Raw genomic sequence first — 55,837 nt, forward strand, 5'->3', positions numbered from 1 at the left:
CATCCGGTTCTCCACCACCGCTCTCAAGCTGGAGAGTGCGTTCATGGAGTGAATCAGCAAGCGTCGTCATCCGACGGTTGAAAGCAGCCGCGATGGCCTCCCGCCCGGCGTCCTTGACCTCCCCCCGCAGCTGCTCACTCAGTTCCGCGACTTGAGGAATCTCCCCGAGCTTGCGCATACCTTGCGTCACGAGCTGTCGCGGTTCGAGTCCGAATTGACGTCCAGCAATATAGGACGCGGCAGTGAGAGCGAGTCGGCCTTTTTTCGTGCGGCCCAGCACATAGCCGCCGGCCAAGGCAGCGGCAAGCAGAATCCTGTTTCCATCTTTCACGATTACGTCACCTTTTCGTGGGTCTACGGCCGTCGGCGTCTGCGCAGCAGGACGCCACTCACCGGCACAGCCCTGCCATACCTCCAGAGTGATCGGTGTCCTCGTCTACGCATCCCGAGCAGGCCAACAATGCTCCGTTGGGTGAGCCGCGGCAGACCCGGCTGTGCGACTTCTTGGAGGACGGGGAGGTGGTTTATGCACAGCCCGCCATACGGGTCACGCTCGTCGGCGGCCGGGGTGAGACGCGACGGACCGGCTGCCTCGCACCTGCATCGGAACTGTCAGACCAGCCAAGCGCGGTCACCGACGACCGACAGGCCAGGTACATGGAGATCCGGCGCTGTCTTCGGCTGCGCGAGTTCCTCGTCCGACAAGGGCCGCCTGGCGTGTCAGGTCTCGTCGGCCTGCCGGTGCAAGCGAGTCATAGCCGCACGTGCCTCCATACCTGCCAGGGGACGAGCCGGACGTGTCGCACGCGGCGCAAGGAGTCAGGCTCCAAGCGGAGCCCGCACATCGCACCCAGGCATGCGGCCTTCAACTCGCCCCCCAGGCTCGGACCGCACTCCGCGAGCGCAGAACCGCTCACGGGTGACTCCACACGGATTCGCGCGTTAGAACTGCCGTGACCACGACGACTACGGGTTCCGCACCAGTCACTGGCCGCGCCGGAATGATGCTGCGAGCCCCTGGTGAGCCGATCTTCGCGGCGCTGGCCGCTCACTGGGCAGCGAAGGGGCGTGTTGTACCCGGTCAGGCGGACCGGGAGTGGGTCACGCTGGCGGGCAGTTGCCCGTGGCCCGACCGATAGGGACCAGCGTGCTGCGAGGGTCTTCGCCCCCGGCTTCCGCAGCACGCTGCACCGCCCGGCAGCCTCGACGGCCTGCCGAGCCAACGAGGCTGCCGGACCGGCCGGGGGCTCGGGGCTCCTTCCGGTCCGGCACCTCCAACGCCGTCAGCGCTCTCCACGGCGACCAGCTCGGTGATCAGATTGTCAGGTTTCGCCAGCAGCATCGACTACGCTCCAGCTTCGTGAAGTAGGAGACCCCCTCGCCGAACAGCACCGGCACGAGGCTGGGAAGCGCCGCCCGGCTCGCGAAGCCTCCGACCTGAACGGCTCGCTCCTTCTCGGAAGCTCATCTGACAGGCCGAGGCGCCTCTGCGGCAAAGGTTCTCTCACCCGTTCGGCAGCGAACCCCAAATAGTCCGGCTTCGTTCATATCGGTGGAGAGCCAGTGCACCCGGTCTGTCGTCGGCCGCTGTCGGCAAGCCCGGCCAGGCTTTTTGCGCGCCAGGTCACAGGGCAACTCCGTGCCACCAGACGTCCTCGGTTCGTCGTGGCGACCGATCAGCTCACAGGCGGCTTCTGGACGATCGGATGAGGCTACCCAGCAGGTGCAGAAGTGGGCCGGCCACTGCCGCCACCCGGAACGGCGGAGGCACAATGTCACGGCTGGAAAACCCGCGGTCAACACTCCCGGAGGAGGAGGCTGTGCCCGACAACCCCCGAGTCCTCGTGGGCAGTCGGATCCGGGAGATCGTGACGACGACCGATCACAAGACGATCGGCAACATGTACCTCGTCACGTCGTTCGCCTTCTTCCTGTTCGCCGGGATCCTGGCGTTGATCATGCGCGCGGAGTTGGCGCGGCCTGGTCTGCAGATGCTGAGCCCGACTCAGTACAACCAACTGTTCACCGTGCACGGCACGGTCATGATGCTGCTGTTCGCGACTCCCACCTTCGCCGGTTTCGCCAATGCCATCATGCCGCTGCAGATCGGTTCGCCCGACGTGGCGTTCCCCCGGCTCAACGCGCTGACCTACTGGCTGTTCCTCTTCGGGGGGCTGATCGTCGTCAGCGGACTCCTCGTTCCCGGCGGTGCCGCCTCGAAGGCGCCACCGAGAAGACGGCGACGTCTGACGTCAGTGCAGTGCTCAGCGTTGTGCCCGATGTCGCGGGCGAGGACCTGGTAGACCGCATCTTGCTCCAGCTCCCGCCGGCGTAGGACCTGCTCTTCAGCCGTCCCCGGCCGAACTTGCCGTGAGCGGCGTGGGACGAGTGGTGGTTTCGGCGACTGGTACCCCAGGCCGCGTCGGAGAGCTCCGCCAGGCGCTCCAGCCGCTCAGGCGAGATGAACATGCGGAGCTACCAGTCCCGATCCGGGGAGGCATGGTCGGGGTGGGCCCGGTCTCCTATCCGCCCGGCGGTCGGGCGGCGCTGGTGGCCGACCGTGAGGGTGCCACCTTTGGTATCTGGAAGGGGGGTGTTCTCGTCGAGTGGAGTTTCGGGGTGGAGCGGTCGCTGGCCTGGCTGGAGTTTCATACCGGCGATGGGTTCGCGGCGACGGTGTTCTACGGCGAGGTACTGGGATGGGGCGAGGGGGACGCCTGCTGCCTGCTATGACGCCTCTTGCGAGGAGGATCACGTCGGCCTCCGGCGGACCGGGCAACCCGTCGCCAGACTGAACAGCGGTACCGTCGAGGAGGCCGCGCCGCAGCCGCGGCTGCGGCCCGTTGGCTGGTCCACTTCAAGGTCCCTGACGTGGACAGGGCTGTTGCGATCGCCCTGGAGAGCGGGGGCAGCACCGTCACGGGCGCGGAGTGGGGTGGTGGCAACCAGGTGACGATCCGGGATCTCTTCGCCCTTGACCGATCGGAGCGCCCAGGGGCGGACAATGGCCAAACACTGGTGTGGATCAGTCGGCGTCGCGTGCGATATTCAGGGCGAGCGCCTGCAGGATCGCGTCGGTGGGCGGCTCCGGGTCTGTGCGGTCGTACGCGTCCGCGACCGTTTCGAAGGCCAGCACGAAGCCGTTGATGAGGGCGCTCAGCGGTTCGGAGAGCTGGTTCAGCACGGCCAGACCGACCTCCGTCGGATCTGCGGTGTCGGGGACGAGGAAGTGTGTCGGGATGACCTCGCCGAGCAAGTCGGAGACGTAGCCCGCGCCGACTCCACCGCGCAGGGCCGTGAGTGCGGCGATGGCCTTGAGCTGGATCTCGTTCTCGGTCATGTGCCGAGCCTAAGAGGAACACGCGTAGCCGACGCGAAGGCTTCCTGAGGAAGGCGGCGATCACTCTGGCTCGGCGTCCTTCGCCTGATACGTCTTGGTCCACGTGGCTCCGCACCGGCAGCCGAACCGACTCCATCGACTTGCATGTCGAACAGAACGTGCTCACCGTGAAGGCGGAGCGCCGGACCGGCGCGTCCAGCGACGTGCTGATCGCGGAGGGCCCGACCGGATCCTTCAGCCAGCGGCTTTTCCTGGGCGAGACGCTGGACACCGACCGCATCGCCGCCTGCTACGACGAAGGCGTGCTGCGGCTGACCATGGTCGCCGAGCGGGCCAAGCCGCGGAAGATCGAGATCAGGGCCGGAAACGGCTCACCCGAGGAGATCAACGTCTGAGCGGCAGCGAAGTTGAGAGGGGCCCGCTCTTCGGTCACGTATCTGGAACACACGTTTGAAGGGAGCGAGTGATGACACGGGCGGTAGGCATTGACCTGGGTACGACCAACTCCGTGGTCGCTGTTCTCGAAGGCGGCGAACCCACCGTCATCACCAACGCAGAGGGCGCGAGGACCACACCGTCGGTGGTCGGCTTCTCGAAGCAGAAGGGTGAGGTGCTGGTCGGTGAAGTCGCCAAGCGCCAGGCCGTTACCAACATCGAGCGCACCGCACGGTCGGTGAAGCGGCACATGGGCGAGACCAAGTGGTGTTTCCCGGAGTCCGGAGACATCGACGGCAAACGATACGCGGCGCAGGAGATCTCGGCACGGGTCCTGCAGAAGCTGAAGCGGGACGCCGAGGCGTACCTGGGTGAGGACGTGACCGATGCGGTCGTCACCGTCCCGGCGTACTTCAACGACTCTCAGCGCACCGCCACCAAGGAGGCTGGTGAGATCGCAGGCCTGAAGGTGCTGCGGATCATCAACGAGCCGACATCCGCGGCGCTCGCGTACGGTCTGGACAAGGAGAGCGATCAGACGATCCTGGTGTTCGACCTGGGTGGTGGCACCTTCGACGTCTCGCTGTTGGAGATCGGCGAGGGCGTGGTGGAGGTGAAGTCCACCAACGGTGACACTCACCTGGGTGGTGACGACTGGGACCAGCGGATCGTCGACTATCTGACCAAGCAGTTCAAGAACGCGTACGGTATCGACTTGTCCAAGGACAAGATGGCCACGCAGCGGCTGCGCGAGGCGGCGGAGAAAGCGAAGATCGAGCTGTCCGCAGCGACGGAGACGGCGATCAGCCTGCCGTATGTCACCGCGTCGTCCGAGGGCGCGCTGCATTTGGACGAGAAGCTGACGCGCGCCCACTTCAAGCAGCTCACTCAGGACCTGCTGGACCGCTGCAAGGGCCCGTTCCACAGCGCGATCAAGGACGCGGGGATCTCTGTCTCGGAGATCAATCACGTGATTATGGTGGGCGGTTCCACGCGCATGCCCGCAGTGACCAATCTGGTCAGGGAGCTGACGGGGAAGGATCCGCACAAGGGTGTGAACCCGGACGAGGTCGTGGCCATCGGCGCGGCCCTGCAGGCCGGTGTGCTGAAGGGTGAGGTCAAGGACGTCCTGCTCCTCGACGTGACCCCGCTGTCCCTCGGTATCGAGACCAAGGGCGGCATCATGACCAAGCTCATCGAGCGCAACACCACGATCCCGACCAAGCGGTCCGAGATCTTCACGACGGCCGAGGACAACCAGCCGTCCGTGCAGATCCAGGTCTACCAGGGCGAACGCGAGATCGCGGCGTACAACAAGAAGCTCGGGATGTTCGAGCTGACCGGCCTGCCGCCGGCCCCGCGTGGTGTCCCGCAGATCGAGGTCGGATTCGACATCGACGCCAGCGGCATCATGCACGTGACCGCGAAGGATCTGGGCACGGGCAAGGAGCAGAAGATGACCGTCACCGGCGGCTCCGCCCTGCCGAAGGACGACATCGACCGCATGATGCGCGATGCCGAGGTACACGCCGAGGAGGACCGGCGCCGCCGGGAGGCCGCCGAGACCCGCAACCAGGCCGAGCAACTCGTCTACCAGACCGAGAACCTCCTGTCCGACAATGCGGACAAGATCCCCGGTGGCGTGAAGACCGAGACGGAGGCCGCCCTCGCTGACGTCAAGGAGAAGCTGAAGGGCGAGGACACCGCCGCGATCCGTAGCGCCATGGAGAAGGCGGTCGCAGTCTCGCAGAAGATCGGCAGCGCCCTCTACGCCCAGGCACCGGGTGCCGGAAGCGACACCGACTCCGCGCCCCAGGCCGGGCAAGGGGGCGACGAGGAGGAGGTCGTCGACGCGGAGATCGTCGACGACGAGAGGACGGAGGGAGGCGAGCGATGAACCGGCCGAACGAGTCTCGATCGCCACAGCAGCGCCACCAGCAGCCGGCGGGCCACCGGCAGCAGCAATGGGCCACCGCCGAACCGTCCCTGTCGGCCGTGCCGGAAGGCAGGTCGGCGCGGCCGAGACCGAAGGCATCCGGGCCGTCACCGCGATGTACCGCAACGTGGACAACCGCCACTGGCCTCGTCGATATCCGGCCAGTCTCGCCGCAAGGCTGCTCTCGAACTGATGTCGCGAGCAAGTGCGGGAAAGTTGGGGGGACTCGGTGCCGGAGCCTGAACCGCATAGCGTCGGAGCCTGCCAGGCGCTGAGCCTTGCGGAGATGTGAGCTTGAGTGGTCGCCATACAGGTAGATACCTGCGGATGAGACGCCGTCAACCCGAGAACATGTGGGAGTACCAGTGACCCGGCCATGGTGGTACCGGATACCGTCCGACCGCAGGTCTGCTGATCCCGTACACGGCGACGTGCCTGCTCGTCCTCACCGTTTCGAAATCAGAGGTCGTGTGGGCCAGAGGCGGACTGCTGCTCGGATGGCAAGGTTCGTGCAGGGCGCTGCCGGGGTCAGGCACGACAGGCTCCACGGGGCGTAGCGGAGTAATTTCCGGCCCGGCGCCAGAGAGTGTCGCTCGACCGGGGCGCGCCGACTCGTGGCGGTGTGGAACGGGCTCAGGTTCGAATGGGTGGACCGGTCCGTCTCCGCTGCTCCCGCCCAGCTGATGGCACGCGGGGCAAGGCTGCTGGCTGAACTTCGACGTGCCACTCTCGACAGGGAACCATCGCATCTTTAAAGTCACGAATTGTCACACAGGGTGATCATTTGAGTGGGGGAAGGTGACATGAAACACCGGATCATGTCCGTCCTGGGTGCCGTTGTACTCGCTGCCGGAGTCCTGAGCGTCAGTGCGCCATCAGCCAGCGCCGTGCCCGGGGGTTGCGCCTACGCTTCGTCGACATACCGCCCGACCATTCAGTACGGCAACACGGGAGTGGCGGTGAAGCAGGCCCAGTGCCTGTCGAACGTCTGGGGCGGCGTGCCCAAACTGAACGTCGACGGCATCTTCGGCAGTGGTACGCGCACCAAGATCAAGTGGATCCAGGGGTGTCACGGCCTGGCCAAGGACGGAATCATCGGGGCCAAGACCTGGAACGCCCTCTACAACCCCGCCCCCGACTGCTACGACCCTTACCCCGGATAGAGCTGCGCCGGATGACCAGGGTCTTGTCCGACAGCGGCACGGGGCATGGCCCTGGGGCGTACTGGCAGCAGTCCTTCAGGCCGTCGGCGTGCTCCCATGGACAACCGGTCGGGTGGCCGCCCGAGGACGTCGGACAGTAGGGCGGTCTCGGGCTGAGGGCTGCCAGACCGGAAGGGGCCAATATGACCGGCCGGTACAGCAGCCTTGTTGGCCGGGCAGGTCGGCGAGGACGCTGGCCTCTATCGGATAGGCCGCTGACAGTTGACTGCCAGCATGGCCCACTCACGGTCAACCTGACCGAGTACGACACGCCCCGGCCGCTGCTCAGTGGACTGCTAGGCACTGCCCGGCGGATCATGCGACTTTCCGATCGGTCGCTCGTTGGTTCGGTCATGGGGCGGGGAGATCTAACGAATCACACCGAGCACGGCTCCGGCCTCGGAACCCAACGCTGGTTCGTAGAACGCGCGTTCACTCACCTGCACTGGTTCTGTCGCCTGCGGATTCGCTGGGAGATACGGGACGACATCCACGAGGCCCTCCTCACCCTTGGATGCGCGCTCATCTGTTGGCGGAGGCTTGCCCCCCTACGCTGACAGCAGCGGAACCCAGTGCTTCATCACCTGCTGCAGACGCTGTTGGTGGTCAGCAATCCAGTCGTCCGGCGGCACGAGCGGTTCCGTTCCACCAGCGGCGGATCGACTCGACAGCGAACGCGGCAGTGTCGTGGTCGGTGCCCACGTTGACCCAGCCCGTGTTCGCGGCGACGTCGTAGATGCCGTAGGGCACCGCCTTGCCCAGCTCGCGATCGGGGTAGTCATGGGTGTCGACCCGCACCGGCTCGCCCTTCGGCTCCCACTCACGGCCGCTGTTCTTGAAACGGCCGACCAGTTCCTTCTTCTTCGTGTCCACACTGATCACCGGAGCCCCGCCGTCCTGGTGATTGCGGGCCTGCTCGTTGAGGTATTGGAACTGCGCGTCCCGGTCGGGGTGCTGCTTGCCCTCCAGGGTCTTGGCGTTGCTCTGCAGACTGAAGCCCTCCTCGCGCAGGAGGTCGCCCACCGTATCCGCGCAGATCCGGTGGCCCTGGCGGGTCAATTCCTCGGCGAGCTTGCGGGTGGATTTGGTGGTCCAGCGCAACGGCGACATCGGGTCCCCGCGGACATCGGGCTCGACCAGGGCGAGGAGCGCTGCCCGAAGGGCCGGGTTCAGGTCGACGACGCGTTTGCGGCCGCCGCCGGGCCTGCGGACCCGTCCCAACGGAGCCTCTCCGGAGTCGAGTTCCCGCACCCCGAGCGACACAGTGGCCTCACGGACACCGGCGGCACGGGCAACCGCCCTGATCCCACCGTGGCCGAGCGACCGAGCCTCCGCACCTATCAGCAGACGACGCTGCCGCTCGTCCAAATGCGGCAGGATCGCCTCGAACTTGGCTGCCAGCACAGGCCGTTGCCCTTCCAGTCCGCTCATACCAGAGCAACGACCCACCGAACGGAAAGCCACGGGTTAAAGATCTGCACGCCCCAAAGGCGTGGTCAGGGTGCTGACATCCCCTCTGTGCACCCCCATGCCGCCCGAACTGCCGAAATGGAGAGGGCGGGGGCGGGGCGGGCGGAGCGCCTCGGGGATCGGCGGCCGGGAATCCCACAATCATTCCCGGGCAGGTCGTAGCAGACCGCCAAGCTGCCGGACCGGTGTGTCCGACGGGGCCGTGGTCCTCATGGTCGTCCTCGTAACCGTGCCCCCGAGCATCAGTAGATTTCGGCGAGCCTCTCCAGTGCGGTCGCCGTGGCGTGGACTGATTGGGTGATGGGCGTCATTTTCTGGGCGCGACCGACCTGGAGTCATTCGGGGCGATCTGCGGGTCGGACGATCAACGGGGTCCTGCCCAAGGCAGAGTGCGCTCCTCCTGATGGGGCTCGGAGAGCCACCAGTCACTGGGCGCCTTTCAGGTGCCGCTTGAGCATGAGGGGCAGGGCCAGCCAACAGCACGCGAACCAAATCAGCACAAACCCTGTGATAGCCCAGGCGAAGCTGGATTCCAACGCGACCCGCAGCAGGAGAAGCACAGCGCAGACGATGGCAGCTGCAAGAAGGGCAAGTCCAGTGGCGATCAAACGCCCCGTAACTTGGATCAGCTGCGGCTTGCGCCGGTGGCCGGCAAGTGTGCGGTGGAAAGAGACCGGCGCTACCAGCGCACCGGTCGCCAGTGCGCCGAGTACGACCGTGACCACATATACGACCGTGACCACATAGAGGTTCCTGTCGAACAGGCCCAACTGCTCGAAACGGGGCGTGAAGACGACGCTGAGCAGGAAACCGAACAAGATCTGCGCCCCAGTCTGCGCTACCCGTACCTCTTGTAGCATCTCCGTCCACTGACGGTCAGCCCGCTCCTCGGTCGTCTCGTGCCGCCCGAAGCCGTGTTCCTTGTCCTCTCCGGGAAGAGCGCTGTCACGCGAGCGTTCGGCGTCCGTCATGTTCCCACCTCCGGAATTGCCCCTCGGCAAGTCAAAACAGGAGCCAAGGGCCCGGTGCCTCGCTCCGCATGACTACCACGATGCACGGATACCCCCAGCGTTCCCGGAGCCACGCCACCTCACCGCTTCTTGACGACTGCCCTGCGTGGCCGCGTGCTGCTCCGAGTGACGGGCGGGGTGGACCGCCTGGGGGAGGTGCCCCCCAGGTCGGGACCGGGGCAGGACACGGCCGGGCCACCGCTCGTAGTCCGATCCTTCCTTGTGTGGGACGGTGGTGATCGCAGGGCCGGGGAGGTGAGTGCGTGCGGTTCCTGCGTGCGTGCCGCCGGGTCTGCGCCCCAGGACGGAACTGCACCTCTACCCCGCCGTGCGCAAGCACGTACCGCACGGTGCGGCCATGGCGGACAAGGAACTCGCCGATTACACCAGAGCCGAGGCCATACTCAAGGACCTCGAAGACTTGAGCGTCGACGACCCGCGGTTCAACGACACGATTGCGAAGCTGAAGCTCGATGTCGCCTCCCACGTGCGCGAGGAAGAACACGAACTGTTCCCGAAACTCGCAGCCACCCTCCCGCCCGAGACGCTCGACGAACTAGGCCGACAGGTGCGCCGGACCAGGCAAACCGCCCCCATGGCCATCCGGCTGTCTGGACGCCGCACTTCGCCGTCAGGAACGCGGACGAGACGGCGGCCCGGATCAGTGAGCGCGGTGCCACCCTCGCCGTCGGTCCTCTGGTCCTGCGGGAGGGCCGGGCCGGGATCGCCGCGGACCGGGACGGCGCCGTGTTCGGGTTCTGGGAAGGCCCTGCCCTGACCTGGTCAGTGGGGTGGGGGAGAGCCTCGGTGCGACTGGACCTTCAGACCCGTGACGCGTTCGACGCCTCGATCTTCTACGCGGAGGTCTTCGACCGGGCCCGGCCGCCCGGCGGCTGCACGGTCGACTACGCCCAGGATCACATCATCGTCCAGGCCGCCGGACGCACCGTCGCCACCCTGCGCGGCGGGGGTGACGAGGCCGGCCCGGACCCACGGGTCCGGCCCCGGTGGAATGTCCACTTCCGGGTGAGGGACGGCGAGTAGGCCGCGGCGGCCGCCGCAGCGGCCGGAGGTGAATCCTCAACGGTTCCCTCACCCGCCGGCGCCCCGGACGGCGCTTCCTCATCCGCGACCCCGATGGCGCCCTCTTCACCCTGGCCGGCGCCTGACGACGGCCACCCCCAGCCAGGAACTCACGTCCACCGAGTCGGCTCCCAACGCGCCCGCAGCCAGTTCGTCGCGCAGCCCCCCGACATGGCTCGCCGCCGCTGCCATCGCCCGCCCGGCCCACCCGCGTCCATCGGCCTGCGTTCAGTCGGGCGGCTCCGACGGGCGCGGCCGCCCTGGCTCCGGTTCGGGACCGGGAACACCCGGGCCATCCGGGCGGGGTGGCTCAGGCGGTGATGTGGGCGACCCGGGGGGCGCCGGAGGATCCGGCGGGACAGGCGGCTCCACCGGCTCCACCCGCTCCGACGGCCCCGGAGGCGAAGGGGGTTCAGACAGCGGGACCGATGTGATGTCGGGATCGGGCGGCACGGGAACGGTGCCCATGATCACTGCCTCCTACTGGCCAAGGGCGTGTTCGAGTTCCTTGCTTATTCATCTTCGAACAACCATGGATGGTGCGCATGTGGTCGAAGTGGGTGATCCTGCGCGCAACTGACAGTCCTCCAGCAGGGTGGGCCGCGGGCGCCGACGGTGAGGGAGTTGTCGGTGTCGTTGACGCGCACCCCCGCCTGTGGTCAGCGGTCCGTCCGGATCGGGGGCCCGGAAGGCGTCCAGGGCCGTCTCCGTGGCGTCGCGTTCGTCGGTGGACGGTCCGGAGTTGGTGGTCATCTGAGCGCTCTCCGTCCAGGGGCCGGCCCAGCCAGGCGAAACAGCCGCCCAGGCGGCTGACCGCCAGGTGGGCAGAGAAACGGGGCCGCACGGCCCTTCCGAGCCCGCACAAGTCCGGGTGCCGGGCCGTGCACGGTGGCCGATCGGGTGAGGCCGCAGCGGGCTGGGCGGGCGCGGTGTTCCGGGCGGGGATACCTATGGGCTGGGCGGGAGAGACCCGCCCCGGGATGAGAGAGGCGGATGTGCGATGGGGCAAGGCGGGAACGTGATCGACGAGCTGATGACCGATCACCGCGAGGTCGAGGAGATGTTCGGCCGTATCCAGGCCATGACCGCGGGCGGCCAGCAGCTGCGGGACCAGGTGGACGAGGTCACCATCGAGCTCGTGCGGCACTCGGTCGCCGAGGAGCAGTACCTGTACCCGGCGGTCCGCGAGCACATCGACGGCGGCGACCGGATCGCGGACAAGGAAATCGCCGACCACGGCCGGGTCGAGAAGATCCTCAAGCAGCTGGAGAGGGTAGACACCGACGACCCGCAGATGAACACGATGCTGCAGCAGCTCATGGACGAGGTCGCCGCCCACGTCCAGGACGAGGAGAACAACATCTTCCCGATGCTGCGCCGCGCCTGCACCCCACAGCAGCTGGACGACCTCGGGGACAAGATCCGCCGCGCCAAAACCATGGCACCCACCCGGCCGCACCCCTCCGCGCCAAGCACGCCTATGGCCAGCAAGCTCCTCGCCCCAGGTGTCGGCCTGGTCGACCGGGCCCGCGACTTCGTCACCGGCCGCGGCAAATCCTGACCCAGCTCCCCGGGCCGGGCCGCCCAGGCGCGGCCCGGCCCCGCTGAGCGCACGGGCAGGGCGTGACCCAGGTCATGGGCCTTCCTGGCAGGCGTCACCTATGCTGATCGGCCACGAACGGGGCAGCGCCGCCCCGCTCACCAGCTCGCGCACCCGACCGCACGGAAGGGCGCCGGCACGCCCCAGGAAACCGATCGCCGTGCCCACCGATCTGACACCCGTCATAGCCGCCTGCACCCGATGGCTCCTCGACGCCTACCCCCCGCCCACAGGCGCCCTCAACCACGCCCTGGCCGAGGCCCAGGCACTCCAGGCCACCACCCTCGCCGCCCATCTGCGCTACCCCACCAGCCTCGACGTACAGCTGCTCCACCTATGCGGCCCAGGCGGAGCCGACCGACTGGACTGGCTCACCGGATGCGACCCCAACCGCGACGACACCGCATGGCGGACCTGGGTGGACGAGACCGTCGTCAGCTGGGCTGCCTGCCTGCTGGCCGACCGCGCCCTCACCATCCGAGCACACCAAAACCACACGGCCACCGACCACCACAGCACCGGCCTACAACGCCTCATCGACCCAGGCACCCACGACACCGAAGCCGGCGCACTGCTGCGCCACCCCGACCTGCTGGAACCCATCGCGACGCTGCACCGCCCACAGCTGATCGATCTGCTCCACGCCGGGGCCGCTGGGACACCGTGACAAGCGTGCAAGCGGCCGGACACATCAGTCCGCTCCGAACGGGATGGAAGGCAGTCGCGGTGCCGATGACCGGGCCGCCGGTCACGGGGCCTGAGCGTCGACCGCCAGCGTCTAAGGTCTCGGTCCGCCAGGGCTCCAGACCGAAAGCCCGCCAGATCCGCAGCACGCTCGACGGCGAGACACCGGCCCGTTTGGCCGGCTCCCGCTTCGACCAGTGCGTCGCCCCCTGGGGTATCTCCTCAAGAGTGCGGACCACCACTTCCACCTGGGCGTCGTCCGCGGGACCCTGGGCCGCGGCTCGTCCGACAGGCCGTCCAGCCAGTGCCGCAGGAACCGGGGCCGCCATCTGCTCACCGTCTTGCGCCCAATGCCCAGCTCTCCTGCCGCACAGGCATGGGCCCCTGCCAGGGACGCTACTGCGAGAGCAGCGTCGGCGCGATCCTCGCATCGGCGCGCGAACAGCCGATCGGGCTCGGCGGACGCTTCTCCGCTCACCTGCCGGCCAAGCCTGTGCCTGTCGGGGACCTCCGAGGCCTCGACTCGGCTGCCGAGCAATCCGCAGCGGACGCATCGGATCCTCTTCGTTCGTGACCGGTATGCCATGGCCGTTGGACATCCCCAGCTGATCTCCGACGGTCGCGGGCACGACCGTCGGCGGCCCGACCTCGGCCAGCAGCCCCACTAGAGGTAGGCGCGGCGCTGGTGTACGGAAGACTCCGGCAGTCCGCGATCGACGGGTCGGGGTGCTGCAGAACATCCCAGCAGGCGTACGAGGCAGGATGCCGGACGGCCAACGCGCGGGCCCGGGACAAAGACGGCGCGGCACGCGACAGCGCCGCGGCAAAGTCTAGCCGGACCTCGCGCCAGAAACCGCCTCACCGTCCAGGACCGTGCCCGGCTTGGACCAGGTCTTGCTCTTCACATACAACGACCTTTCACCTACGACTTCCTTTCACCTACGACTTCGACAAGGATCTATCAGCCAATCTGGTGTATTACCACTACTTCACCCTGGCATTAGGGAGTGATGTAAGCAGATAGGCGGCACTCAGTGCCCCATTGGACCTGATGGGGCTCCCTCACGTCGCCGCTCGGATCACGCGGGGCGGCCGCCGCCTCCACCTTCGGATATCGACGACCTGGCTGAGCTCACGGCCACATTCCACCGTCTGGCCACACTGCCCCGCCCCGCCAGCTGAATCGCTGCCCCCGCCCCACCCCGCGTCGGGCCCTCACCGTGCCCACCGGCCAGCTCAGCCTCAAACAACCTCGCCCGCCCGCCCAGCAGCCCCAACTGAAACGCTGAGGTCAGCTATGGATGGACGGCAGTCCGCAGGAAGTGACCTCCCCGGTCCGAGCAGCACCGGCCCGGCATCCTCGGGGGATGATCGGGCGGACCAGCGGCCTCCCTGACACACGGTCATGACAGAAGCGGGATCACCTGCATCCGGCCGATGGCGCACTGGCGCGCGCCCGCACCCTCGCGTCGATAATTACGCCATGATGCACATTCGCAAAGGTCGCCACCCATCGACCTTACTTGACGCTCCATCAGAAAACTCAGCAAAGAGTCAGCATCAGTACCGCGCGAAACCGCTTCGAGACGCCATGAACCGCCAAGATCAATAATCCGCCCCACCCATCCTGACCTGTGAAAAACGTGCTCAACAACTTGCCTGCTAAGCTCATCAGGAGGTACCCGTGAGGATGCTGATCAACGTCCCCGAAACCGTTGTCGCGGACGCGCTGCGCGGTATGGCCGCCGCCCACCCCGAGCTGACCGTGGACGTCGAGAACCGCGTCGTCGTACGGCGTGACGCGCCCGTGGCCGGGAAGGTGGCGCTCGTCTCCGGCGGTGGGTCCGGGCACGAGCCGTTGCATGCGGGGTTCGTCGGGCCCGGGATGCTCTCCGCGGCCTGTCCCGGAGAGGTGTTCACCTCACCCGTGCCGGACCAGATGGTGCGGGCCGCCGCCGCGGTCGACAGCGGGGCCGGGGTGCTGTTCGTCGTCAAGAACTACACGGGTGACGTACTGAACTTCGAGATGGCCGCGGAGCTCGCCGAGGACGAGGGCATCCGGGTCGCCCAGGTACTGGTCAACGACGACGTGGCCGTGATGGACAGTCTCTTCACGGCGGGGCGGCGCGGTACGGGCGCCACCCTGTTCGTGGAGAAGATCGCCGGGGCGGCGGCCGACGAGGGCGCGCCGCTGGAGCGGGTGGAGGCCGTCGCCCGGCAGGTGAACGAGGCGTCGCGGAGTTTCGGGGTCGCTCTCGGAGCCGTCACCACACCGGCCAAGGGCTCCCCCACGTTCGATCTGCCGGCGGGTGAGCTGGAGCTCGGGATCGGCATTCACGGCGAGCCGGGGCGGGACCGCCGGCCCATGATGACCTCGCGCGAGATCGCGGACTTCGCGGTGCACGCGGTGCTCGACGACCTGCGGCCGACCGGGCCGGTGATCGTGCTGGTCAACGGCATGGGAGCGACGCCGCTGCTGGAGCTGTACGGATTCGCCGCCGAGGTCCAGCGGGTCCTGTCCGAGCGGGGCGTCGTCACGGCTCGTACGCTCGTGGGGAACTATGTGACCTCGCTCGACATGGCGGGCTGTTCGGTGACGGTCTGCCAGGTGGACGATGAGCTGCTGCGGCTCTGGGACGCACCGGTCCAGACCCCGGCGCTGCGCTGGGGCCGCTGATCCGCCCGTACCGCAGCCGTCATGCTGGAGCGACAAGGAGATCATGTGCTCGACGCCGACTTCTTCCACCGTTGGATGACCGCGGCCGCGGCTGAGGTGAGCCGTGAGGCGGACCACCTCACCGACCTCGACTCCGCGATCGGGGACGCCGATCACGGCAGCAACATGCAGCGCGGCTTCGCGGCGGTGACCGCGGTCCTGGACGAGGAGTCGCCGCGGACTCCGGGAGCCGTACTGATGCTGGCCGGAAGGCAGCTGATCTCGACGGTCGGCGGCGCGTCCGGCCCGCTGTACGGGACGCTGCTGCGGCGTACGGGAAAGGCCCTGGGCGATGCTCCCGCCGTGTCACCGCAGCAGCTGGCGGAGGCGTTCGGGGTGGGCGTCGCGGCGGTGGCGCAGCTCGGTGGGGCGCAGGCCGGGGACAAGACGATGCTCGACGCGCTGCTGCCTGCCGCCGAGGCGCTCGGCACCTCGTTCGGGGCGGCCCGGGAGGCGGCCGAGGCGGGGGCGCTGGCGACGGTTCCGATGCAGGCCCGCAAGGGCAGGGCGAGTTATCTGGGTGAGCGCAGCATCGGTCATCAGGACCCCGGGGCGACGTCCTCGGCGCTACTGATCGCCGCGCTGGCCGATACCGGGGCGGCGGACGGGAGCGCGGCATGAGCGAGGGGAGTCAGGTCGGGATCGTCCTGGTCTCGCACAGCGGCCCGGTCGCCGAGTCCGTGGCCGAGCTGGCCCGGGGGCTCGCGGCGGGCGGTGCCACGGCGCCGGTGGCCGCCGCCGGCGGCACCCCCGCGGGTGGCCTCGGGACGAGCGCGGAACTGATCGCCGCGGCTGCCAGGTCGGTGGACTCCGGCGCGGGCGTCGCGCTGCTGGTCGATCTGGGCAGCGCGGTGCTCACGGTCAAGTCGATGCTGGCCGAGGGCGACGAACTGCCGGACGGTTCACGGCTGGTGGACGCGCCGTTCGTGGAGGGTGCCGTGGCGGCCGTGGTCACGGCGTCGGCGGGTGGCGACATCGCGGCGGTGGAGGCCGCGGCCTCGGAGGCGTACGGATACCGCAAGCTGTAGCCGGGCGGGGCCGCCCGCACCCGTGTGGGGGTGCGGGCGGCCGCGGTCCGTCAGGCGGCCGGAGGGGCCGCGGCTGCGGCGACGGTGATCCGCGCCTGCTGTGTCGTGCCGTTGACCGTCACGGCGAGGGTGATCGTGCCCGGCCGGAGCGCGGTGAGGGTGCCGGTGGACGGATCGAGGACCGCCGTGTGACGGGGGCGGACGCCGCCGCGGTCGCCGATGTGCACGTTCGGCGAGCCGGTCCAGTCGGCGGCCAGCGGGAAGCCGACCGGGACGCTTCGGGTCCCCTGGGTGACCGCCGCGGTGACCTTCGTACGGCTTCCGGTGGCGAGCACCGACGGTGCGTCGATCCGCAGCGCGTCCACATGTGCGCGGGTCTGTACGGAGATCCAGTCGGGCCCGCCCTGCCACGGCCGTTGCCGCGCCGCGGCCTGGGCTCCCTGGCCGACGCGGTCGGCGCCGACCAGCGACCAGCCGGTGAAGCCGCCCTCGTCCGCGGGTCCGGCCGGTGCCTTGCCGGAGTTGCCGTTGATCAGATACGGCACTCCGTCGACGTGCGAGGCGTGGAAGACCCCGACGTGGCTGCCGATGAGGGCCGCGCCCTTGCCCGTCGTACGGCGGAAGTCGGCGAGCCACTGTTCGACCAGGGCTGCTTCCTTGCGGTCCCCGAGCTGGCTGCCCTTCTGCACGGTCGGGTCGCGCGGCGGCACGTGCTCGATGACCATCAGCGAATCGACGGTCCGGTCCTCGGCCGCCGCGTCCAGCTGGGCGCGGAGCTGCTTGATCTGGGCGAAGCCGCCGCCGCGCAGGCTGAGGCTGGAGGTGTCGAGAGTGACGACGCGGGTGCCCTTGTGGTCGAACGTCCGCTGGGCGGGCCCGAATTCGGTGATGAAGTTGTCGATCCTGCCGCCCATCACCTCGTGGTTGCCCGGTACGTAGTACCAGGGCAGCGTGTCGCCGAGTTCCTCGGTGAGGACGCGGCGGGCGAAGGCCAGGTCCGCGGGCGATCCCTCGTCGACGAGGTCCCCGTTGATGACCAGGAAGTCCGGGGCCGCCGCCTTGATCTCGCGCAGGGTACGCCGGGCCTGGGCGACGATCGCGCTGTCCGGGTCGCGGGCGACGAACTGGGCGTCGGACATCACCGCGAACCGCCAGTCCCGGCGCCCGGTCACGGCCGCCGGGTCGATCAGCGGGTCGGCGGGAGCGGTCTGTCCGGGCAGGTCGACGGTGGGCGGGACCTGGGCGGTGAGGTCGTCGATCACGATCTCACCGGTGTACTGCTTGGCCGCCGCGGTCTCCGCGAGGTAGAAGCGGGACACGGAGAGCGGCATGGCGGCTCCCGCCGGCACGGCGAAGGTGACCTGCCGCCAGCCGTTCCAGGTGACGTACGGTCCGCGCAGCAGCTGGTCGGAGCCCGCGGCGTCCTTGAGGTGCAGGGTCGGCCAGGCGCCCCGGCCGTCGCCCTTGATCCACAGCTTGAACGACTGGGGCTGACCGGGCACGGCGACCGGCTGGGGCGGGGCGGCGTAGGCGGCGCGGGTGGCGGTGGAGCGGGTGAAGTCGTAGCCGATCTTCAGTCCGGTGCCGGTGTGGCCGTCGGGGGTGGCCGCCAGCGATCCGTCGGCGCGGGCCTGACTGAACTTCCAGGACCCGGCGTCGTCGAAGGTGGAGACGGCCTGCTCGGTGAGGCCCACGCTGACGGCGAGGACGGTGGTGGTGCCCGCGACGCCCGCCTTGATCTGCCCCGCGCCGGAGCCGGTGCGTGAGGCGACGGTGAACGAGCCCTGCCCGTCGTCGCGGATGTCGAAGAGGGCGTGGTCGTAGTCGAGTTCGATGTCGCGCGGCTCGACGGGGGCGCTGGTGCCGTGGGCGTCGAATCCGACGATGCCGAACGTGCCGGTCGCCCCGCCGTCGGCGAGGCCCACCCGCTGGGTGGTGGGCTCGATCCGGGCCAGCTCGTCGAGGACGGTCAGGGACGTGCTGCCGCGCGCCGGTCCGCGTTCGACGCGTACGTCGGTGGTGCCGCTGCGGCGTGCGGTGAAGAGCCCGCTGCCGTCGACCGTGCCGACCGATCCGGGCGCGGTGCGCCAGCGCGGGGCGCCCTTCGCGGGGCCGTACGTCTCGTCGTACCCGGTCGCGGTGAGGCGACGGGTGAGGCCGGGGAAGACCCGGTCGGGGTGGCCGCCCTTGACCGGGTCGGCGCCCGGCGCGGCACCGGCGGGGGTGCGGGGCCCGACCCAGTAGCCCTTGAGCCGGCCGCTGCCGTCGGGGGCGGTGAGGGCGAGGCCGTTGGGGACGGTGCGCTCGCTGCCGTCGGACGGGCTGTTCTCCACCCGGAGCGCGTCGCTGCCGGGTTCGCGGGCGACGAGGGTGGACGATCCGCCGCCGTCCAGGTTGAGCGCGCTGTACGACCCGGCGCGCTTCATCATCAGTCCGAGCTCGGTGAGGGTGACACCGCCGCTGTCCGCCTGCCGTCCGTCGACGGTGAGGATCTGCATGGTCCGGCCGTCCTCGGAGAAGCCGACGGCGGTGCGGGGTGCGGCGGTGTTGTTGCCCTCGCCGTCGTGGTTCTGCGCGACTCCGTCGACGACGAGGAGTTCCCGGCCGCCCACGGCGGTACGGGGCACGGCCCCGCTGTCGGTGCGGGCCCGGTAGGTCAGTGACACCGGGTCACCGGGCTTCAGGGCGCCGAGTGCCACGGCACCGGCCTCACGGCCGACCAGCACGGTGGTGCCTTCGGGCACGGCCCCGGAGCCGGGTGCGGGCGAGACGGAGACGACCTTGCCGTCCCGTACGACCGCTTCGGCGACCGGCGTCGCGCTGTCCACGGTCAGGGCGCGGTCGGCGGTTCCCCAGGCGGAGGTGTACGCGCCGATCTGGCCGGCCGGCACGTTGGCCGCGTTGTAGGCGGCGAGCGTCCGCTGTCCGGCAGGCAGGGTGAGCGTGCCCTCGAAGTACAGGTTCAGGATGCGGCCCGCGCTGTCGGGGCCGATGCCCACGGCCCGGTTGACGCCGGGGGCGGGCGACTGGACGGTGGCCCCGTCCTTGATGCCGATTCCTTCGGGCGCGCCGGTCTGGTTGATGTCGAAGAAGTCGGCGTTGATCGCGGCCACGGTGCGGCGGCCGCGGCCCGCGTCGTGTCCGGCGGCGAGTTCGGAGACGCTGTGTCGTTCGGAGACCTTGCCGGAGGAGAGGTAGTCGGCGCGTACGCCGCTGCCCGCGAGGTCGACCGAGAGGTTGTCGACCCGCAGCCACTTGTCGGATTCGAGCCGGTCGTACGAGCTGAGGCGGACCCCCGGGGCGATCGGGCGGGAAGTGCGTGCGGTCTCGATGCCGTCGCCGTCCACGACCGAGCGGGACGCCCCCGCCGGGTTGCTCGCGGGTGGCGGGGCGACCGGTCTGAGGATCTCGGCGGAAGTGCGGGGTCGTGGATCGGGGTTCGAATCGGCGAGTGCCGGAGAGATCGCGCCGACGGTCAGTGCGGACACCGTTGCGAGCAGCACGGCCGGGCGGGCGAGAGTCCTGTGCCCTCGCGCCGCCCTCCCGCGCGGTCCGGTTGTCCTGCCGACTATGCCAAGGCCCACAAGCCCTCCTGGATTCCCGATGGTTGCGCGGCCCGGTCCGGGCGCGGGCGCTGTCGGCGGACAGCATGGCCGGGTGCGCAACGACGCACCAGGGGGCATCGGGAACCTCGCGGCGAACAGGACGCGTCGGCTCGATGACGGCAGTGATCAGCTCGAAGGGGGTGTCGTCGGCGGTTCTCCGCCCAGGTCGGGACGGAGACTTGACGGCATGCCGAACCAGAAGCGCGCCAGGCGCAGTGCGGGTCTTCTCCTGTTCCGACGGTCGGGCGAGGCCGGTTTCGAGGTACTCATCGGGCACATGGGCGGCCCGTTCTGGGCGGGTCGCGAGAGTGCGGCCTGGTCGGTCCCCAAGGGGGAGTACGACTCCGAGGAGGAGGAGCCGGCGGCGGCCGCCCGGCGTGAGTTCGCGGAGGAGTTCGGGCATCCGGTGCCGGACGGCGAGTGGGTGGCGCTGGGCGAGGCGCGTCAGTCGGGCGGCAAGACCGTGACGGTTTGGGCGCTGGAGGCGGATCTCGATGCCGCGACGGCCGTCCCGGGGACGTTCACCATGGAGTGGCCGAGGGGCTCGGGCGTGCGGCGGGAGTTCCCGGAGATCGACCGGTTCGCCTGGTGCACGCCCCGGGAGGCGGCCGAGCGGCTGGTCGCGGGACAGCGGGTCTTCCTCGACCGGCTGCGGGAACACCTGGCGGACGGGCGGGTGACGCCCGATCAGGAGAAGACCTGAGCGGGACCGTCGGGCGGCGGGGGCCGGCCGGTCAGTGGTGCGCGCCCTCGCCCTGTGCCACCTCGATGCTGCTGTGCAGATCGCTCGTCGCGTCGAGCGTGGCGGCGCCGGAGGCGATCAGGCAGGCCAGCAGCGCCGCGGCCGCGGCACGGCCGACGCGTGGCCGTGCCGTGTTCCGGCCGAGAAGTGCGGCGACGCGGCGCGGTACGGGTCCGGCCGCGGCGGCGAGCGCCACCCGTGGGCGGGGCTGCGGGGCGCCTTCGGCGGCGCGTGCGGCGAGGGCGGCCCGGCCGATGGCGCGGGCGGCGATCCGCCGGTCGCCGACCGCGGCGGCGGCCGCCTCGTCGGCGCAGCGTTCCAGGGCGTAGCCCATGGGGGCCCGCAGGGAGCGCAGCGCCGGGTGGCAGAGCGCGGCGGCTTCGACCGCGGCGACGAAGAGGTGGTGACGGCCCGCGAGATGGGCGCGTTCGTGCGCCAGCAGGGCATCGCGTTCGGCGGGTTCGAGGGCGCGCAGCATTCCCGTGGTGACGACGATCCGGCCGGGAGTGCCGGGGCGGCCGGGCAGCGCGTAGGCGTCGGGGCGGCTGTCCCGCAGGACGGCCAGTTCGCCGTCGGAGTGGCCGTCGAGCCGGCCGGCCCGGCGCAGCTCCGCCCAGTGACGGCGGGCGGCGCGGGCGACGGCGGCGGTGCAGCCCACAAGGAGGGCCAGCGCGACGGCGGCCAGCGGCACGGTGGCCGCCGGGACGGCGTCGGAGAGCGGCCTGACCAACTCGCCCAGGGCGGAGACCACGGAGAACCGGGTCGCGCCGGGCACCACGAGCAGGACCAGGGCGAGGACGCTGCACAGGGCCAGGCCGACACCCGTCGCGGCGAGCAGCCGTACGGCGCGCACCGGCGAGAGCGCGTCCGCCAGACGGCGGGCGGCAGGCACCGCCAGGAACGGCATCAGCAACGGCACCCACACGGCGTAGATCACGGCGCCTCCCCGGACGCGGCGCTCACGGCACTCGCGGCGTTCATGGCGCTCGCGGCGCGGGTCACGAGGGCTCCCCGGTCACGGCCCGGATCATGAGCTCTCCCCGTCGAGCAGGTCCCGGAGCAGTTGCTCGTCCTCGTCGGTGAGCTGCGAGACGAAGCGGGCCAGGACGGTGCTGCGGTCCTCCTGCTTGCGCAGTTCGCTGTGCATGCGGCGGGCGGTCAGTCCGGGCTCGTCCTCGGTGGGCGTGTAGGCGAATCCGCGGCCGGCCCGGGTGCGGTCGACCGCGCCCTTCTCGTACAGGCGCGACAGGATCGTGGTGACGGTGGTACGGGCGAGTTCCGCGCCGATCGCGCCCTGGACCTGGCCCGGGGTGAGCGGTGTTCCCGCGGCCCACAGCGCCGCCAGGATCGTGGACTCCAGCTCGCCGGCGGGTCGCCGTTCCGCGGGGGCGGGGTGCGGTGCCGGTACCGAGGCCGGTTCGCCGTGTGCGTGGGGGCCGTGACCGCCGCCCGGTATCCCCTTCACCTGGGACATGGGAACTCTCCTCCCCCTTCGGGCGTCTACAGTGATGTAGACCGTCTACATCACTGTAGTCAGTCCGGGCGTTCCGCAGGGTCGCCCGCTCACCATTATGGGAGACCCTCCACCGTGGCCGTATTCTCACTGGCGTCCGCGCCACAGGCGGTGAACCTGCTGGACGCGGGGTCACTGCTCGGGGCGTTCGGCGCGCTCGGCATCGCCGTCGTGCTCTTCGCCGAGACGGGACTGCTCGTCGGTTTCTTCCTCCCCGGAGATTCCCTGTTGTTCACGGCGGGCCTGCTCTGTGTGTCCGGCGCCCATGGCCCGGTGCACCTGTCGTTGCCGCAGGTCCTGATCGCCGCGGTGGCCGGCGCGCTGCTGGGCGCCCAGGCGGGTTACTGGATCGGTGGCCGGGGCGGCCGGGCCCTGCTCGCCCGCAGCCGCTCCAAGCGGCTGCACGAGGGCGCCGCCCGCGCCGAGGAGCTGCTCGGCAGATACGGCCACGCGCGGGCGATCGTGCTGGCCCGCTTCGTACCTGTCGTGCGTACGGTGCTCAACCCGCTGGCCGGGGCACTCGGCGTCCCGGCCCGGGTGTTCGCCCTGTGGCAGGCCGTCGGCGGCGTGGTCTGGACCGTCGGGCTGGTCCTGGCGGGGTACGCGCTGGGGTCCTCGGTGCCGAACGTCGATCGCTATCTGCTGCCGATCGTCGCCCTCGTGGTCGTGGTCTCCCTCGTCCCGCTCGCCGCCGAACTGCTCCGCTCCCGGAACCGGCGCACCCCCGAAGGGGAGAACAGCTGATGCCCATCGCCTCCATCGCCACCTCGACCGACGGCGGCCTGTACGCCTGGATCACCGAGCTGGCCCAGCGCACCCCCGCCGTTGTGGACTCCGCCATCCGGATCTGGTCGGACTACGGGCTCGTGCTGTTCGCCCTGCTGATGCTCGCGTCCTGGTGGCGCTCCCGCTCCACCGATCCCGCGCGGACCGTCATGGCGCTCTGCGCCCCGCTCGTCGTGGTGGCCGCGTATCTCGCCAACGACCTGGTGAAGTCGCTCTTCCACGAGCAGAGGCCGTGCCGGACCCTGCATGTCGTGACGGTGGAGGCGTGCCCGGCGCTCGGTGACTGGTCCTTCCCCAGCAACCACGCCGCCATCGCGGCGGCCGCGGCGACGGCGATCTGGCTGGCCGACCGCAGGCTCGCGGCGATCGCGGTGCCCGCCGCCGTACTGATGGCCGCGTCCCGGGTGTGGATCGGTGTGCACTACCCGCACGATGTGCTGATCGGGCTGGTGACCGGCGCACTCGTCGCCTGGCTGCTGACGACGGCGGCGCGGCGCGGCGCCCCGGCCGTGGTCCGGCTGCGCAGCACCGCGCTGCGCCCGCTGGTGGCGACGCGGTGAGCCGGGCCGCGCCGTCACCCGCCTGCCCGCTACCGGGTGGCGCCGCCGGGCAGGCGGATGACGGCGCGGCCGCCGTCCAGGTCGACGGTGGAGCGGTGGGGCGGGGCTCCGTCCTCCTCGTCGTCGCGCATCAGCAGGGCGCTTTGGCGCTCCTTGAGCTCGCTCTGCTTGCCGGGCGAGAAGCTCGCGTGCAGCTGCTCGAACCCTGTCGCCGACACCTGCCCCTGTCGCGCGCTGTTGCGCCACGGCAGCAGGCCCGCCCGGCCGGCACGCAGCATCAGCTGGTCGAGAAAGGCGATGGCGGTCAGCCCGATCACGAGTCCGGGCAGGGTCATCAGCGCGACGAATTCCATCCGCCGAGTCTCCCCCGCGGGCGGTGCGCCGTGCATCGGTCGCGGGTATGACGATGCGGGCCGTCGCGCCGTGCGACGGCCCGCAAGGCCGTGAGCGAGGAGGGTTTCCCGGCCGGTCAGCCGTTGGGGAGGATGACCGCGCGGCCGTTGATCTTGCCGTGGTGCAGCCGCTCGTACGCCAGCGGCGCCTCGTCCAGGGAGTACGTCTCCACGTGGACCTCGACCGATCCGGCGCGGGCGAGGTCGAGCACCTCGGCGAGTTCGGAGCGCGATCCCCAGTACGGTGAGGTCACCGTCGTGTTGTACGGCAGCGAGCCGAAGCCGACCGGCAGCGCGCCGCCGCCGAGACCCACGATCGTGACGTCGGAGTCGATGGCGGCCGCGGCGCCGGCGGTGGCGACGGTGGGCGGCGCACCCACGAAGTCGAGAATGACCTGTGCACCGATCCCACCGGTGAGTGCCCGGACCTTCGCCGCGGCGTCCTTGTCGGACAGCACGGTCTCGTGCGCACCGACGGCGCGGGCGAGGGCGAGCTTGTCCTCGGTGACATCGAGGGCGATGACCCGGACGGCCGTCATGGCGCGCAGCAGCTGGATCGCGACGTGGCCCAGGCCGCCGGTGCCGATGACCACGGCGGTGGCACCCGGCACCAGCTTGGGCAGCGAGCGCTTGATCGCGTGGTACGGGGTCAGGCCCGCGTCGGTGAGCGGCACCGCCTGGACCGGGTCGAGGCCCCCGAGGGGCACCAGGTGGCGCGGGTCGTCGACGATCATGTACTCGGCCATGGCGCCGGGCGCGCCGAGTCCGGGCGGGGCGATGCCGAGCTCCTTGGCACGCAGGCAGTAGTTCTCCTTGCCTTCGGCGCACTTGACGCAGGTGCCGCAGCCCCAGGGGCCGTAGACCGCGACGGACTCGCCGACCGTGAGCCCGCTCACTCCGTCCCCCAGGGCGGCGATGGTGCCCACGCCCTCGTGGCCGAGGGTGAGCGGCAGCGGGAAGGGGATCTGGTCCGCGGGCCAGCTCATCACGGCGATGTCGGAGTGGCAGACACCCGCGGCGGTGACCTTCAGCATCACCTGGCCGGGGCCGGGCTCGGGGTCGGGCACGGTGACGACCTCGGGTGCCGCGCCCACGGTGCGGTACTGAACGGCCTTCATGGAATTCTCCTCACGTTCTCTGCTCGCTTGGTCGCCCCCGCCCCCGCCCCCCGTCCCCCCGTTCCCCCCGCTCCGCGTCCGCCCCTCAGGAGGCGGAGTAGCCGCCGTCCACGAGGTGGTAGCTGCCGTGGATGAAGGATGCGCGGTCGGAGAGCAGGAAGGCGGCGAGTTCGGCGACCTCCTCCGCCTTGCCGAGGCGTCCGGCCGGGTGCAGCGAGATCAGGTGGTCGCGGGCCGCGCTGTCGGTGTTGCGCAGCAGCGGCGTGTCGATGAAGCCGGGGCCGACGGCGTTGACCCGGACGTTCTGGGCCGCGTATTCGAGGGCCGCCGTCTTGGTAAGGCCGACGACACCGTGCTTGGCGGCCACGTAGGCGGGCGATCCGGCGAAGCCGTTGGTGCCGAGGATCGACGACATGTTCACGACGGCGCCGCCGCCGGCCGCGACGATGGCGGGGAGTTCGTGGCGCATCGAGTAGAAGACACCGCTGAGGTTGGTGGCGACGACCCGGTCCCAGTCCTCGATCCCGTACTCACCGGTGGGGTTGCTGGGGCCGCCGATGCCCGCGTTGTTGACCGCGAGGTGCAGGGCGCCGAAGGTGTCGACGGCGAACCGGACGGCCGCTTCGACGGAGGCGGGGTCGGTCACGTCCATGGCGACGGCGGCGGCCTTGGCGCCGGAGCTCTCCAGTTCGGCGGCCGCCTTGCGGGCGCCGGCCTCGTCGTGGTCGGCGACGACGACGGACGCGCCGCCCGCGGCCAGCCGGTGGGCCAGGGCCAGTCCGATGCCGGAGGCTCCGCCGGTGATGAGGGCGGTCTTTCCAGCGAATTCCTGGTCGGTGGGGGTGGGGGTGGTGCTCATGATTCTGTGCTTCCTTCCGTGGTGCTGTGCGGCGCCTGCCCGGCGGGGGGCTGTGCGAGCAGTTCGCCGGCGAGGGCGTCGAAGGCCTGCCCGATCAGTCGGGGCAGGTCGTCCGGTTGCCCGGCGCGTGCCCAGGCGGCCTGGGCCGCGAGGAGTGCCCCGGCGCCCGCGGCGACCGTGACGGCGGGGCGGATGTCCCGTCGCGGGTCGACCCCGAGCCGGTCCGCCACGATGGCGACCGAGTCCTCCTGGGCGTCCACCCGGATGTGGTGGAACGCCGCGTAGAGGGTCGGCTCCTGTTCGGCGAGGACCAGCAGGTCGAAGATCCGCTCGCGCCGGTGCCAGGCCTGCGCTCCGGGGGCTTCGAGCCAGTCCTCGACGGCCCGGCGGTAGGCGGTGAGCGGGGGCTCGTCGGCGGGGCGGGCCCGCAGGGCGTCGTTGATCCGGTCGCCGTCGCCCCGGAGCGAGTCCAGGACCGCGGCCTCCTTGCTCGTGAAGTACCGGCTGAAGGTGCGCCGGTCGACGTCCGCGCGTTCCGCGATCTCCTCGACCGTCACATTCTTCAGACCCCGGTCGAGCACGAGCTCGAACGCTGCCTGCGCCAGTGCGTCCCGGGTTCTGCGGGCCTTGCGGCTCCGCCGCTCCGGGGTCTTCCGTTCCGGATCCATACGTGCACGGTACACCTGAAAATGTCCCGGCGCGACATAAGTCTCGTCGGGACATTCGATCGGCACGGGTGCGCCGTTCCGTCCGGTTACCGGCCGCCGGACGCGATGGCCTCCCGGCGGGCACCGTGGTCCGCAGCCCCGGTCCGGTACGGGGTGCCGTCCGGTGCCCGGCGCAGCGCGATCACGGCGATGTCGTCACGTCGTACGCCGCCGGAGAACGCCTCCAGGTCCGCGTGGAGCGCGTTCAGGAGGTCGAACGGCTCCAGCTCCGCCCAGCGGCTCAGCCGGGCGTCCAGCGGGTAGAAGGTGCCGGCCGGGTCACGGGCCTCGGTCACTCCATCGGTGCAGAGCAGGAGCGTGGCACCGGCCGGGAGGTCGAGCGATTCCGCGACCCGCGCCTCGTGGCCGAGTTCCGCCATGCCCAGCGGGACGAACGTGCGGTCCAGCGGGAGCGCGCGGACCACGTTCTGGTCCAGCAGCCGGGGCGGCAGGTGGCCGCAGTTGACGGCCTGGACCCGGTCGCTCCCGTCGAAGCCCAGCACCAGGGCGGTGACGAAGCGCTCGGTCTCACCGGTCTGGGCGGCGAACGCGTTGTGCCGGGCGACCGCGTCCTCCAGGGCGTCGACCACCCCGGCCAGGTCGGGTTCCCGGATGGCCGCTTCCCGGAACGCTCCGAGCACGGCGAAGCCCACCCCGATCGCGGCGAGACCCTTGCCCTGGACGTCCCCGATGATCGCCCGGGTTCCGTAGGGCGACTCGACGACCTCGTAGATGTCGCCGCCGACCAACCGGTCCTCCTCGATCGGCGTGTAGATGCCGTGGGCGAGGACCTGGTCGGTGACGATGGGCAGCGGGCGCAGGATCTGACGCTGGAGCGCCCCGGCGGCGGAGCGCAGCCTGGCGATCTCGGTGGCGTGGCGGATCCGCAGCACGCACGAGCCGACGCCCAGGAAACAGGCCAGCACGGTGAAGCCGACGCTGCTGGCGGTGTCCCAGAACGTTCCGCCGGCCACCAGGCGTGAGCACACGACGACGGCCGTGATCCAGGTGGCCACCCCCAGGGTCTGCCGGACTGTTCCGAAGACGGAGACGAGGGCGGGGACGACCACCAGCAGCGGTACGAGGTGCAGGTCCTTGCCGGTCCGGAAGTCCAGGAGGACGACCAGGACGGTCAGCAGTGCCAGCCCCGCGAACAGCGCCGGGTTCCCGACCCGTGGCGCGAGAACGGCCGCCTCCCCCGCGTCCGTCCCTGGGAGCGCCGCTCCACGTGTCGCAGCCTGGCACTGAGGCCCGATCGTCACGGCCGAACTCCTCCCGGGATCTGCCGGCACGGTGCCGGCCTTCCCTCCAGTGCACCTGGTTCCGCGGGGCGGCGCACGTGGCTTACGGCCTCTCGGGCCGCGCCGAAGGTCCCGGCCCGGGGGCCGCCAGGGACCTTCGGCCCGAAGCCGCCGGGCCGAAGGTCCCTTACCGTGGCTCAGCGCGCGGCTGCCGCGCGGGCCTCGCGCTCGCCGCGGACGCCGCCGGGACCCGGCAGGCGGGCCGGCGGCTGCTGCGGTGCGAGCGCCGAGAGGAAGGACGTCCGGCGGCGGAGCACGAATCCCAGGGATTCATAGAGCCGGACGGCATGGGTGTTGGAGGCGGCGGCGTGCAGGAACGGCGTCTCGCCGCGCTGCCTGATCTCGTGGGCGACGGCACGCACCAGCCCGGTGCCGAGCCCCTGGCCGCGTACGGACCCGTCCGTGCAGACGGCGCTGATCTCGGACCAGCCCGGCAGGTGCAGCCGTTCGCCGGCCATCGCGACGAGCACGCCGTCGCGCCGTACCCCGAGGTACGTGCCGAGCTCGACGGTGCGGGGCAGGAACGGCCCCGGCCGGGTGCGCTCGACCAGTTCGAGCATCTCGGGCACGTCGTCGGGTCCGAGCCGTACGGCCTCGGAGAAGGGCGCTGCCTCGACCCCGGCGTCGACGAGCTGGACGCCCTCGGCCCGGAATACGGTCTCCCAGTCGTCCGGCGGGGGCACGCGGAAGGCCGTGATGGTGACGGCGCCACCGGGCCCGACGAGCGCCGCGGCGTCGTCCCAGTCCTGGGCCTCGGGGTCGTCCGGGATCGCGGCCCACGGGGCCACGTCCGGCCGGTACCGCAGGACACGGCCGCGGAGCTCGGCGAAATGGGCGTGCGGGCCGGTCAGCGCGGCGCGGACCGGGCTGTCCAGCGGGTGCGGCGCTGAGGCGGCATCCGGCGCGCTCACACGACCACCTCGATCACGATCTTGCCGAGGGTGTGGCCGCTCTCCACGGCGCGCAGCGCGTCTCCCGCCCCGGCGAGCGGGAAGGCCCGGTTCACATGGGGCCGCAGGGCGCCTTCGACGACGAGTTTCGCCACCTCGTCGAGGACCGCCGCGGTGCGGGCCCGTTCGACGGCCGCACCGCCGAGCTCCGCGGCCAGCGGCTTGTCCCCGGCGCTGATCAGCGCGGCCGGATCCCCGAGCAGTGTGGCCGCCGCCCTCAGCGTGTCGCCGCCGACCAGGTCGAAGACCGCGTCCACGCCGCCGGGGACCGCTGCCCGCACCCGGTCGGCGAGTCCGGGACCGGATGCGACGTGCACCGCGCCGAGCGACTCGACGAAGTCCCTCTTGGCCGCGCCGGCGACGCCGACGACCTGGATGCCCGCGTGCCGGGCGATCTGCACCGCCGCGGCTCCCACCCCGCCCCCGGCGCCGGTGACCAGCAGGGTCGAGCCGGGGGTGAGGCCGAGCTGGCGCACCCCGTCGTACGCGGTGGCCGCCGCGACCGGCAGTACCGCCGCGTCGGTGAACGACAGCCCGGCCGGCTTGTGCGCGGTCACGGCGACGGGCAGCAGCGTGTACTCGGCGTACCCGCCGGTCACCGGGTTGCCGAACACCTCGTCCCCGATCGCGAACCCTTCGACGTCCGGGCCGACGCCCGCGACGACCCCGGCGGCCTCACTGCCGAACACGGTGGGGAAGGGCTGCGACGCGCTGCCGGGTCTGATGTACCCCGTGCGCAGCTTCCAGTCGACCGGGTTGACCCCGGCCGCCCGTACCGCGACGAGCAGCTCACCCGGGCCGGGCACCGGCGCGTCCTGCTCGATGAGGGCCTCCACCTCCGGTCCGCCGTGGCGGGTGAACACGTAAGCCTGGGGCATGAGCTCCCTCTCTCCTGCTGCACGGCACCGGCGGCCGGGCGGCCGACGGACTCACAGCAGCAGGAATGCGCTGGTCCGGGCACGTATTCCCCCGGGCGGCGCGCGTTCATCGGACCGCAATGATCCGGGAGCGTCCATGGGCCGGTGATTCCCGTCCACGGGCCGGTGGTTCCTGGGTCAGCTCCTGAGGCTTCTCATCAGGTCGCGCATGTCGCTGATCATCGCCGACCGGTACGGGGAGAGGTCGGAGGTGTCCGGCCCGTCATCGGACGGCGGTTCCCCCGCGTCGCTGTTGTACTGCGTGGAGGCGGAGAGACCCAGCGAGAGGACCGCGCCGCCCTCCCGCACCCGCAGTTCCGCGTAGCCGTCGTCCTGCGTCAGCACATACGCGCTGTCGCCGAGGTTCGGAACCTTCTCGACCGTTGCCCGGGCATCAGGACCGGAGTCGGTCACCCCGCGCATCGCCTCGAATTCGGCTGCGGGGTCGGATTTCTTGTGCAGTGCCACGGTGATCGCGACGGAGTGGTCGGTGTACCAGCGACTACTGATCGGCTTCTTCGCGGCCAATGACCGAAGGGAGATGAAGCACTTCACCCGGTCCAGGGCCGGATCGTTCAGGAGCTCCGGTGCGAGCATCGGGGTCTCCTCCCTCGGCGCGATCGCCGCACCCAGTGCCTTCAGCCGCACGGTCGGGCACGGGTTCGCTTCCAGCCGGTAACCGTGCACGTCCGGCTCCCGGTCACCCACCGGAAGCAGGTACAACGCGCCCGCCCACACGGCCGAAGCCACCACGGCTCCGCTCACCGCCCACCGCCACGGGCGGCGCGGCCGGGGTTCCCGGGCTGGATTCCGGGCCATGTCGCCCACCACCTCGCCCGTCCCGACCGCACCGAACTCGTCCACCATCTCCGGCTCGGAAATCATCTGTGCCCCCCTCGGCCACGCCGTCCCCGTCCACCACATGATGGTCCACAGGACCGCAGCGGGGCACGGGAGGATTCGGGGAGCGGTTCGCCGTCCGCTCGGACGCGCCGTCCGAACGCGTCCGCGGAGCTGCGAAGATGTCCTGGCCCCATTGCCGCGCGTCGCCTGGGGCCGGGCTCGGGGTGACAGTGGACGCGCGATGCGCGGGCGGGGGAAACACATGAGCGCGTCGGGCGCCGTGATGCGTCGTGGGCTGCTGTTCGGCATCCGGGCCGGGGCGATTCCGGCCGGGATCTGCGCGGCGCTGTGGGCTGCGATCGCACTGGCGGGGCTGTCCGGGGAGCCGCTGGACAGCACCTTCGAGAAGCCCGTGGCAGGACTCGTCGCCGTGCTGGGTTCACTCGCCGTGGGGGCGGCACTGGGCCTGGTGACGGGCGTCGTACTGGCGGTCGCGCCTTCACGCGTGCTCGGTTCCGCCCTCGTGCGTGGCCTGGCCTGCTTCGTGGTGGGGACCACGCTGGCCGCGGGCGAGGTAGTGGTGATGGACGTGTCGTCCGAAGGCGGTTACGGGCCCGTCATCGTGGCCGTGCTGGCGATGCCGGTGGTGGGGGCCGTCGCCGCGGCGCGCAGCCGGTCCATCGCGGCCCCACGCCTCGGTGGCGGTGCCGTCGTGGGGGGTGCGGATGCGGGTGATACGGGCTCGGGTCGAGGTACAGGTCCGGGTGCGGGTCCGGTGCGATGAAGCCGTGTCCTGGTCGAAGTTGCCGTCTTTCTCCCGAACCTGCGACATCGACGTCGGACACACCGTCGATTTCGACTCAACTACCGCTGGATATGCGCCGGTCGGTCCCCATTGCCCCTCGGCTGTGGCAGTCTGGTCAGCGACCGCCCCACCGGGCTCCCCCGTACCGGTGGGGCGGTTCCGCTTTTCCCATGTGCACGCCCCGGGCGGGTGCCGGGACATGACGGGGAATCACGGGGATCACGGCGAATCCCGGCCATTCACCGGCGTGTGACGTGATCAACTCCCGCAGCCGCGCATGGGAATTCCGACCCGGGGCAGGCGCATACACCTCATGGAATACGACCTGGGGAGCGTGACGGGATGACGGCGCACACTGCGCGGACCACCGGTACGGAGCGGGCGCAGCACCTTGGCTCGACACCGGCGGACGTGCCGGCCGGGGACCTCGGTGGGCTGCCGTGGATCGAGGACGCGGGAAAGATCGCCCCTTGCGACGCGCGCGAACTGTCCAGGCTGTTCTTCGGCCGTCTACAGACCCTGGAGGAGGGAACCCCCGCCCATCAGTACGCGCGCAACACCCTCATCGAGATGAACCTCTCCCTCGTGCGGTTCGCCGCAGGACGGTTCCGCCACCGGGGCGGCGGTGGCGACATGGAGGACATCGTCCAGGTCGGCACCATCGGGCTGATCAAGGCCATCGACCGGTTCGAGCTCTCCCGCGAGGTCGAGTTCACCTCGTTCGCGGTCCCGTACATCACCGGGGAGATAAAACGATTCTTCCGCGACACCACCTGGGCCGTCCATGTCCCGCGCCGGCTCCAGGAGTTGCGCGTCGACATCGCCAGGACCAAGGAGTCGCTCGTCACGGAGCTCGACCGCGACCCCACCGTCCCGGAGCTCGCCGAGCAACTGGGGCTGAGCGAGGACGAGGTCACCGAGGGCATCGTGGCCGCCAACGGGTATGCGGCGGGCTCGCTGGACATGCCGGCCGATCCGCCGGAGGCCGGGCGGCGCCACTCCCCCGGGCGTACCTTCGCCGATGTCCTGGGCGGTCCGGATCCCGCCCTGGAGACGGTCGAGAATCTGCACGCGCTCGCGCCACTGCTGGGCTGTCTCGACGAACGTGAGCGTCGCATCATCGACATGCGTTTCGGCCAGGAGATGACCCAGGCCCGGATCGGCGCGGAACTCGGCATCTCCCAGATGCATGTGTCACGGCTGATCAGCAGAATCCTGCGGAAGCTCCGCAACGGGATGCTCGTCGAGGAGTGACCCCGGACATCACCGCCCGGGGCCGTCGCCGTACCGGATCGGGCGTAACGGATCGCCGGGCCGGATCGCCGGGCCGGGCCGTGGCTCACGCCGGTGCGCCGCGGGCGCTTTGACCGTACATTGCGGCCGAATGAATTCCGCTGCCTGCACCGGGCCACTCGGCCCGGTCCCCGGCGGCCGCCGTACCACTGGAGCAGAGGTACCCGTGCCCAGGTCGGAGGCGGTTAGGCAACGGAATCGGAGGGCGGGAGCGGTCATGTCGCCCGTTCCGCGCGGCGGTGGCCGGCACGGCGCCCGTACGGAGGTGCGGTTGACGCCTGCGGGAGGCGCTGACACGCTCACCGCCATGCCGCGACCTCGGATGAGCAGCTGAGCCGCCCCGGAGCCGCTGACGTGCCGTCGTCGTCCGGTCGTCCTCGCTCTCCTCCTCGTCCCCTGGAGTTGCCCATGAGATCCGTTCCGCCCTCCGAGGCCGCCTACGACGAGCTACGGCTGCGTCAGTGGTCACGAGGTACCGCGCGGTCCGCCGGGATCGACCGACGGGATCTGCTGAGGCTGCTGGCGGCGGCTTCGGCGGCCGGGCCCCTGGCCGGGCTCGCCGCGCCCGCGTCCGCGGCGCCCGCCGCCGGTGCCCCGTCCGTACCGTCCGTACCGTCCGCACCGTCCGCACCGTCCGCACCGTCCGCACCGTCCGCACCCGGGATCGTGAAACCGCTGCCGCCCGAGGTGTTCACCGTGCGCGGCACCAACGCCGAGACGAACTTCGCGGCGCTGCGCCGGACCGGGCTGCTCACCCCGGCCGACCGCTTCTTCGTACGCAATCACACCGTCACCCCGCGCATCGACGCGGCGGCCTGGCGGCTGACCGTGTGGGGCAGTGGACTGACGGGCCCCGCCGTGGAGTTCACGTACGACGAGCTGCGTGCCCTGCCCGCGGTCACCCGCACCGCGTTCGTCGAGTGCGCGGGCAACGCCCGCAGCTTCTACGCGACCCAGCAGAACCAGCAGGTGAGCGGCACCGCCTGGACCCTGGGCGCGATCGGGACGGCCCGCTGGCGCGGGGCGCGGCTCTCCGATGTGCTGCGGCGGGCCGGCCTCGGCCGGGACGCGGTCGATGTGCTGCCGCGCGGCCTGGACGACGAGGTGGTCGCGGACGGGATCCGGCTGGGGCGGGTGCGCAGGCCGCTGCCGGTGGCGAAGGCCCTGGACGACGTGCTGCTCGCGTACGAGATGAACGGCCGGCCGCTGCCGCCCGACCACGGCCATCCGGTGCGGCTGATCGTGCCGTCCTGGGTGGGCGTCGCCAGCATCAAGTGGGTCGGTGACATCGAGGTGAGCGCGGAGCCCCTGGTCTCCCCCTGGAACACCGGGCTCTACCGGCTGTTCGGCCCCGGCTATCCGCCACAGGGCAGTGCGCCGCTGACCCGGCAGACGCTGAAGAGCGCGTTCGAGGTGGCGCCGGGGGCGTCGTTCCCGGCAGGCCGGCGCCAGGTGCTGACGGGGCGCTCGTGGTCGGGCGGGGCACCCGTGCGCACGGTCGAGGTCAGCACCGACGGGGGTGTCCGGTGGCGGCGCGCCCGGCTGCGTGATCAGCCGAGGAGCGGGAGCTGGGTCCGCTGGTCGGCCGACTGGGTGCCGGAGGCCCCGGGGCCGGCCGTCCTGCTGGCGCGGGCGACGGACCGGACGGGCCGTACCCAGCCCGAGACCTCCGTCCACAACACGCAGGGCTATCTCTTCGATGCCGTGGTCCGGCACGAGGTGCGGGTCGTCTGACGGCTCCGGGCACCGGCACCGCCCGTGCAGCGCGGTGCGGGGCGGCTCAGTCGCCGTCCCGCTCCGCGGCCCGGCCCGCGTAGTAGGTGGCGATCATGTCCTCGCCGCCGTGTCCCGCCGCCTCGGCCCGTGCGAACCGGTCGGCCGACGCCGCGACGAGGTCCAGCCGCACCCCCGACGCCTGCGCCGCGTCCAGGATCAGGCGGGTGTCCTTGAGCGCGGTGGACAGGGTGAAGCTCGGGGTGAGGTCACCGGAGAGCACGGCGGCGGACTTGCCCTGCAGATAGGCGGAGTCCAGCGGGCCGCCCTTCATGACGTCGAGGAACGTCCGCGGGTCGATGCCCAGCCCTTCCGCGAGGTTGAGGCATTCCGCGATGTTGTTGACCATGGTGAGCACCCAGGTGTTGACCACGAGCTTCAGCCGGGAGGCCGCTCCCGGGGCCTCGTCGACCCAGACCGTACGCTGCCCGATCGCGTCCAGCACCGGGTCGACCGCCGCGCGGGCGGCGGACGGACCGGCGACGAAGACCGTCAACGCCCCTTGTTCCGCAGGCTGTTTGGTGCCGGAGACCGGCGCGTCGAGATATACCAGGCCCAGGTCGGCGGCGCGCCGGGCGAGATCGGCGGTGGCGTCGAGCCCGACCGTCGAGCTCTGGAGGAGGATCTGGCCCTCGTGCACTCCCCCGGACGCGGCGGCGAGCGCTGCGGCGACGGAGGGGCCGTCGCTGAGCATGGTGACGACGACATCCGCGCCGCGTACGGCTTCCTCGGCCGTCTCCGTGACCACGGCGCCGTCGGCGGCGAGCGGGGCGGCCCTGGACTGCGTACGGTTCCAGGCGCGGACTCCGAGGCCGGCCCGCAGCAGGCTCCGGGTCATTCCCGATCCCATGATTCCGGTGCCGAGGACGGCGACGACCGGCCGTCCCGTGGTGGCGTCCGCAGTGCTCGATGTCATGACGGGGCTCCCTTCGTCGGCCGGGCCCGGGGTCGGCTCGCGGCGCTGTGGATTCTCAGGATTGCCGCAGTGCGCCTTCGAGGACGGCAGCGTGCACGGCCCTGGCGAGTCGGGCGCCCCACAGGGAGCGCGGTCCCGCGAAGGGTTCGGCGGGGGCGGGGCCCGGGGTGGGAGCGGCGATGCAGACGGCGTCCGTCGGGGTGCCCGAGCAGTCCAGGCCCGCGTCCAGGAGCGCCTGGACCTTGGCCTCGGTGGCGGTGGCGACGGCGTTGACGAGTGCGGCGTCGGAGAGCGGCACGGGGAGCGTGACGACGATGTTGATCGTGCCCGGTCGCGGCGGCCCCTCGGTGCCTTCCGCCGGGGCTGCGGCCCAGCCGCGTACGCCGAGTCCGCAGGTGGCGGTCGCCGTCACGCCCTCGTCGGCCGCGACCGTGTACGCGGTGACGTCGGCGGCGGTCATCAGCCCGGCGCCGGGTCCGGTGAGATGTTCGGCGGCGGCGATCTCGGCGAGGTGCCGGTCGGGATCCAGCCGCGGGTAGCCGCCGGGCACCTGGGCGTTGAGTATCCAGTCGCGCGGGCCGATGCCGCCGCCGAGCACGGCACTGCCGCACACCCGCCAGCCCGGCCCGAGTCGCCACACCAGATGGTGCAGTTGTGCACCGTCCTCCCGCCGGGCCCGCAGTTCACCGCGTTGTTCGGGCAGCCGGATGCGTACGGAACTGATGGGGCACCCCCGGTGGCGCGGCAGGACGGCGGTCGGCTCTTGGCCGGTCGATCATATGTGCCGGTGCCACACCGGCCGGAAAGCGGGTTGCCGGTGTTCACAACGCCGTCCACAGGACGAGGAGTTGGTGCGGGTGCCGCTCGGTGAGACCTCTCGTCCCGCCGGTCGTCGATCAGAATCCTGGCGCGGCCGGGCAGGCCGCGCCGCACATCGGGGGCCGCCCGGAACACCCTCTCCCCCTTCACCCGAATGGCCTAACGCGGGCACGGGGTGCCCACCGCCGTGGCAGGCGGTCACCGCCCAACCGCCGAGCATGCGGCGGGCGGCCTTCGCGGCCCGGGCGGTTGCAGCGTCCATCCGGGTGAGGCGCGATGGAAGGCGGACGCGCCTCCTCTGATGGCCTCAGCCACAGGACGCGCCCGGACGAGGAGGAATCGGTCATGGCAGCCGCTGACGGTTTCACGGATTCCGGAGAGCTCGACGGCCTGACGGTGTACGACACCGACGGCGAGAAGGTCGGCAGTGTGGGCCGGGTGTACGTCGACGACAACACCGGCCGACCGGACTGGATAACGGTGAAGACCGGCCTGTTCGGCATGAAGGAGAGTTTCGTTCCGCTTGCCGGAGCCCGCCGCGTCGGATCCGATCTGCACATCTCGCATCCGAAGGACCGCGTCAAGGACGCCCCCCGGGTGGACGCGGACGCACATCTGTCCGTGGCGGAGGAGGAAGAGCTCTACAAGCACTACGGCCTCGCCAGGAACACCACCGCGAAGCTCGGCGACCGGCCGGGCACGGGCAACACGACGGCGTCCGGGACGGGCACCACGGCCATGGGAGCAGCGGGAGCCGCCGGAGCGGCCGGGGCCATGGGTGCGTCCGGTGCCGGACGCACCACCGGGTCCGACAAGTCGGCCATGACCGGCACCACCGCATCCGGTACGGGCACGGCCCGGACCACCTCGTCCGGCATGGCCGGCGCCGGATCCGGTCCGGGCCAGGGCAGGCACCGCGGCGCCGGGGCGGCCGGCACCTCGCGGCCCCTCGTCGGCGCCGGGGCGGGCTCCGAACGGTCCGCCGACCTGGGCGGCAAGGAGGAGATGATCCGCTCCGAGGAGCAGCTCCACGTCGGCACCGAGGAGTACGAGAGCGGGCGGGCCCGGCTGCACAAGTACGTCGTCACCGAGAACGTCACCAGGACCGTGCCGGTGACGCACGAAGAGGTGCGCCTGATCCGTGAGCCCCTCCAGCCCGGCGAGAAGACGACGGAACGGGCCGCGATCCGCGAGCAGGACGTCGAGGTCACCCTGCACGCGGAACGCCCGACCACGCGCAAGGAGACCGTGGCCGTCGAGCGGGTGCGGATGGAGACCAAGAAGGTGACCGAGCAGAAGGAGGTCTCCGCCGAACTCCGCAAGGAGCAGATCGACTACGCGGACGGCACCGACATCGGTGGCAAGGACATCGGGGGCGAATTCGGCCGGGGGCGCCGCCGCTGACCCCGTACCGCACACCGCGGCGAACGGCCGCAACCGGAAAGCTCTCAGGGCGGACCCGCGCAGTGCCGGGGTCCGCCCGACCGCTCGCGTGACGCCCGGCCGCTCTCGTGGCTCCCGGCCGCCCTCGTCACGCCCGACCGCTCTCGTCACGCCCGGCCGCCCTCGTGGCTCCCGCCGCCGGACGCCACGTCCCCGCGGGCCGCCCCGGCAGGAAGCGCACCGAGGGCCGCCCGTCCGGGCCGTCCGGCGTGACGCGGGCGGCGACCCGGTAGACGTCGGCGATCAGCTCCTCGGTGATCACTTCGGTGGGGGTACCGGCGGCCACCACCCGCCCCTCCTTCAGCACCGCGATCCGGTCGCAGAACATCGCGGCCAGGTTGAGGTCGTGCAGCGCGATCACACCGGTGAGCGGCAGCGAGGCGATCAGCGCGAGGAGTTCCAGCTGGTGCTGGATGTCGAGGTGGTTCGTCGGCTCGTCGAGCAGCAGCTCGCGCGGCTGCTGGGCCAGCGCACGCGCGATCTGGACGCGCTGGCGCTCGCCCCCGGACAGGGTGTGCCAGGACTGGTCGCCGCGGTCGGCCAGACCGGTCCGCGCGAGTGCTTCGCGTACCGCCTCGTCGTCCGCCCGGTCCGGTGCCGACCAGGCCCTGCGGTGCGGGATGCGCCCGAGCCGCACCACGTCGAGCACGCTCAGCTCGACCTGGGTGACGGCGTGCTGGTCGACCACCGCGACCCGCCGGGCGACGGTGCGGCGGCCGGCGTCGGCCAGCCGCAGTCCGTCGAGGGTGACCACACCGGTCTCCGGGGCGAGGACTCCCGCCAGCACACGCAGCAGGGTCGACTTGCCGGAACCGTTCGGTCCGAGCAGCCCCACCGTGGCGCCCGGCCCCGGGGCGAGGTCGACCCCGTCGAGAATGAGGCGGCCGCCCGCCGTCCGGCTGACCCGTTCGGCACGCAGCCCCGCTGCCGCCGCGTCCGTCATGCGGTCCTCCGGGTGCGGTACAGGACCAGGACGAACGCGGGCACACCGATCAGCGCGGTGACCACGCCCACGGGCACCTCCTGCGGGTCGAGGACCGTCCTGGCGAGGGTGTCGACCCAGACCAGGAACACGGCTCCGGCCAGCGCCGTGACCGGCAGCAGCCGCCGGTGCCCGGAACCGGCGAGGGCACGGGCGGCGTGCGGCAGCACCAGACCGACGAAACCGATGGCGCCGGCCGAGCTGACGAGTGCGGCGGTCAGCAGCGCGGTCGTGCACAGCAGCACGATCCGGGTACGCGCGACATGGACGCCGAGCGTGGCGGCGGCGTCCTGGCCGAACGCGAAGGCGTCGAGCGTACGAGCATGGCCCAGGCAGACCAGCAGGGCCACGGCGAGAACGGCGGCGCAGACCCACACATCGCTCCAGCCGACCCCGCTGAGCGAGCCGAGCAGCCAGAACAGCACCCCGCGGGTCTGCTCGGCGTCGGCGGCGGTCATCACGACGAAGGAGGTGAGCGCGGAGAACAGCTGCATGGCCGCGACACCGGAGAGCACCACCCGGTCGGTCGTGCCGCCCAGGGTGTGGCTGAGCAGCAGCACGAGGGCGAACGAGCCGAGCGCCCCGACGAACGCACCGGTCGAGATCGACACCGCTCCCCCGCCGACACCGAGGACGACGACCACGACCGCCCCGGTGGACGCGCCGGAGGAGACCCCGAGGACGAACGGGTCGGCGAGCGGGTTGCGGAGCAGCGACTGCATGACGGTGCCGCAGACCGCGAGCCCGGCGCCGCACACCGCGGCCAGCAGGGTGCGCGGCATGCGCAGGTTCCAGATGATGCCGTCCCGGATCGGGGAGAGCTGTGACCGCCCCCAGCCGAGGTGCGCGGCGACCGCGGACCAGACGTCGGCCACCGAGACGCGGGCGGGGCCGATGGTGACGGCGACCGCGACGGAGCCCAAGAGCAGCGCGATGCCGCCGGCCCACAGGGCCCCGCCGCGCAGCCGCCGTACGCCCGTCGTGGTGCGCGCCGACGCGGTGGGGGCCGTCGGCACGGCCACCGCCGTGCCGGGTCCGGTCCGCGTCATCCCGCGAGCCCGAACCGGCGCAGCCCGGCGGCGACGTGTTCGACGCCCTCGACCGTCCGGATGGACGGGTTCATGGCCTGGCCGCTCAGCAGGACGTACCGCTTGTGCCTGACCGCGTCCATGTTCTTGGTGACGGGGTCGGACTCCAGGAACTCGATCTTCTTCGCGGCGCTCTCGGCGGTCTGGGCCCTGCGGGTCAGGTCGCCGATGACCAGGACGTCGGGGTTGCGGTCGGCGACGGTCTCCCAGTTGATCTGGGGCCATTCCTCGTGGGTGTCGTCGAAGACGTTCTTCGCTCCGAGCGCTTCGGTGATGACTCCGGGTGCTCCGCAGCAGCCGGCCAGGTACGGGGCCTTGGAGTCGGAGAACCAGTACAGGAGGGTGGCGCCGGAGGCGTCGATGCCCTCGGTCGCCTTCTTCACCCGGTCCCGCAGCCGCGCCACGAGCGCGTCGCCGCGCTCCGGTACGCCGAACACCCGGGCCAGGTCGTGCACTTCGCCGTAGACGCTCTCCATGGTGAGCGGCGCGGTACGGGCTCCGTCGCCGCCGCCGCTGTTGTCCTTGCCGGTGCAGTCGGCGGGCGAGACATAGGTGGGGACGCCGAGCGATTCGAACTGTTCACGGGGGGCGACGCCGCCCTTGGCGAGGGTCGACGCGAACGAGGCGCTGACGAAGTCGGGTTCCTGGTCGAGGACCTTCTCCGAGGACGGCCGGTTGTCCGAGATCCTGGGCACCTGGGCGTTGGCCTTCTCCAGGCCCTTCATCACCGGGTCGGTCCAGGTGGCGGTGGCGGCCATCCGGTCGGCGAGACCGAGGGAGAGCAGGATCTCGGTCGATCCCTGGTCCACCGGGACGGCGCGGCGCGGCGCGGCCTCGACGGTGACGGTGCGTCCACAGTTCTTCAGCGTCACCGGATATCCGTCCGCGGGGCCCGGTTTCGCGCCGGACCGACCGGCTCCGCCTCCACAGGCGGTCAGCAGGACGAGTCCCGCCGAGAACAGGGCGACGGTGCGGACGGGGCTGGCTATGGACGTCACGGAGTCCCTCTGCGTCTCTGGGCCCATGCGCGGAGCCCGTTGTACTGAGTCCCCCGGTCCGGAACCGGACCGAGGATGCCAGCAGGTCTTCGGACTCGGGTTCTTTCGGACGGGGCGCCTTCCCGGGCACCCGAGGGTGGTCCCAGTGGCCGTGGCCCCGCCCGTCCCCCTCACCGCTGCGCGTCAGTTCCGGATTCACACCGGATTCCCTGACCCCTACGTGGAGTTTGACTGGCCCCGGCAAGCTATCACGTGCCTCCGTGCGGTTCTCGGGCGGTTGTGCGGCTCACGGGCGGTGGTGGCCGGTGGTACGCCGGGCCGTTTTCCCGTCGCACCACCTGCCTGCTGCCTGCGGAACGGCCCTCAGGGACGCTGAAGGGCGAGGACCGCGTTGTGGCCGCCGAATCCGAAGGAATGGCTGACGGCGCGCCTGATGGGCCGCCGCAGAGGTTGCTTGGTGACGCAGTCGATGTCGAACTCGGGCGCCGGGGCATCCAGGTTGGCGATCGGAGGGACCACTCCGCGCTGGAGCGTGAGGACGGTCAGCCCGGCCTCGATCGCTCCGGCCGCCCCCATGCAGTGCCCCAGTACGCCCTTGGGTGCGGTGACGGGCGGCCGGTGCGGGTAGACCCGGGCGATGAGGGCGGCCTCGACGGCGTCGTTGACCGGGGTCGCCGTGCCGTGCGCGTTGACGTGCTCGACGTCCTCGGCCGCCCAGCCCGCGTCGCGCAGCGCGGCCTCCACCGCTGCCTGGGCGACCTTGCCGGAGGGGCGCGGGCTGATGGGGTGGTGGGCGTCGGTGGTGGCGCCGGTGCCGGCGAGCAGCGCCCGAGGGGCCGCGTCCCGGGCCCGCGCGTCGTCCGTCCGCTCCAGCACCATGACGGCCGCGCCCTCGCCCATGACCAGGCCGGCCCGGTCGGCCGCGAAGGGCCGGCACAGTCCGGCCGGGTCGCCGTCCCGCCGGGCCCCGGCCCCGGACCTGGCGAACGCGGCCATGGCCGCCGGGTAGACGATCGACTCGGTGGCTCCGGCGATCGCGATGTCGCACTGCCCGGTGACCAGCAGGTCGCGGGCGACGGACAGCGCGGTGGCGCCGGACGAGCAGGCGGTGCACGGCGCCATGCTGGGGCCGGTGGCCCGCAACTGGATCGCGATCTCGGCGGCGGGCATGTTCGGGATGGTGAGCAGGATGCCCGACGGCGAGGTGGCCCCGGCGCCGAGCCGGTCGAGCACGACGGCCTGCTCGGTCAGCGAGGCGGAACCGCCGCTGCTGGTGCCGACGACCACCGCGACGCGGCTGCCCTCCCACCGGGCCGGGTCGAGCCCGGCGTCGGCGACCGCCTCCCGGGCGGCGAGCACGGCGAGTTTCACGTACTTCCCCATGCGGAAGGACGCCCTGCCACCGATCGCGGCGTCCAGGTCGATGCCGTCGACCATGCAGGCGAAGTCGATGGCGCAGCCTTCGAGTTGGGCGACGGTACGGGCCGGTGACGCTCCCGCGCACACACCCCGCCAGGTGGACTCCGTGTCGTTGCCGACCGGGGTGATCATGCCCAGGCCGGTGACGGCTACGGCCGGCCTGTTCATCGGGCGTTGCTCATCGCTGCCCCGCCGCCCATCCGCGCGCCGCTGCCGGCCGCCGCGTCGATGAACCGTGTGATGTCGGCCAGCGTGGCGTCCTTGGGGAACTGGTCGAAGCCCCGGTCGCCGCCGGCCGTCTCCCTGATGAGGACGGCGAACTCGGCGACGGCGAGGGAGTCCATCTCCAGGCTGTCCATCGTGGAGCCCGGGTGGATCTCCGCTGCGGGGACCTTGAAGGTGTGTGTCAGAACCTCGGTGATCTTGGGGTGAATCGCGCTCATCAGCTTTCTCTCCATCATTCGGTCCGGCTGTCGGGGCCGGCGGTGAAACCGCCCCGACGCCGAATCAACTAGGAGGAGTGCCTCCAGTTACGCCTTGTGCCGAACCGATTCGCCACCGTCCTCCCCGCGCTCCCCGCACCACCGGGCCAGGACGGACGCCGTACCCCAGAAGGCCAACAGGACAACGCGTACCCCGAGGGCCCCGGCCGCCTCCCTGATCCGACGGCTCCGCACAGCTGTTCCCTTCCTCGTCATGGCCGTCACCGCTCGCCCCGAGCCGCTTCCCGGCCCCCGTCGGTCTGCCAGAAAGCTCCCGGATCGTCGTAGGCGTCCACGTAGTCGGCGCCGGCGATCGGCCAGTCGGCGAGCAGTTGCGGCGGCAGCGCGAAGGATTCGACGAGTTCGGGAAGGTGGGCGGCGACCGTGGTGATGAGCTCCTCCATCCGGTCCGGCAGGCCGTTGACCTGGTCGGCGGTCAGCAGCCCCGCGGCCAGCAGATCACCGGCGTTGCGGGCGATCCGGTCCAGCGCGAAGAGCCGCTCCAGCTCGCCGAGCCGGTCGCGGGCGGGCCCCTCGGGCAGCGCGGCCACCGCCTCCGCGTACGCCTCGGCCGCCTGCCGCTGGGCGTGCGCCTCGACGCCGCGCAGAGCGGGCCCGGACGCCGCGTTCCACCGCGCCAGCGGATCGCCGTGCGGTGCGCGGCCGATCCGCCGCCGGGCCCGGCCGAACCAGATCCGCTCCAGCTCCGCGAGCAGCCCGCCGAGGAAGCCGGGATCGTCGAGATCACCGGGTCCGCCTCCGGGGGAAGGACCGGGTCCGGGCGGTGCGGCGGCGAAGAGCATCTCCGCGGCCGCCTTGGCGTGGATGGCCAGATTGTCGCCCTCGGCGGTGATGGCGCCCTCCACCCCGGTGAGGAGCTCGCTCATGCCGTTGTGCTCCAGGAGTGCCTGGGCGCCGCAGCGCTCCCGGGACTCCACGATCACGGACCTGGCCTGCCAGGTGATCCACCCCTTGGCGACGGCGACCAGCCGCTCGGCCTCCTCCCGCCGCTCGCCGCGTTCCCAGCGGTCCAGGGCCCTGCGGTGCAGCAGGCTCATCGCGAACACGGTGGCCATGGCCGAGGCGAGCGGACCGTGGTGACTGCGGTGGGCGATCACCGGCACCCGGTGCGAGCCCCGGGGACCCGAGATGTACCGGTGGCCGCCGTAGCGGACGGCGACCGCGAGCGTCGCGCGCGCACAGCCGACCGCGCAGGCCGTCATCGAGATCTTGCCGGAGGTGACGCGCCCGATCGACGCGAGGAAGCGGCGCCTGCGGTTGTCGACGGCGCTGCTGAACTCCCCGTCCGCACCGATCCGTCCGTGGTCCCCGTCGAGCAGCGCGGCGCGTCCGACGAAGACCCGGTCGAAGGAGGTCAGGCAGTGGTCCACCGGGCTGCCCGTGCGGGTGGGGAGCGTGCGGACGCGCACCCCGGGCAGGGCCTGTTCGTCGTCGGTGAGCGGCACCAGGAAGAGGAAGACCCCGTGGTCGGCACCGTCGACGAGCAGGCGGGCGGCCACCAGACCGGTCTTGGGGCCGCCGGCCGGGCTGGTGTTGGGCATGAATTTCTGCGCCCCGGCGTGCGGTGTGCGCAGCACGAAGCCGTCACGCTCACGGTCGTACTCGGCCGTGGTCTCGACGGCCGCGGCGTCGTTGCCGTGTGCCACCTCCGTACAGAGGAAGGTGCCGATGCTCCGCAGCCGCAGGAAGTCCGACAGGTCACGGTGGCCGTCGCCCCCGTGGTCGAGGAGGCTGCCGAGAAAGAGGTTGTAGTGGATGCCCGCCACCGTGGTGAGTGCCGGGTCCACCGGGCCCAGCCATTCGTGCAGCGCCGCGAGGGCGCGGGGGTCGGCGGCGAGCCGGGCACCGCTGTCCAGGCAGCCGTTGAGGACGCGCAGCCGCTCGTACGCCAGATCCAGGCGCTCCTCGGCCGAGCGGCGGTCCGGGCGGCGGAAGGGTTCGGTACTGATCAGCCGCTGCCAGAAGCCATGCTCCCGGCGGAAGTTGCCGCCGAGGAGCACACCGGTGAGGAGGTCCGTGGATCGTTCTGCGGAGGGGCTGTCGATCGTTGCGGTCATGGAAAATAAAACGATCAAGCAACGGCGAGGACACCCGGGTCCGTCGGTGACGGGCCGTCCGGGTCGGCACGCTGGAAGGCGAGTACGACGTTGTGTCCGCCGAAGCCGAAGGAGTGGCTCAGCGCCCGCTCGACCGGCTGCCTCCGGGGTTCCTTGACCACGCAGTCGAGGTCGAACCCGTCCGGCAGCGAGTCCAGGTTGGCGATCGGCGGGACGAGGCCGTGCTCCAGGGTCAGTACGGTGGCGACCGCCTCGATCGCCCCGGACGCCGCGAGGGTGTGCCCCAGGACGCCCTTCGGTGCGGTCACCGACGGCCGGTGCGGGAAGAGCTCGGAGATCAGTGCGGTCTCCATCGCGTCGTTGAGCTGCGTCGACGTGCCGTGAGCGTTGATGTGGTCGACCTCGTGGGCCGCCCAGCCCGCCTCGCGCAGCGCCGCCTCGACGGCCTTGCGCGCGCCGCCGCCCTCCGGGTCCGGGGCCGTGGGGTGGTGGGCGTCGGTGCTGGAGCCCGTGCCGGTCAGCAGCGCCCGTGCCCGCCCGCCCCGGGCGTACGCGTCGGCCGTCCGCTCCAGTACGAGCACGGCGGCGCCCTCGCCGATCACGAACCCGTCCCGGTCCGCGGCGAACGGCCGCGACGCCCCCGCCGGATCGCCGGTGCGCAGCGAGAGCGCGCCCATTCCCGCGAAGGCGCTCACCACCAGCGGGGTGAGCACGGCCTCCGCGCCGCCCGCCACCACCACGTCGCACCGGTCGTTCAGCAGCAGATCGCGGGCGACGGCCACGGCCGTCGCCCCGGACGCGCAGGCGGTCGCCGGGGCCAGGCCGGGGCCGTGGGCCCGCAGGGCGATGGCCACCTCCCCGGCGGCCGCGTTGGGCATCATCATCGGGACCAGCAGCGGTGACACCGCGTCCGCTCCGCCGTCGTCGAGCCTGCGCACGTTGTCGACGAGCACGGACACCCCGCCCACCCCGACGCCGAGGACCACGGCGACCCGGTCGCCGTCCCACCGCTCCGGCGACAGGCCGGCGTCCGCCACGGCCTGGCGGGCGGCGACCAGCGCCATCTTCACGAACCGTGCCATCCGCCACACCGAACGCCCGCCGACCGCCGCGTCCAGGTCGATCCCGTCCACCGGACAGCCGAAGTCGACCGGCAGTCCTGCCAGTTCCTCGCAGCCCCGAGCCGTGGACACACCTGCGCACAGCCCCTCCCAGAAGGTGTGCTCGTCCGCGCCCGCCGACGTCACCAGCCCCAGCCCGGTCACCGCGACGCCTCCGTCAACCCTCGTCATGTCCGCCCCCTCCTCCATAATCGATCACGCCTACTGGTTGTCGAACGGCCGTAGCCCCGGCAAGGATGCGCCCAATGAGCCGAAAGGGTCATCGATACCTCCGGCGGGCGGAACGGTGCCGCACGCCACGGTGACCGTCTTCACCCGTCCGGGCCTGCCCGCCGTGCCGTCCGCGGCGGCAGGCCGTCCCCTGGGGGGATGGAAGCGGACCACGAACAGCCGAAGCCCCCGAAGGACAGTGCCGAGCTGGAGGAGCTGCGCGCCAGGGTGGCTGTGCTGGAGTCCCGTGCCCCGGCCCGGCACCGGCCGCGCGCCCGTTCGTTCCTGGCCGTGCTGCTCGTCCTGGTCGCGGCCGTTCTCACCCCGCTGAGCATCGTGTCGTCCTGGGCGAAGAACCAGATCACCGACACCGACAACTACGTGGCGATGATGGCGCCGCTCGCCTCCGACCCCGATGTGCAGACCGCGGTGACCGATCGCGTCACCGGTGCCGTCATGCAGCACCTGGATGTGAAGGCCCTGCTGTCCGAGGTCTCCCCCGCGGACCGGCCGGTGCTCGACAAGGCGCTGTCGAAGCTGAACGGCCCCATCACCACGGGAATTTCGGACTTCGTGCACGGGACCGTGGAGAAGTTCGTCGCCAGTGACGCCTTCGCGACGATCTGGACCGACCTCAACCGGGCGGCCCAGTCCGCCGCGGTGAAGGCGCTGTCCGGGAGCGGCGGCGGGGCCGTGAAACTCACCGACGACACCGTCACCATCGACCTCGCACCGGTCGTCGACCGGGTGAAACAGCGTCTCGTCGACCGGGGGCTGGGCGTCGCGGCGAAGATCCCCGAGGTCCACACCGATTTCACGGTGCTCACCTCCGACTCGGTGGGCAAGGCCCAGAGGTGGTTCCGGGCCCTCCAGATCATCGGGTTCTGGCTGCCGTTGGTCACTGTGGCGCTCGCCGCGGGCGGGGTGCTCCTCGCGGTGCGCCGCCGCCGCGCCCTGGTCACGACGGCGCTCGTGGTCGCGGCCGGTGCCGCGGTGCTCGGCCTGGCGTTGTGGGTGGGCCGGGCGTTCTATCTCGACAGTCTGCCGTCCGGGGTGTCGCAACCGGCTGCCGGCTCGGTCTTCGATGCCCTGGTCGGACAGATGCGTGCCCTGGTCCGCATGGTCGTCACGCTCGGCGCCGTGGTGGCCCTCGCCGCCTGGCTCACCGGTTACGGCCGCGCCGCCGGCCGTGTCATGGCGATGTGGAGCGGCGGCATCGGTGCCGTGCGGGACGCGGCCGGGTTCACCGGCGGCCCGGTCGGCCGGTGGGTGCATCGTGCCAGGCGCCCGCTGAACTGGACGGTCGTCGTGGTGGCCGCCGCGGTCCTGGTGGCATGGGACCGGCCGACGGGCCTGGTCACGGTATGGATCGCGCTCTGTGCGCTGTTCGTCCTCGCTGTCGTCGAGTTCCTCGACGACGACAGCAGCCCGCATCTGGCGGTGCCCGGGGGCTGACGGCTCCCGGGCCCGCCGTCGGCCGGCCGGGGCGTGTTCAGCTCCGGTCGAGTGCCGCCCGCAGCTCCACCCCGTCCGGCGGGTTGGCGCCGGCCCGGGCCACGGTCACGGCTGCCGAGGCCGCCGCGTGCCGCAGGACATCGGCCGTCCGGGCCCGGTCCAGCGAGCGGAGCCGCTCCCGTCCGTCCGCACCGAGCAGCCCGTGTCCGGCGAGGGCGTGCAGGGTGCCCGACATGAAGGCATCGCCCGCCCCCACCGTGTCGACGACATAGGTGGGCAGCGCGTCGACCGTCACCCGCCCGCCGGGCAGTACGGCCAGCGCCCCGTCGCCGCCCCGGGTGACGAGGACCAGTGCCGGGCCGGTGGCCAGCCACCGCTCGGCGACCCGCTCCGGGTCCTGGCCCGGATACAGCCATTCCAGGTCCTCGTCGCTGGCCTTGACCACGTCGCTGAGCGCGACGCACCGCTCGACCCTGCGGACCGCCGACTCATGGTCCCCCATCAGCTCGGGCCGCACATTGGGGTCGTAGCTGACGGTCGCGGCCGTCCGCATCGACTCCACGGCGGCCAGGACCGTGGCCGCCCCCGGTTCCATCACCGCCGCGATGGAACCGGTGTGCACATGATGGGGCGGCCGGTCCAGCGACACCGGGCCGAGCGTCCAGGTGATGTCGAAGGTGTACTCGGCCCGGCCCGCCGCGTCCAGGGTGACGGCGGCGGACGGGGTGGGGGCCGTGGCGCCGTCCGTGCGGACCTCGACCCCGGCACCGGCGAGATGGTCCCTGATCAGCCGGCCGTCGTCGTCGGGGCCGAGCTGGGTGAGCAGGGTGGCGCCGTGCCCGAGCCGGGCCAGGCCGTACGCGACGTTGGCCGGGCTGCCGCCCGGGTGGACCTGTTCGGCCGCACCCGGCAGCCGGACGATGTCGGCGACGCATTCGCCGATGACCAGCAGGTCGAGTCTGTCGAGCATGGGGGTGGGGTCTCCTAGGTCGTGTCCGTAAAGTCCCGCCTGGCACGCGACGCCCTCTGGGCGTACGACGGGACTTTACGGACACGGCCTGGAGTGCGGTGACGGAAGCAGGCTGCTGATGGTGACCCGGCCGTCCCCGCCGAACACCTCGACGGCACAGGTGTCCATGAACAGCCTGATCCGCAGCCGCCGTTCGCCGTCGACAGTGGTGAGGGCCACAGGCGCGGCGGGCCGCTGGACGAGTCCCCCGGCGGTCAGGGGCAGCTGGCGGGCGATGCCGAGCCGGCCGTTCCATTCGCCGGTCGGGGCGCTGGACGCGTAGTCCCAGTTGCTGAGCCGGCCGAGCTTCAGTAACACACGTCAGTTCGACGTTGCAGGCAGGTTTCGAGGGGTTGGCCGATGTCAGGAGGGGGGACGCAGCGAGTCCCCCGCCCCTTCGAGGGGGGCCGGGGGACTCGGGTCCGTACGCGGATCAGGAGGCGCCCTCGCCCCCGTAACGGCGCTCGAACTTGGCGACCTGCCCCTCCGAGTCGACGACGCGCGCCTTCCCGGTGAAGAAGGGGTGGCTCTCGGCGGAGATCTCCACGTCGATGACGGGGTAGCTGTTGCCGTCGTCCCAGTCGATCGTCTGCTCGCTCGACGCGGTGGACCGGGTCAGAAAGGCGTAGCCCGCCGAACGGTCACGGAAGACGACGGGACGGTAGGAAGGGTGCTTGTCCTGCTGCATGCCTGCTCCTGGGGACGTACGGGGTCGGCTCGGGTGATCCCGACCAGCCTCGCGAACCGAGAGGTGCGGCGCGATCGGACACGTCCGTACGGGCGTCGGCCCGCCCGGCCCCTCCCTGCCGGGTGCACGGGCCTGCGCCCGGCCGTGCACCGGGCGTGCACCCGCCCGTGCTCAGCGTCCGGCCGCCTCCATCGCGTCGGCCACCAGCGTCAGGAAGGCCGCATGGGCCCGCGCGCTGCACACCGGCTCCGGGTTCCAGGGCACCACCCGGGCGGCCCGCTGGATCACCGACCAGTCCGCGTTGGTCCGCAGCTCGTCGAGCGGTGTGGCGTTGGCCCTGACGTCGGCGAGTACCACCTCGGGGCGCAGGGCCGCCGCTTCCGCCCAGCCGACCGTGGACCAGTTCGCACCGGGCCCCTCGGCGGGCTCCACGAGGCCGACGCCGAGCTCGGCCAGCACCCGCAGCTCGGGCCACATCCGGGGGCGGGCGAGGTGGGTCTGCTCCTGGCCGGCCGGGGAGAGGGCGACGACCCGGGGCCCGTCCGTACCGGCGGCGAGCGTGCGCAGCCGGTGCCGCGCTCCGTCCAGGTCCTGGGTCGCGGCCTCGGGTTCCTCGGCCCCGAGCGACCGGGCGAGCAGGGCGAACCGGTCACCGATCTCGGCGAGGGTGCGCGCCTGCCCCACGTCGATGACGACGACGGGGACCTGCTCCTCCAGATGCTTGGCGGTCTCCGGGGCGAGCCCGTAGACATGGCCGCCGCCGTAGCTGACGGCCACCACGAGGTCGGGCTCACCACTGAGCAGGGTGTCCACGTCCAGGGTGCTGCCCGCGCCGAGGTAGTCGACCTCGGCCGGCGGGAGCGAACCGGTCTTCGCCGCGTCCGGCACGGCCGGGTCGTCGTGATCGGAGCCGAATATCGCGCCGGGGCGTATGCCGTGGTCCCACAGGGTCGCCCCGGCCTGGACATAGGCGAGCACCCGCGCCGGGCGCCGCTCGGCCGTCGACAACTGTCCACGATCGTCGGAGAACTGCCACACGGTCTGTTCCCTCATGCCACACGCCCCTCGCCACCGGTCGCCGCACCCCGCGTTCCGGGGTCGTACACCAGTACCTGCCCAGCGGACTCCGGTGGCACCCCACCCGGCGGCGGGCCGGCACGGATGGCGCGAAGAAGCCCGTGCACGGCCGTGAATCGGCCCCTGCCGTCGTCGCACGCACCGGCCGGGCCCGTAGAAGTCCCGCCTGACTCGCGACGCCCTCCGGCCGTACGACGGGACTTCACGGAAACGACCTAGAGGTTGGGGCGGATGGCGTCGGCGATGACCTTCAGGCCGGCCACGCCCGGGCTGGGAAAGAGCCCGACGTTCGGGAACGCCTTGGTGGGCACGCCCTTCCAGGCGATGTCGGTGTCGAAGAGGTGCATTCCGGCCCAGAAGTCGGTGCCCAGCTCGGAGTTGAGGTGGGCGGCCCACTGCCCGTCCATGTCCATGATCACGCGCTTGGGGCCGATCCCGCCGTTGTGCGGCACGAACTCACCCGTCGTGAACGCCTGCGGGACGCTGAAGTTCAGCATGGTCAGCTCACCGGCGGCCCGGGGCACTCCGTCGACCTCCGGAGTGGCGAAGAACTTGCTGTCCCCGAACGCGGCGAACTGGATCCAGAAGTCCTCGATCTCGTAGACCTTGCCGGTGGCGGAGACGACGCGGAAGCCCCCGGGGTAGCAGACCCGGCCGCTGGGCAGTTCGATGTTGTCGTACTGCTCCCCGATGGGCATGACCACGGCCGTGCCGTTGTCGGTCAGACGGATCGGGGCGATGGCGTCGATCGTGGCGCCGGCCCTCCTCAGGCCGTCCAGGAGGGGCTGCGAGAAGGTGACCTTCGCCGTTCCCTCCTTGGAGAGGTACAGGCCGGTCTCCCCCGGCTTCACACAGCCCTTGACAGCGGCCGCGTGCTCCTGGGCCCGGACCTGCGGAGCCGACTCCGCTGCGGCGGGCACCGCCTGACCGGCCGTCAGCATGACGGCGCAGAGTCCGGCGGCCACTGCGAGGGGGGCAAGGGTGTAGCGCATGGCTGGTCTCCCTGAGAGACGAATGAGGCATGACGGGCGAACGCCCGCCCAGACATCTACCAATGGCACCGGCTTCAAGATCGTCGGCGCGGCGCCCGATCGCGCCGAACGGCGGATCAAGCTCATTCCAATGGTCAGAGCCGGGCCGGCCCCATGCGTCCGCTCAGTCGGTCACGGCATCGGGATCGACACCGAGTCCGGTCAGGAAGGCCGCCGCGGCCGGGGTGGGGCGGAAGCGGCTCCAGACCAGGCGCTCGGTGCGCGCGGGGGCATCGCGGACGGCCAGCACGTGCACGCCGGTCAGCTCCGCCGCGAAGGCCGCCGGCAGCATGGCGATGCCGAGCCCGCTGCGTACCAGCCGGACGATGAAGTCGGTGCTGCTGACCTCGAACGCCACCTCCCGGGTGAGGCCCATCGCCGCGAACGCCTCCTCCGACTGCGCACGGGCCGCGGTGCCGTCCGGGTGGTCGACGAAGATCTCCTGCGCCAGCCGCTCCAGCCCCGTTTCCGCCTGCCCGGCCAGGGCGTGGGTCGGTGCCACGACCGCGACCAGTTCGCCCGTGGCGAGTTCGTGATCGCTCACGCCCTTGGGCCGGTAGCTCGGCAGCACTCCCAGGAACGCCACGTCGAGCGTCCCGTCCCGCACCTCCTGGGCCAGGTCCTTGCTCGCTCCGTCCCGCAGCACGATGTGCACCTTCGGGTGGCGGAGGTGGAAGGCGCGCAGCGCGGCCGGGATGTCGACCGCGGAGATGGTCGGGATGGCGCCGACCGCGAGGCGGCCGCGGACCTCCCCCGCCGTCGCGGCGACCTCGGCGCGGGCCCGCTCCGCCGCGTCCAGCGCCTGCCGGGCCTCCGGCAGGAACGCCTCGCCCGCCGCGGTGAGCCGGACCCGGCGGCTGGTGCGGTCGAAGAGCCGGGCTCCCAGCTCCTTCTCCAGCCGGGCGATCTGATGGCTCAACGCGGACTGGACGACCAGGCACCGCTGCGCGGCGCGGGTGAAGCTTCCCAGCTCCGCCACCGCGACGACGTACCGCATCTGCTGAAGTTCCATGGATCCATCGTGAACCACGATCGATCGAATGAAAAACATGTGTTGGACTCATGGATGGCTGACCCCGAGGCTGGGACACATGGCTCACACCACTCACGAGACCCGTAGCCGGGTCGTGCCCCGCACCGTGTCCCAGCCGCCCGTGCTCGGGCGCGGTCTGGTTCTGCTGATGGCGCTCGCCGCCGCCCTCTCCTGCGCCGGGAACTACTTCGCGCAGCCACTCCTCGACGTCATCGAGGCGAATCTGGACATCGGTGTCACCGCCGCGGGGCTGATCGTGACCGCCGCCCAGGCCGGGTACGCGCTGGGGCTGATCCTGCTCGTCCCGCTCGGGGACGTCATGGACCGACGACGGCTCGCCGTGGGCCTGTTCGCCCTGACCGCCTTCTTCCTCCTGGCGACGGCCGCCGCGCCCACCGGCCCGCTGCTGATCGCCGGCACCCTGCTGACCGCGCTGACCTCCGTCGGGGCCCAGGTCGTGGTGCCGTTCGCGGCGGCCCTCGCCGCTCCGGCCGAGCGCGGCAGGATCGTCGGCGTCGTCATGTCCGGCGTGCTGCTCGGCGGGCTGTTCGGGCGCCTGGCCGCCGGCGCGCTCTCCGAACTGGGCGGCTGGCGGACCGTGTACTGGGTGAACGCGCTGCTCATGGCCATCATGGCGGTGCTCCTGCACAAGCGCCTGCCCCGCCTGCCCCGGCCGGGCGACGCGGCCACGCTGCCGTACACCGGGCTGCTGCGCTCCACGCTGGCCCTGCTGCGACAGGAACCCCTGTTGCGCCGGCGGGCGGCCATCGGCGCGTTCTCCATGGCCTCGTACAGCGTGCAGCTGACCGCGCTGACGTTCCTGCTGACCCGGCCGCCCTTCCAGTGGAACGCCGCCGCCATCGGGCTCTTCGGCCTGGTGGGCGTCATCGGTGTGGTGGGCATGAACATCGCGGCCCGGCTGAGCGACCGCGGCCGGGTGCAGGTGGTGTCGGGAACCGCGGCGGCGCTCCTCACGCTCGCCTGGCTGCCGCTGCTGGCCGGTGAGTCGTCGCTGCTGTGGCTGACGGTCGGCGTGATCCTGCTGAACATCGCCCAGCAGGCGGGGCTCAACAGCAGCCAGAACGTGATCTACGCCCTCCGCCCGGAGGCCCGCAACCGGATCAACTCCGCGTTCATGACGCTCTTCTTCCTGGGCGGGGCGGCCGGTGCGGCGCTCGCCTCGGTGGTCTGGTCCCGGGCCGGCTGGAGCGGCGTCTGCCTCCTGGGCGGTGCGCTCGCCGCGGGCAGCCTCGTGCTGTGGATCCTGGAGCGCACCCGGATGGCCTCCGCCGCGCGCCCCGGAACCGGAACGGGAACCGGGTCCGGCGCCGTCAGTCGTTGACGGCGGTCAGGAGCACCACGGCGTCCTCCAGGGCCAGCAGCCCGTGCCGCTCCTGCGGGATCGGATGGAGCCCGCCGGCGCCGAGCTCCACATCGCCCGAGGCAGCCGTGAGACGGACCCTGCCGCGGAGCACCTGGAGGGAGGCCGCGGTGGGGGCGTTGTGCTCGTCGAGTGCGGAGCCCGAGGTGAGGGCGATGACGGTCTGCCTCAGGGGTTCCTGATGCAGCAGGCGGTGGGCACTGCGTCCGTGCGCGGAGGCTCGGGCCGCGGCCAGATGCTCGTCGGCGAGGGCATTCAGATCGTCCATGTGCCCACTGTGCCGCAGTGCCCGTCCCCCCGCGATCCTGGCGCCGGGCGGCGACGCGCACCACCCGGCCGGGTCAGCCGCCGGCCGTCCACCGGTACCGGACGTCCGGCTCCCGCTCCTCGTTGCGGCCCCCGTCGTCGAACGAGACGGCGGTGAACCCGTGCCGCTCGTAGAAGGACCGGGCATCCGTGTTGCGCCGGAAGACGTACAGCGTGAGCTCGCCGGCCGCGAGCCGGCGCACCTCGGCCAGGAGCAGCGAGCCGATGCCCCGGCGCCGTACGTCGGGGCGCAGATAGAGGTGTTCCAGCTCGGTTCCGTCCAGGGAGGCGAAGCCCAGCAGCTCTCCGGCGCCGGTCTCCGCGACCCGCACCGTCGTCCCGGGCAGCACGGCGTGGGTCATCCAGGCGAGGGTGTCCTCGTCGCTGTGCACCTTCGGCAGATACGGCATCGACGCGGCGCGCGAGTCGAGGAAGAGCCGGGTCAGCGGACCGGCGTCCTCGGCGGTGGCCCCGCGCAGCAGCACCCGGCCGTCCGGTCCGGAAGTGTTCGGTGACATCTCGTCCCTCCTGGTCCAGCCGCAACACCGCCGCTGTGCGCGGTCCGCGGTGAACTGCTCGTATGCGCGGACGAAACCTATGCCGGGGCCCGCCGGGTCCGCCAGCGGGATTCGGCCCGTCCGGGCGGGGCAGTCGCGGACCGGCGCGGGCCACCCGCGAAAATGTGACGGGGGAACGACCGAAGCGACCGACCGACACGGAGGAATGGGCAGATGCCGCACGAACGAGCTGGACAGCCGGCCCGGCCGGAGGATCTCATCGATGTGGCGCGGCTGGTGACGGCGTATTACGCCCTGCACCCGGACCCGTCCGAGCCGGACCAGCGGGTGGCGTTCGGCACCTCCGGTCACCGCGGGTCGGCCACGGCCACCGCGTTCAACGAGGACCACATCGCCGCCACCAGCCAGGCCATCAGCGAGTACCGGGCGATGCAGGGCACCGACGGGCCGCTCTTCCTCGGCGCCGACACCCATGCGCTGTCGGAGCCCGCCCGGGTCACCGCCATCGAGGTGTTCGCCGCCAACGACGTGACGGTGCTCGTCGATCCGGCCGACGGCTTCACCCCGACCCCGGCGGTCTCGCACGCGATCCTCGGCCACAACCGGGGCCGGACGGCAGGGCTCGCCGACGGTGTGGTGGTCACCCCGTCCCACAACCCGCCCGGCGACGGCGGGTTCAAGTACAACCCGCCGAACGGCGGCCCGGCCGGGTCCGGTGCCACGGGCTGGATCCAGGAGCGGGCCAACGAGATCATCGCCGCCGGGATGAAGGACGTGCGCCGGCTGCCGTACGCCCGCGCACGGGCGGCGTCGACCACCGGGACGTACGACTTCCTCGGCTCCTACGTGGCCGACCTGCCCTCCGTGCTCGACCTGGACGCGGTGCGCGCGGCCGGGGTGCGCATCGGCGCCGACCCGTTGGGCGGTGCGTCGGTCGCGTACTGGGGCCGGATCGCCGAGCAGCACCGGCTCGATCTGACGGTCGTCAATCCGCTGACCGACCCCACCTGGCGGTTCATGACGCTGGACTGGGACGGAAAGATCCGGATGGACTGCTCGTCGCCGTACGCGATGGCCTCGCTGATCGGGCAGCGCGACCGCTTCCAGATCGCGAC

The 55,837-nt window shown here is 71.6% G+C and carries 52 protein-coding genes, 2 pseudogenes and 1 riboswitch (2 of these 55 only partly in view); of the genes and pseudogenes, 22 read left to right on the top strand and 32 right to left on the bottom strand.

The window, feature by feature from the left end; translation table 11 throughout:
• Positions 1-331: the 5' portion of a histone protein gene (locus ACFYY1_RS22930; RefSeq protein WP_388588352.1), read on the bottom strand. The gene continues 551 nt to the left of window position 1, outside the view; the window shows 331 of its 882 coding nt (coding positions 1-331); it begins with the start codon at positions 329-331; the stop codon falls past the left edge of the window.
• A 1,441-nt stretch (positions 332-1,772) separates the two neighbouring features.
• Between ACFYY1_RS22930 and ACFYY1_RS22935 the strand changes: the two are divergent.
• A pseudogene (locus ACFYY1_RS22935) lies at positions 1,773-2,219 on the top strand (cbb3-type cytochrome c oxidase subunit I); the annotation flags it as partial.
• Between the two features lie 280 nt (positions 2,220-2,499).
• Positions 2,500-2,733, top strand: coding sequence for a hypothetical protein (locus ACFYY1_RS22940; protein ID WP_388588353.1), 234 nt, complete (start codon positions 2,500-2,502; stop codon positions 2,731-2,733).
• Between the two features lie 292 nt (positions 2,734-3,025).
• On the opposite strand, the gene ACFYY1_RS22945 is transcribed toward ACFYY1_RS22940, so the two are convergent.
• The gene (locus tag ACFYY1_RS22945) at positions 3,026-3,340 is read right to left on the bottom strand and encodes a hypothetical protein (protein ID WP_356091223.1); all 315 of its coding nucleotides are present in this window, start codon (positions 3,338-3,340) and stop codon (positions 3,026-3,028) included.
• A 134-nt stretch (positions 3,341-3,474) separates the two neighbouring features.
• Between ACFYY1_RS22945 and ACFYY1_RS22950 the strand changes: the two genes are divergently transcribed.
• From ACFYY1_RS22950 to ACFYY1_RS22960, 3 genes are all read left to right on the top strand, one after another.
• The gene (locus ACFYY1_RS22950; RefSeq protein WP_388588687.1) at positions 3,475-3,735 is read left to right on the top strand and encodes an Hsp20/alpha crystallin family protein; all 261 of its coding nucleotides are present in this window, start codon (positions 3,475-3,477) and stop codon (positions 3,733-3,735) included.
• A gap of 71 nt (positions 3,736-3,806) precedes the next feature.
• The gene (gene dnaK / locus ACFYY1_RS22955) at positions 3,807-5,672 is read left to right on the top strand and encodes a molecular chaperone DnaK (protein WP_388588356.1); all 1,866 of its coding nucleotides are present in this window, start codon (positions 3,807-3,809) and stop codon (positions 5,670-5,672) included.
• 998 nt (positions 5,673-6,670) lie between these two features.
• Positions 6,671-6,874, top strand: coding sequence for a peptidoglycan-binding protein (locus ACFYY1_RS22960; RefSeq protein ID WP_388588357.1), 204 nt, complete (start codon positions 6,671-6,673; stop codon positions 6,872-6,874).
• A gap of 669 nt (positions 6,875-7,543) precedes the next feature.
• On the opposite strand, the pseudogene ACFYY1_RS22965 reads toward ACFYY1_RS22960, so the two are convergent.
• Together ACFYY1_RS22965 and ACFYY1_RS22970 are read right to left on the bottom strand one after the other, a co-directional pair.
• Positions 7,544-8,344: pseudogene (locus ACFYY1_RS22965) on the bottom strand (ISAzo13 family transposase); the annotation flags it as partial.
• A gap of 464 nt (positions 8,345-8,808) precedes the next feature.
• Positions 8,809-9,354, bottom strand: a complete 546-nt coding sequence (locus tag ACFYY1_RS22970; protein WP_388588359.1) for a DUF6328 family protein — start codon at positions 9,352-9,354, stop codon at positions 8,809-8,811.
• A gap of 319 nt (positions 9,355-9,673) precedes the next feature.
• Between ACFYY1_RS22970 and ACFYY1_RS22975 the strand changes: the two genes are divergently transcribed.
• The 7 genes from ACFYY1_RS22975 (at position 9,674) to ACFYY1_RS23005 (ending at position 16,504) form a co-directional block, all read left to right on the top strand.
• On the top strand, positions 9,674-10,171 hold the full coding sequence (locus tag ACFYY1_RS22975; protein ID WP_388588690.1) for a hemerythrin domain-containing protein: 498 nt from the start codon (positions 9,674-9,676) through the stop codon (positions 10,169-10,171).
• A 29-nt stretch (positions 10,172-10,200) separates the two neighbouring features.
• Positions 10,201-10,437 carry a hypothetical protein gene (locus ACFYY1_RS22980; protein ID WP_388588362.1) on the top strand — a complete coding sequence of 79 codons (237 nt, stop codon included), beginning with the start codon at positions 10,201-10,203 and terminating at the stop codon, positions 10,435-10,437.
• Between the two features lie 1,039 nt (positions 10,438-11,476).
• Complete coding sequence (locus ACFYY1_RS22985; RefSeq protein WP_388588363.1) at positions 11,477-12,037, top strand: hemerythrin domain-containing protein; 561 nt, start codon at positions 11,477-11,479, stop codon at positions 12,035-12,037.
• Positions 12,038-12,236: 199 nt separating this feature from the next.
• Positions 12,237-12,743, top strand: coding sequence for a hypothetical protein (locus tag ACFYY1_RS22990; protein ID WP_388588366.1), 507 nt, complete (start codon positions 12,237-12,239; stop codon positions 12,741-12,743).
• Positions 12,744-14,444: 1,701 nt separating this feature from the next.
• On the top strand, positions 14,445-15,437 hold the full coding sequence (gene dhaK, locus ACFYY1_RS22995; protein WP_388588369.1) for a dihydroxyacetone kinase subunit DhaK: 993 nt from the start codon (positions 14,445-14,447) through the stop codon (positions 15,435-15,437).
• A gap of 45 nt (positions 15,438-15,482) precedes the next feature.
• Positions 15,483-16,097 carry a dihydroxyacetone kinase subunit DhaL gene (gene dhaL / locus ACFYY1_RS23000; protein WP_388588693.1) on the top strand — a complete coding sequence of 205 codons (615 nt, stop codon included), beginning with the start codon at positions 15,483-15,485 and terminating at the stop codon, positions 16,095-16,097.
• The gene (locus tag ACFYY1_RS23005; RefSeq protein WP_388588372.1) at positions 16,094-16,504 is read left to right on the top strand and encodes a PTS-dependent dihydroxyacetone kinase phosphotransferase subunit DhaM; all 411 of its coding nucleotides are present in this window, start codon (positions 16,094-16,096) and stop codon (positions 16,502-16,504) included. Before dhaL ends, ACFYY1_RS23005 begins: the two co-directional genes overlap by 4 nt.
• Before the next feature lie 50 nt (positions 16,505-16,554).
• Here the strand turns inward: ACFYY1_RS23005 and ACFYY1_RS23010 are convergent, their stop codons facing one another.
• On the bottom strand, positions 16,555-20,004 hold the full coding sequence (locus ACFYY1_RS23010; RefSeq protein WP_388588697.1) for a phosphodiester glycosidase family protein: 3,450 nt from the start codon (positions 20,002-20,004) through the stop codon (positions 16,555-16,557).
• Between the two features lie 292 nt (positions 20,005-20,296).
• Here ACFYY1_RS23010 and ACFYY1_RS23015 point away from each other — a divergent pair, with 292 nt between their 5' ends.
• Positions 20,297-20,812: an NUDIX domain-containing protein gene (locus ACFYY1_RS23015; protein ID WP_388588375.1), complete on the top strand. Its 516-nt coding sequence runs from the start codon at positions 20,297-20,299 to the stop codon at positions 20,810-20,812.
• 31 nt (positions 20,813-20,843) lie between these two features.
• Here the strand turns inward: ACFYY1_RS23015 and ACFYY1_RS23020 are convergent, their stop codons facing one another.
• Together ACFYY1_RS23020 and ACFYY1_RS23025 are read right to left on the bottom strand one after the other, a co-directional pair.
• Entirely contained in the window at positions 20,844-21,788 is a 945-nt protein-coding gene (locus ACFYY1_RS23020) for a M48 family metalloprotease (protein ID WP_388588378.1), read from the bottom strand.
• A gap of 90 nt (positions 21,789-21,878) precedes the next feature.
• Complete coding sequence (locus ACFYY1_RS23025) at positions 21,879-22,325, bottom strand: BlaI/MecI/CopY family transcriptional regulator (RefSeq protein WP_388588381.1); 447 nt, start codon at positions 22,323-22,325, stop codon at positions 21,879-21,881.
• Between the two features lie 114 nt (positions 22,326-22,439).
• Between ACFYY1_RS23025 and ACFYY1_RS23030 the strand changes: the two genes are divergently transcribed.
• On the top strand, positions 22,440-23,108 hold the full coding sequence (locus ACFYY1_RS23030; protein WP_388588383.1) for a DedA family protein: 669 nt from the start codon (positions 22,440-22,442) through the stop codon (positions 23,106-23,108).
• Entirely contained in the window at positions 23,108-23,710 is a 603-nt protein-coding gene (locus ACFYY1_RS23035; protein ID WP_388588385.1) for a phosphatase PAP2 family protein, read from the top strand. Before ACFYY1_RS23030 ends, ACFYY1_RS23035 begins: the two co-directional genes overlap by 1 nt.
• A 29-nt stretch (positions 23,711-23,739) precedes the next feature.
• Here the strand turns inward: ACFYY1_RS23035 and ACFYY1_RS23040 are convergent, their stop codons facing one another.
• The 8 genes from ACFYY1_RS23040 to ACFYY1_RS23075 all read right to left on the bottom strand — a co-directional run bounded on the left by ACFYY1_RS23040 (position 23,740) and on the right by ACFYY1_RS23075 (position 30,839).
• The gene (locus ACFYY1_RS23040) at positions 23,740-24,063 is read right to left on the bottom strand and encodes a DUF6191 domain-containing protein (protein WP_388588387.1); all 324 of its coding nucleotides are present in this window, start codon (positions 24,061-24,063) and stop codon (positions 23,740-23,742) included.
• Positions 24,064-24,179: 116 nt separating this feature from the next.
• Complete coding sequence (locus ACFYY1_RS23045; RefSeq protein ID WP_388588390.1) at positions 24,180-25,220, bottom strand: NAD(P)-dependent alcohol dehydrogenase; 1,041 nt, start codon at positions 25,218-25,220, stop codon at positions 24,180-24,182.
• A gap of 85 nt (positions 25,221-25,305) precedes the next feature.
• Complete coding sequence (locus ACFYY1_RS23050; RefSeq protein ID WP_388588392.1) at positions 25,306-26,079, bottom strand: SDR family NAD(P)-dependent oxidoreductase; 774 nt, start codon at positions 26,077-26,079, stop codon at positions 25,306-25,308.
• Positions 26,076-26,747: a TetR family transcriptional regulator gene (locus tag ACFYY1_RS23055; RefSeq protein ID WP_388588393.1), complete on the bottom strand. Its 672-nt coding sequence runs from the start codon at positions 26,745-26,747 to the stop codon at positions 26,076-26,078. The genes ACFYY1_RS23050 and ACFYY1_RS23055 overlap by 4 nt, the downstream gene beginning before the upstream one ends.
• 86 nt (positions 26,748-26,833) lie before the next feature.
• Positions 26,834-28,048, bottom strand: coding sequence for a PP2C family protein-serine/threonine phosphatase (locus ACFYY1_RS23060; protein WP_388588396.1), 1,215 nt, complete (start codon positions 28,046-28,048; stop codon positions 26,834-26,836).
• Between the two features lie 176 nt (positions 28,049-28,224).
• Positions 28,225-28,998, bottom strand: a complete 774-nt coding sequence (locus ACFYY1_RS23065) for a GNAT family N-acetyltransferase (protein WP_388588398.1) — start codon at positions 28,996-28,998, stop codon at positions 28,225-28,227.
• A complete protein-coding gene (locus tag ACFYY1_RS23070) occupies positions 28,995-29,915 on the bottom strand; it encodes an NADP-dependent oxidoreductase (protein ID WP_388588401.1) in 921 nt (306 codons plus the stop codon). Before ACFYY1_RS23070 ends, ACFYY1_RS23065 begins: the two co-directional genes overlap by 4 nt.
• 177 nt (positions 29,916-30,092) lie before the next feature.
• The gene (locus tag ACFYY1_RS23075) at positions 30,093-30,839 is read right to left on the bottom strand and encodes a hypothetical protein (RefSeq protein ID WP_388588404.1); all 747 of its coding nucleotides are present in this window, start codon (positions 30,837-30,839) and stop codon (positions 30,093-30,095) included.
• A 220-nt stretch (positions 30,840-31,059) separates the two neighbouring features.
• Here ACFYY1_RS23075 and ACFYY1_RS23080 point away from each other — a divergent pair, with 220 nt between their 5' ends.
• The 3 genes from ACFYY1_RS23080 to ACFYY1_RS23090 all read left to right on the top strand — a co-directional run bounded on the left by ACFYY1_RS23080 (position 31,060) and on the right by ACFYY1_RS23090 (position 34,629).
• Positions 31,060-31,581, top strand: a complete 522-nt coding sequence (locus ACFYY1_RS23080) for a hypothetical protein (RefSeq protein ID WP_388588407.1) — start codon at positions 31,060-31,062, stop codon at positions 31,579-31,581.
• A gap of 363 nt (positions 31,582-31,944) precedes the next feature.
• Positions 31,945-32,856, top strand: a complete 912-nt coding sequence (locus ACFYY1_RS23085; RefSeq protein ID WP_388588409.1) for a SigB/SigF/SigG family RNA polymerase sigma factor — start codon at positions 31,945-31,947, stop codon at positions 32,854-32,856.
• A gap of 447 nt (positions 32,857-33,303) precedes the next feature.
• Positions 33,304-34,629: a sulfite oxidase gene (locus ACFYY1_RS23090; RefSeq protein WP_388588411.1), complete on the top strand. Its 1,326-nt coding sequence runs from the start codon at positions 33,304-33,306 to the stop codon at positions 34,627-34,629.
• Positions 34,630-34,675: 46 nt separating this feature from the next.
• Here ACFYY1_RS23090 and ACFYY1_RS23095 read toward each other — a convergent pair whose 3' ends face one another.
• Both ACFYY1_RS23095 and ACFYY1_RS23100 read right to left on the bottom strand, forming a co-directional pair.
• A complete protein-coding gene (locus ACFYY1_RS23095) occupies positions 34,676-35,584 on the bottom strand; it encodes an NAD(P)-dependent oxidoreductase (protein WP_388588416.1) in 909 nt (302 codons plus the stop codon).
• Between the two features lie 55 nt (positions 35,585-35,639).
• Complete coding sequence (locus ACFYY1_RS23100) at positions 35,640-36,224, bottom strand: adenosylcobinamide amidohydrolase (protein ID WP_388588419.1); 585 nt, start codon at positions 36,222-36,224, stop codon at positions 35,640-35,642.
• 524 nt (positions 36,225-36,748) lie between these two features.
• On the opposite strand from ACFYY1_RS23100, the gene ACFYY1_RS23105 reads away from it, so the two are divergent.
• Entirely contained in the window at positions 36,749-37,807 is a 1,059-nt protein-coding gene (locus ACFYY1_RS23105; RefSeq protein WP_388588421.1) for a DUF2382 domain-containing protein, read from the top strand.
• A gap of 127 nt (positions 37,808-37,934) precedes the next feature.
• Here ACFYY1_RS23105 and ACFYY1_RS23110 read toward each other — a convergent pair whose 3' ends face one another.
• From ACFYY1_RS23110 to ACFYY1_RS23140, 7 genes are all read right to left on the bottom strand, one after another.
• Positions 37,935-38,789: an ABC transporter ATP-binding protein gene (locus ACFYY1_RS23110; protein ID WP_388588424.1), complete on the bottom strand. Its 855-nt coding sequence runs from the start codon at positions 38,787-38,789 to the stop codon at positions 37,935-37,937.
• Positions 38,786-39,877: a FecCD family ABC transporter permease gene (locus ACFYY1_RS23115; RefSeq protein WP_388588427.1), complete on the bottom strand. Its 1,092-nt coding sequence runs from the start codon at positions 39,875-39,877 to the stop codon at positions 38,786-38,788. The genes ACFYY1_RS23110 and ACFYY1_RS23115 overlap by 4 nt, the downstream gene beginning before the upstream one ends.
• Complete coding sequence (locus ACFYY1_RS23120; protein WP_388588430.1) at positions 39,874-40,914, bottom strand: ABC transporter substrate-binding protein; 1,041 nt, start codon at positions 40,912-40,914, stop codon at positions 39,874-39,876. The genes ACFYY1_RS23115 and ACFYY1_RS23120 overlap by 4 nt, the downstream gene beginning before the upstream one ends.
• Positions 40,915-40,976: 62 nt before the next feature.
• A riboswitch (cobalamin riboswitch) is annotated at positions 40,977-41,165 on the bottom strand.
• 112 nt (positions 41,166-41,277) lie between these two features.
• Entirely contained in the window at positions 41,278-42,501 is a 1,224-nt protein-coding gene (locus ACFYY1_RS23125; protein ID WP_388588433.1) for a beta-ketoacyl-[acyl-carrier-protein] synthase family protein, read from the bottom strand.
• Entirely contained in the window at positions 42,498-42,776 is a 279-nt protein-coding gene (locus ACFYY1_RS23130; protein WP_388588435.1) for an acyl carrier protein, read from the bottom strand. Before ACFYY1_RS23130 ends, ACFYY1_RS23125 begins: the two co-directional genes overlap by 4 nt.
• Before the next feature lie 260 nt (positions 42,777-43,036).
• Complete coding sequence (locus tag ACFYY1_RS23135; RefSeq protein ID WP_388588437.1) at positions 43,037-44,893, bottom strand: acyl-CoA dehydrogenase; 1,857 nt, start codon at positions 44,891-44,893, stop codon at positions 43,037-43,039.
• 14 nt (positions 44,894-44,907) lie between these two features.
• A complete protein-coding gene (locus ACFYY1_RS23140; protein WP_388588439.1) occupies positions 44,908-46,185 on the bottom strand; it encodes a beta-ketoacyl-[acyl-carrier-protein] synthase family protein in 1,278 nt (425 codons plus the stop codon).
• A 198-nt stretch (positions 46,186-46,383) separates the two neighbouring features.
• Between ACFYY1_RS23140 and ACFYY1_RS23145 the strand changes: the two genes are divergently transcribed.
• Complete coding sequence (locus ACFYY1_RS23145; protein ID WP_388588441.1) at positions 46,384-47,679, top strand: hypothetical protein; 1,296 nt, start codon at positions 46,384-46,386, stop codon at positions 47,677-47,679.
• Positions 47,680-47,716: 37 nt separating this feature from the next.
• On the opposite strand, the gene ACFYY1_RS23150 is transcribed toward ACFYY1_RS23145, so the two are convergent.
• The 6 genes from ACFYY1_RS23150 to ACFYY1_RS23175 form a co-directional block, all read right to left on the bottom strand.
• A complete protein-coding gene (locus tag ACFYY1_RS23150; RefSeq protein WP_388588444.1) occupies positions 47,717-48,649 on the bottom strand; it encodes a carbohydrate kinase in 933 nt (310 codons plus the stop codon).
• Positions 48,650-48,724: 75 nt separating this feature from the next.
• Positions 48,725-49,006: a GH32 C-terminal domain-containing protein gene (locus ACFYY1_RS23155; RefSeq protein WP_388588446.1), complete on the bottom strand. Its 282-nt coding sequence runs from the start codon at positions 49,004-49,006 to the stop codon at positions 48,725-48,727.
• A gap of 115 nt (positions 49,007-49,121) precedes the next feature.
• Positions 49,122-49,376 (bottom strand): type B 50S ribosomal protein L31, encoded by a 255-nt coding sequence (locus ACFYY1_RS23160; RefSeq protein ID WP_362452362.1) that lies wholly within the window; start codon positions 49,374-49,376, stop codon positions 49,122-49,124.
• A gap of 171 nt (positions 49,377-49,547) precedes the next feature.
• Positions 49,548-50,429, bottom strand: a complete 882-nt coding sequence (locus ACFYY1_RS23165; RefSeq protein ID WP_388588450.1) for an ABC transporter substrate-binding protein — start codon at positions 50,427-50,429, stop codon at positions 49,548-49,550.
• 239 nt (positions 50,430-50,668) lie between these two features.
• A complete protein-coding gene (locus ACFYY1_RS23170; protein WP_388588453.1) occupies positions 50,669-51,445 on the bottom strand; it encodes a hypothetical protein in 777 nt (258 codons plus the stop codon).
• Positions 51,446-51,608: 163 nt separating this feature from the next.
• On the bottom strand, positions 51,609-52,496 hold the full coding sequence (locus ACFYY1_RS23175) for a LysR family transcriptional regulator (RefSeq protein WP_388588456.1): 888 nt from the start codon (positions 52,494-52,496) through the stop codon (positions 51,609-51,611).
• A 79-nt stretch (positions 52,497-52,575) separates the two neighbouring features.
• On the opposite strand from ACFYY1_RS23175, the gene ACFYY1_RS23180 reads away from it, so the two are divergent.
• Positions 52,576-53,859 (top strand): MFS transporter, encoded by a 1,284-nt coding sequence (locus tag ACFYY1_RS23180; RefSeq protein WP_388588459.1) that lies wholly within the window; start codon positions 52,576-52,578, stop codon positions 53,857-53,859.
• Here the strand turns inward: ACFYY1_RS23180 and ACFYY1_RS23185 are convergent.
• Positions 53,849-54,166 (bottom strand): cupin, encoded by a 318-nt coding sequence (locus ACFYY1_RS23185; protein ID WP_388588462.1) that lies wholly within the window; start codon positions 54,164-54,166, stop codon positions 53,849-53,851. The genes ACFYY1_RS23180 and ACFYY1_RS23185 overlap by 11 nt on opposite strands.
• Before the next feature lie 73 nt (positions 54,167-54,239).
• Complete coding sequence (locus tag ACFYY1_RS23190) at positions 54,240-54,722, bottom strand: GNAT family N-acetyltransferase (protein ID WP_388588464.1); 483 nt, start codon at positions 54,720-54,722, stop codon at positions 54,240-54,242.
• A 213-nt stretch (positions 54,723-54,935) separates the two neighbouring features.
• On the opposite strand from ACFYY1_RS23190, the gene pgm reads away from it, so the two are divergent.
• Positions 54,936-55,837 carry the 5' portion of a phosphoglucomutase (alpha-D-glucose-1,6-bisphosphate-dependent) gene (gene pgm, locus ACFYY1_RS23195; protein ID WP_388588466.1) on the top strand. The gene runs 739 nt beyond the window's last position, so the window shows 902 of its 1,641 coding nt (coding positions 1-902); the start codon lies at positions 54,936-54,938; the stop codon falls past the right edge of the window.

This window comes from Streptomyces sp. NPDC001890, assembly GCF_042891445.1.
Lineage (GTDB): Bacteria > Actinomycetota > Actinomycetes > Streptomycetales > Streptomycetaceae > Streptomyces.

Bases quoted from the DNA above. Each gene is read 5' to 3' on its own strand.
- ACFYY1_RS22940 (WP_388588353.1), top strand. From the start codon at position 2,500: ATGGTCGGGGTGGGCCCGGTCTCCTATCCGCCCGGCGGTCGGGCGGCG.
- ACFYY1_RS22945 (WP_356091223.1), bottom strand. From the start codon at position 3,340: ATGACCGAGAACGAGATCCAGCTCAAGGCCATCGCCGCACTCACGGCC.
- dnaK (WP_388588356.1), top strand. From the start codon at position 3,807: ATGACACGGGCGGTAGGCATTGACCTGGGTACGACCAACTCCGTGGTC.
- ACFYY1_RS22970 (WP_388588359.1), bottom strand. From the start codon at position 9,354: ATGACGGACGCCGAACGCTCGCGTGACAGCGCTCTTCCCGGAGAGGAC.
- ACFYY1_RS22985 (WP_388588363.1), top strand. From the start codon at position 11,477: ATGGGGCAAGGCGGGAACGTGATCGACGAGCTGATGACCGATCACCGC.
- ACFYY1_RS23005 (WP_388588372.1), top strand. From the start codon at position 16,094: ATGAGCGAGGGGAGTCAGGTCGGGATCGTCCTGGTCTCGCACAGCGGC.
- ACFYY1_RS23015 (WP_388588375.1), top strand. From the start codon at position 20,297: ATGCCGAACCAGAAGCGCGCCAGGCGCAGTGCGGGTCTTCTCCTGTTC.
- ACFYY1_RS23025 (WP_388588381.1), bottom strand. From the start codon at position 22,325: ATGTCCCAGGTGAAGGGGATACCGGGCGGCGGTCACGGCCCCCACGCA.
- ACFYY1_RS23035 (WP_388588385.1), top strand. From the start codon at position 23,108: ATGCCCATCGCCTCCATCGCCACCTCGACCGACGGCGGCCTGTACGCC.
- ACFYY1_RS23040 (WP_388588387.1), bottom strand. From the start codon at position 24,063: ATGGAATTCGTCGCGCTGATGACCCTGCCCGGACTCGTGATCGGGCTG.
- ACFYY1_RS23045 (WP_388588390.1), bottom strand. From the start codon at position 25,220: ATGAAGGCCGTTCAGTACCGCACCGTGGGCGCGGCACCCGAGGTCGTC.
- ACFYY1_RS23050 (WP_388588392.1), bottom strand. From the start codon at position 26,079: ATGAGCACCACCCCCACCCCCACCGACCAGGAATTCGCTGGAAAGACC.
- ACFYY1_RS23055 (WP_388588393.1), bottom strand. From the start codon at position 26,747: ATGGATCCGGAACGGAAGACCCCGGAGCGGCGGAGCCGCAAGGCCCGC.
- ACFYY1_RS23070 (WP_388588401.1), bottom strand. From the start codon at position 29,915: ATGCCCCAGGCTTACGTGTTCACCCGCCACGGCGGACCGGAGGTGGAG.
- ACFYY1_RS23075 (WP_388588404.1), bottom strand. From the start codon at position 30,839: ATGATTTCCGAGCCGGAGATGGTGGACGAGTTCGGTGCGGTCGGGACG.
- ACFYY1_RS23080 (WP_388588407.1), top strand. From the start codon at position 31,060: ATGAGCGCGTCGGGCGCCGTGATGCGTCGTGGGCTGCTGTTCGGCATC.
- ACFYY1_RS23085 (WP_388588409.1), top strand. From the start codon at position 31,945: ATGACGGCGCACACTGCGCGGACCACCGGTACGGAGCGGGCGCAGCAC.
- ACFYY1_RS23090 (WP_388588411.1), top strand. From the start codon at position 33,304: ATGAGATCCGTTCCGCCCTCCGAGGCCGCCTACGACGAGCTACGGCTG.
- ACFYY1_RS23095 (WP_388588416.1), bottom strand. From the start codon at position 35,584: ATGACATCGAGCACTGCGGACGCCACCACGGGACGGCCGGTCGTCGCC.
- ACFYY1_RS23105 (WP_388588421.1), top strand. From the start codon at position 36,749: ATGGCAGCCGCTGACGGTTTCACGGATTCCGGAGAGCTCGACGGCCTG.
- ACFYY1_RS23110 (WP_388588424.1), bottom strand. From the start codon at position 38,789: ATGACGGACGCGGCGGCAGCGGGGCTGCGTGCCGAACGGGTCAGCCGG.
- ACFYY1_RS23115 (WP_388588427.1), bottom strand. From the start codon at position 39,877: ATGACGCGGACCGGACCCGGCACGGCGGTGGCCGTGCCGACGGCCCCC.
- ACFYY1_RS23125 (WP_388588433.1), bottom strand. From the start codon at position 42,501: ATGAACAGGCCGGCCGTAGCCGTCACCGGCCTGGGCATGATCACCCCG.
- ACFYY1_RS23130 (WP_388588435.1), bottom strand. From the start codon at position 42,776: ATGAGCGCGATTCACCCCAAGATCACCGAGGTTCTGACACACACCTTC.
- ACFYY1_RS23135 (WP_388588437.1), bottom strand. From the start codon at position 44,893: ATGACCGCAACGATCGACAGCCCCTCCGCAGAACGATCCACGGACCTC.
- ACFYY1_RS23140 (WP_388588439.1), bottom strand. From the start codon at position 46,185: ATGACGAGGGTTGACGGAGGCGTCGCGGTGACCGGGCTGGGGCTGGTG.
- ACFYY1_RS23145 (WP_388588441.1), top strand. From the start codon at position 46,384: ATGGAAGCGGACCACGAACAGCCGAAGCCCCCGAAGGACAGTGCCGAG.
- ACFYY1_RS23150 (WP_388588444.1), bottom strand. From the start codon at position 48,649: ATGCTCGACAGACTCGACCTGCTGGTCATCGGCGAATGCGTCGCCGAC.
- ACFYY1_RS23160 (WP_362452362.1), bottom strand. From the start codon at position 49,376: ATGCAGCAGGACAAGCACCCTTCCTACCGTCCCGTCGTCTTCCGTGAC.
- ACFYY1_RS23165 (WP_388588450.1), bottom strand. From the start codon at position 50,429: ATGAGGGAACAGACCGTGTGGCAGTTCTCCGACGATCGTGGACAGTTG.
- ACFYY1_RS23170 (WP_388588453.1), bottom strand. From the start codon at position 51,445: ATGCGCTACACCCTTGCCCCCCTCGCAGTGGCCGCCGGACTCTGCGCC.
- ACFYY1_RS23175 (WP_388588456.1), bottom strand. From the start codon at position 52,496: ATGGAACTTCAGCAGATGCGGTACGTCGTCGCGGTGGCGGAGCTGGGA.
- ACFYY1_RS23180 (WP_388588459.1), top strand. From the start codon at position 52,576: ATGGCTCACACCACTCACGAGACCCGTAGCCGGGTCGTGCCCCGCACC.
- ACFYY1_RS23185 (WP_388588462.1), bottom strand. From the start codon at position 54,166: ATGGACGATCTGAATGCCCTCGCCGACGAGCATCTGGCCGCGGCCCGA.
- ACFYY1_RS23190 (WP_388588464.1), bottom strand. From the start codon at position 54,722: ATGTCACCGAACACTTCCGGACCGGACGGCCGGGTGCTGCTGCGCGGG.